The organism is Rhizobacter sp. Root1221 (assembly GCF_001425785.1).
Lineage (GTDB): Bacteria > Pseudomonadota > Gammaproteobacteria > Burkholderiales > Burkholderiaceae_C > Rhizobacter.
Genome location: NZ_LMDI01000004.1, coordinates 114853 through 170302 on the forward strand (window position 1 = coordinate 114853; position 55450 = coordinate 170302).

Consider the following 55450-nt stretch of genomic DNA (forward strand, 5'->3'; position numbering starts at 1 on the left):
GCCGGCCCGCGAGCGTCTTGCCGGCGATGCGCAGTTCGCCGCGCCAGTGCGAATACTGCCCGGCCAGGCAGCGCAGCACCGTGGTCTTGCCCGACCCGGATTCGCCCACGAGGCCGAACGACTCGCCGGCGTTCACCTCCAGCGTCACGCGGTCGAGCACCTGGTTCGCGGCCGCACCGTGGCCGAAGGCCAGCGAGAGGGAGTTCACTTCGATGAGGGGCATGACGTGTCTTTCAGGCAGTGAGCCAGGCGGCGTCGCGTTGCAGCACCGGCAGCGTGTCGCGGCGGCGGTCGAGGCTGGGCAACGCGTCCAGCAGGCCGCGGGTGTAGGGGTGTTCTGCGTGCTGCAGGTCGGCCGCCGCGATGGATTCGACGATCCGCCCCGCGTACATCACGAGCACCCGGTCGCAGAAGTGGCGCACGAGGTTCAGGTCGTGGCTGATGAACAGCAGGCCGAGGCCCCGCGCGCCCACCAGTTCGTCGAGCACGGACAGCACCTGCTGGCGCACCGACACGTCCAGCGCCGACGTGGGTTCGTCGGCAATGACGATCTCGGGCTCCTGGATCAGCATCATCGCGATCATGATGCGCTGCCCCATGCCGCCGGAAACCTCGTGCGGGTACTGCGCGTACACCCGCTGGGGTTCGCGGATGCGCACCGACTCGAGCATCGCGAGGGCCCGGTCGCGGGCTTCGTGCTTCGACGCCTTGTGGTGGGCCAGGTACGCCTCGGCGATCTGGTCCCCGACGCGCATCACGGGGTTCAGCGAGTACTTCGGGTCCTGCATGATCATGGACATGCGGCGGCCGCGGATGCCCCGCATCGTGCGTTCGTCGGCCGCGAGCAGGTCGATGCCGCCGAACGACAGCGTGTCCGCGCGGATGTGTGCGCTGCGCGGGTGCAGCTTCAGCAGCGAGCGGCCGACGGTCGACTTGCCCGAGCCGGACTCACCGACGATGGCCACCTTCTCGCGGGACAGCTGGAACGACACCCCGCGCACGGCCGGGATGAGGGTGTGGCCCGACTGGAACCCGACGTCCAGGTTGCGCACGTCGAGCTTCGGGGGAGAGGATGGGGAGGGAGAGGTCATGGGCATCACCTTCATTCGCCGCGAGGGTCGAGGACGTCGTAGAGGCCGTCGCCGAGCAGGTTGAACGCGAGGCTCACGAGCAGGATCGCCGCCCCGGGGATCGCCACCATCCACCAGCTGTCCATCATGTAGCGGCGGCCTTCGGAGATCATCGCGCCCCACTCGGGCAGCGGGGCCTGCGCGCCCAGCCCGAGGAAGCCGAGGCCGGCGGCCGTGAGGATGATGGCGGCCATGTTCATGGTCAGGCGAACGACCACCGACGAGAGGCACAGCGGCACGATGTGGCGCACGAGGATGCGCAGCGGCGAGGCACCTTGCAGTTGCGCGACCACGATGAAATCGGCCTTGCGCAGCGACAGGGTCTCGGCGCGCGCGAGCCGCGCGATGGGCGGCCATGCGGTGAGCGCGATGGCGATCACCGCATGGTCGAGCCCCGGGCCGAGCGCGGCCACGAACGCGAGCGCCAGCACCAGGCTCGGGAACGAGATGAAGATGTCGGTCACGCGCATGAACACGGTGTCGATCCAGCCCCCGAAGTAGCCCGAGGTCACGCCCACGGCCAGGCCGATCGGCCCCACCACCACCGTCACGAGCGACACGATGTAGAGCGTGATGCGCGAGCCGTGCACGAGGCGGCTGAAGAGGTCGCGGCCGAACTCGTCGGTGCCGAACCAGTGCGCCGCGCCAGGCGGCTGCAGGGCGTGCGCGAGGTTGTGCGCGAGCGGGTCGTGGGTGGCGATCCATGGTGCGAACAGCGCCACGATCACCACCAGCGCGATCACGGCGGCGCCCGCCAGCGTGAGGGGGTTGGACAGCAGCCGGGCCAGGCCGTTCGAGAGGTCGCGCAGCAAGGCCTGGGCGCCCGAACGGGGCACGGTCGTCCGCCGGGCCGAGGAGGGCAGGGTAGGGGCGATCGTGGTCATGGGCGGGTCCGGGGGTCGAAGACTTGGTACAGCGCGTCCGAGAGGAGGTTGAGCGCGACGAACACGACGCCCACCACGAGCACCGAACCCATCACCGCGTTCATGTCGCCGAGCAGCAGGCTGCTGGTGAGGTACTGGCCGAAGCCGGGCCAGCCGAACACGGTCTCGATCAGCACCGCGCCTTCGAGCAGCCCGCCGTAGGACAGCGCGACGATGGTCAGCAGCTGCACGAGGATGTTGCGGAACGCGTGCCGCCAGACCACCGCCGTCTCGGACAGGCCCTTGACCCTGGCGGTCAGCACGTACTCCTGCGACAGCTGCGCGAGCATGAAGCTGCGGGTCATGCGGCTGATGTAGGCCACCGCGTGCAATCCGAGGATGCCCGCCGGCAGCGCGATGAACCGGAGCGCGCTCGCGAACACCTCCCACTCGCCGGCCATGGCCGAGTCCACGAGCAGCAGGCCGGTCACCGGTGAGACGAGCCCGTCGAAGGCGAGGTCCACCCGCCCCGTGCCGCCGGCCCAGCCGAGCCAGGCGTAGAACACCAGCAGGCCCATCATGCCGAACCAGAAGATGGGCGTGGAGTGCCCGAACAGGCTGACCAGCCGCACCACGTGGTCACCGAGCCGGCCGCGCCGCGTGGCGGCGTACACCCCGAGCGGCACCCCCACCAGCGTGCCGATCACGATCGCGAGGGTGGCGAGTTCGACCGTGGCGGGCAGCACCCGCGCGAGGTCGTCGCGCACCGGGTGGCCGGTCAACAGCGCCTTGCCGAGGTCACCGTGCGAGAGGTCGCGGAGGTAGTAGCCGAACTGCACGACGAGTGGGCGGTCGAGGCCAAGCTGCTGGCGCACCTGGTTGTAGGTGGACCGGTCGGCATCGGGCCCGACGATCGACAGCACCGGATCAAGCGGCATGACGCGGCCGATCACGAAGGTCAGGAACAGCAGGCCGAGCAGGGTGAGCAGCACGCTGGCCAGCCGGTGGCTGGCCAGACGCAGGCGCCGCGTGGTGTTGCTGGCGATCCGGGGGGCCGGAAGCGGGGGAGCGGAAACGGTGGACACGGGGGACTCCTGGGATGCGGCCGGTCAGCGCTGCTTGTGGACGTCGCGCAGCCGCGTCGTGACCGAGGGGTGGCCCACGTAGCCGCGCACGTCCTTGCGCATCACCACCGTGTCCACCATCTGCGAGATGGGCTGGATGGCCGGCATCTCGCTGTCGAAGCGGCGCTGCACCGCCTGGTAGGCGGCCGCCTGCCTGGCGGGATCGGTGACCAGCAGCGCGCCTTCGATCAGCTGGTTCAGCTTCGGGTCGATGAAGGCCGTGCGCCAGCCCTGGAAGTTCGTGAGGCGGGCCTGGTCGCTGTTGTCGGGGTTGTAGACCAGTGCGCGCAGGCTCGAATGGGGATGGGGTTCTGCACCGCCGCCGCCGCGGCCGACGATGATCTCGAAGTTGCGTTCCCGCATGGCGCCATACACCTGGTTGCCGGTGCCCGGCAGGATGCTCGCCTCGATGCCGGCCTGCGCCAGCGAGGCCTGCAGGCTGGTGGCGATGTTCGTGAACGGCGACTCTGCCACCACGCGGATGGTGGTCTTGAAGCCGCCGGGATGGCCCGCGGCGGTGAGCAGCTTCTTGGCGCCCGCCACATCGAGCTTGTAGCCGGGCTCGGGCAGCGTGGCCGGCAGGCCGAGCGGCACGGGGCGCTGGTGGTACACGCCGTAGTAGGGCATCACCGTCTTGTTGATGCCGTCGTAGTCCACGAGGTGGCGCAGGATCGCCTCGCGCACGCGCTTGTCGGCGAACTTCGGGTCCTTCGCGCTCACGGCCACGTAGTACAGGGTGCCCCGGTTCACCGAATGCACCTCGGTGTCGGGCGCGGCCTTCATGGCCTCGATGTCGGGGACCGACATGCCGGTAGCGATGTCGATGTCGCCCCGCCCGAGCATCAGCCGCAGCGACTGCGATTCGGTCATGTGCCGCATCACCACCCGCCGCAGCTTGGCCGGCCCGCGCCAGTGGCCGTCGAAGCGGCTCATGAACAGCACTTCCTTGGCCCGCCATTCGTCGAGCGTGAACGGGCCGGAGCCGGCGGCGTGGGTGGTGAGCCAGCCGGCGCCGAGGTCGCCGTTCTTCTCGTTGGCCAGCACCGTCTTGCGGTCGAGCACCACGGCGCCGACCGACGTGCCGAGGGTGTAGAGCACCATCTTCGGGTCGGTGGGGGCCGGGAGGTCGATCACGAGCGTGGTGGCGTCGGTGGCCCGCACGTGCTCGGCCACGTTCTGCGCGGTGAACCCGTAGCTCTTCCACGGCGAGGCGAGGGCCAGGTTCAGCTTGAGCACCCGCTGCAGCGACCAGGCCGCGTCCTCGGCGGTGACCGGGTTGCCCGAATGGAACTTCGCACCCTGGCGCAACGTGAAGGTGATGCGCCGGCCGTCGGGTGCGATCTTCCAGCTGTCGGCCAGGCCCGGCCGCACCGTGGTGGTCTGGAGCGGGTCGAGTTCGACGAGGTAGTCGTACACGTTGCAGGCGATCTCGACCACGTCGTTGCCGGTGGCGCCGGCGGGGTCGAGGGAGAGCAGGTTGTTCATGCTGACCCCGATCACGAGCTGGTCGTTCGGGGTGCGGGCCATCGCGCCTTGCCAGGCGCCGGCGATCAGCGAGACGGCAAGGGCGCAGGCGCGCATCGTGCGGGAGGTGTTCATGGGGGGGCGTCCGGTCAGTACGTCGAAACCGTGTGGGCGGCGATGTAGTCGAAATCGATGTCCTCGCCGAGCCCGGGCTGCCGGGACAGGTGCACGTACCCCTCGTTGTCCATGGGGTCGGCGAGGCGGCGCAGGTAGGCGGGCACCTCGTCGTAGTCCAGGAACGGGTGCAGCAGGCCGCGCTCGTACCAGCGGCAGTTCTTGATGGCGGCACACACGGCGAGGTTGGCCGCGCCGTTGCCGTGCACCTCGCAGTTCATGCCAAAGGCCTCCGCGAGGTGGGCCACCTTGAGCGTCGGGCCGATACCGCCCGTGCCGGCCACGCCCGCACGCAGGATGTCGCAGGCACCGGCCTGCACCCAGTCGGCCCGGCTGTGGTGTTTGCCGGACAGGCTCTCGGGCCCGATGACGGGGATGTCCAGCTGGCCGGACAGCCAGGCGTACGACGCCATGCTCTGTTCGTTCATCATTTCCTCGAACCACGAGAACCCGAGCTTCTCCAGCGCCCGGCCGATGCGCAGTGCGTCGGTGCGGCTGTAGTTGTGGTAACCGTCGAGCATCAGTTCGATGCCCGGGCCCACGGCTTCGCGGACGGCCGCACAGGCCTTGATGTCCATCGCCGGATCGGGGGCGAACGACACCGGCGGCATCCACGTGTGGAGTTTGATCGCCTTGTAGCCGCGGTCCACGAGTTTGCGGGCAAACGCCGCGTAGTCGTCCGGCGTGGCGAGGCCGCCGGCCAGTTCGTCGCCGCACATCGTGCTGCCGTAGGCGGGCACCTTGTCGCGGTAACCGCCGATCAGCTTGTACACCGGGGTCTTCAGCGCACGCCCGGCCAGGTCCCACAGGGCCTGGTCGAAGACGGCGAGCGCGCGGTCGGTCAGCTGGCCGGCGCTGCCGCGCTGCCAGTGTTCGAGCGAATGCCACAGCTGTTCGCGCTGGAGCGGATCCTGCCCGACCAGCACCTTGCGTGCGAACGCGTCGAGCACGTGGCGTCGCACCACCTCGGGTGCCCCGAACGCGTGGCCCTGGTGGCCATCGTCCGTGGTGAGCGTGACCAGCACCTGGCGGGCGAGTGTTTCGGGGCCGGGGTGGGAATGCCCGGCGGCATCGACCGAGCGGCGAGTGGGGAAGGTGAATTCAGTGGCGCTGACGCGTTCGATTTTCATGGCGGATCTGTTGTCAGTCATCATATGAGATGCTGAATCGTAGGGCGCACATGTGATGATGTACTGAGTATTTACCCTTGTTTTATTGAGATTCTTGATGCCGGGTCGAGCGACAATGAGTGGTCGTCATATCAGTACAATCGTTCTTGAACGCCTCGAAAAGACAGCTTCTCATGCAACCCGTTCCCGCGGACGACCAGCCCATCCGGCCCATCCGGGCCAAAAGCCTGACCCACCGCCTGGTGGACGAACTGTCTGCCCGCATCCGGCAGGGGGTACTGCGGCCGGGTGACCGGGTGCCGACCGAGCCCGAGCTGGTGCGTGAATTCAGCGTGAGCCGGACGGTGGTGCGCGAGGCCATGCAGCGCTTGCAGGCCGCTGGCCTCGTCGAGACGCAGCACGGCGTGGGCACCTTTGTGCTGGCGCCGGCCCCGGCGGTGACGCTGTTGGCGCTGGGTGGCAACGAGGTGAGTTTCCCCGAGCTGCTGGCGATGCTCGAGCTGCGGATCACCGTCGAGTCCGAGGGGGCCGCGCTCGCGGCCGCTCGGCGCACCGACGACCACCTGGGCCGCATGCAGCGGGCGGTCGACGACTTCGAGTTGCACTGGAAGGCGGGTGCCAGCACCGTGGAGGATGACTACCGGTTCCACCTCCAGATCGCCGAGGCGTCGGGCAACCGCTACTTCGAGGAGGTGTTGCGCAGCCTGGGCAAGGTCACCATCGCCCGTCATCGCGGAGACGCCGCCGGCGAGCAGCCGCCCGCCAGCGCCGGCCGCCGCAAGGAGTTGGCGCACCAGGAGCACCTGGCCATCCTCGACGGCATCCGCCGCGGCGACCCGGCGGCAGCCCGGGCTGCCATGTTCATGCACCTCAACAACAGCCGCGAACGGCTGCGTCGCCTGGTGAGCGCGCCCGCGGGCTCCTGAGCAGGGGGCCAGGGCGCCGCTTTTGGCGCCAATCGAGGGTTTTCACTGTTCCGCGATCCGCGGTGGCTACACATATGATGTCTGACGACATATGATGGCTCGCTGCAGAGGGGCATCGGATGTCTCCCACATCCCCACTTCGCATTCGCAGCATCCGATGAAACCCTCCTGCATCCCGATCGCCCTGGTGTCCCTGCTGGCCGTGTCCACGGCCGCGTCCGCGCAATCCCGCCTGTCCGTGTACGGCCGGATGGACCTCGGGGTCCGCTACGCCCCCGACAACCTGGCCGTGTCTCCGGCACGCGACTGGACCGTGTCCAGCGGGTCCACCGCGCGCATCGGTTTTCGTGGCGAGGAGGTGCTGACCCCCGACCTCAGCGCCAACTTCCGCTTCGAGCACCGCTTCAAGGCGGACACGGGCGAGGTCGATGGTTCTCCGTTCTGGAAGCAGGTGGCAACCGTCGGGCTCACGAGCAAGGCCTACGGCACGGTGTTCGTCGGGCGGATGATGTCGCCGCAGGACTACCTCGGTGTCAGCGGCCGCTTCGAGGCGTTCGACGGCGACACCTATGCGGCCAGCGTGACCCGCGGCGCGAAGGCTGCGGCCAAGTGGGACAACAGCGTCTTCTACATCTCGCCGAAGATCGGTGGTTTCACGGTGCACCTGGCCGCTGCCGCGGGAGAGGGCATCCGCCGCCGCGCCGAAGGGTTCATGCTCGAGTACGCCCGCGGCCCCCTCACGGTGGCGATGACCCACGCAGTCGAGCAGGACCCGGTGGCCGGTGCCGGCGCCGGCAACGCGGTGGCCACCACCACCCTCGCGGGCCACTACGCCTTCGGGGCGGTCATCCCGATGTTCACGTACGGGCAAAGCGAAGACACCGGCGCGAGCGACGAAGGCCGCGAGCGGGTGCTGACCGTGGGCGCGCGGATCCCGGCCGGTCCTGGCGAGATCCGCCTGTCGGTGCGGCGTTTGCGCGACGACCGGCTCAACGGGGTGGACCATGCGCTGGACACGGCGTCGGACCGCGTGGGCCTCGGGTACCAGTACCGGCTCAGCAAACTCACGTCGCTGAACCTCTCGCTGGTGAACGACCGTCTGGAGACCTTCAATGCCGACGGGTCCAGCAAGTCCGACCGCACCGGGCGCGGCTTCGAACTGACCCTTCGTCAGATTTTCTGAGGCCCCCCAGAGGCGGGCTGCGCCCCCCCCCCCGTGGGGGTCAAGGAAAGTTGGGAGGTGGCGTTGCACCTGCTGGCGCAACACGAGGTCCGACGCTTGAAGGCGCGTGTTGAACGGGTGTTCATGCCTGGGTTGCCAACGCGATGTGTAACCACGGGGCGCATGGGGCTCCAGTATCGGCTCGCCGTGCCGATACAGCACAGGGACCCTCCGGTCCGTGGTTCTTGCATGTCACCACGGCGCCGGAGATCCGCCATCAAAGGATTATTCATGCGTGTGTTCTCGTTTGCCAGCCGATCGATCGGCCAGCGCCTGGCCGGAGTGCTGGGTCTGGTGCTGTTGATCTCATTCACCGGTTCCAGCCTCGGCTACTGGGCGCTCGCCCAGGCGGCGCGTGAGACCCGGGCCATGTACACGGACAGCCTTGCCACCGAACGCCTGGCGTCTGACTGGTACCGCAACATCAGCGCGGGCGTGTTCCGCACCACCGCCATCGCCGCGAGCAGCGATTCGAGCCTGGCCGACTTCTTCGCGGCCTCGGCCGCCGAGGCGTCGAAGCAGTCGAGCGAACTCCAGAAGGCGCTCGACGAACGGATGCAGAGCCCGGCCGAACGCGCGGCGTTCGACAAGCTGACCGAGGTGCGCAAGGACTACATCGCTGCCCGTGACGCCATCAGTGCGGCGCGCAAGGCCGGGGACGCCGACCAGGCCAAGCAGATCCTCGAGACGCGGTTCAAGCCGCTGGCCGTGAGCTACCAGGACAACATCAAGAACATCGTGCAGGCCCAGCGTGATGAACTGGACGCCGCAGCGCAGCGCGTCGAGGCGGCCAACAGTGCCGCGCGCACCGGCCTGATCGTCTTTGCGCTGTGCGCGCTGGGTGTGGGCGGGGTGCTGTCCGCATGGCTGTCGCGCTCGATCACCCGCCCGCTGCGCGAGGCCGGCGAGGTGGCCGATGCCATCGCCCGCTTCGACCTCACCCGCCCGATCACCGTGCGCGGCCAGGACGAGACCAGCCGCCTCATGCAATCGCTGCAGACCATGCAGGCCGCATTGCTCAAGCTGATCGGTGAAGTGCGCGGCTCGACGGAAAGCATCAGCACCGCCAGCACCGAGATTGCCGTGGGCAACCAGGACTTGTCTTCCCGCACCGAACAGACCGCGGCCAACCTGCAGCAGGCGGCCGCTTCCATGACGCAGCTGACCGGCACGGTGCGCCAGACCGCTGCCGCGGCGAGCACCGCCAACCAGCTGGCCAGCTCGGCCACGGAAGTGGCACAGCGCGGTGGGCGCGTCGTCTCCGAGGTGGTGGCAACGATGGAGGAGATCAGCCACAGCTCGAAGAAGATCAACGACATCATCGGCGTGATCGACGGCATCGCCTTCCAGACCAACATCCTCGCGCTGAATGCCGCGGTGGAAGCCGCGCGGGCCGGCGAGCAGGGCCGAGGCTTTGCCGTGGTGGCCAGCGAAGTGCGTTCGCTCGCGCAGCGTTCGGCTGGTGCCGCCAAGGAGATCAAGGCCCTGATCGGGGCCAGCGTGGAGCGCGTGGAATCGGGCACGCAGCTCGTGCAGAACGCGGGCGCCACGATGACCGAGATCGTGACCAGCGTGCAGCGCGTGACCGACATCATTGCCGAGATCAGCGCCGCGTCGCACGAACAAAGCGATGGCATCGGCCAGATCAACGTGGCGGTGACCCAGCTCGACGACATGACGCAGCAGAATGCGGCGCTTGTGGAAGAGTCGGCCGCCGCCGCGGAGAGCCTGCGGGGTCAGTCCGGCCGCCTGCAGGAGGCCATCGCCGTGTTCCGGCTGCACGACGGGGCGAAAGCACCTGCACCCGCGGCATGGGTGCCGGCGCCCGCCGTGAAACCCCGCGGGGTCTCGCCGGCCGCGGCGGTGAAGCCCGCCTTGAAATCACCGCTGAAGGCCGGGGTGAAAGCCGCTGCGAAACCTGCGGTCAAGGTGGCTGCAGCGCCTGTGGGCAAACCGGTGCCCTCGCCGTCACCCGCGGCATCCGGCAGCACGGACGACTGGGAAAGCTTCTGAGCCCAGGGCAGGCTTGGCGCCGCTCAGGCCCAGGAGGCCAGCGCCCCGGCCACGCGGTCGGGGCATTCTTCCGGAATGAAATGCCCTGCCGGCACGCCTTCGCCGGTGACATGGCCCGCACACTGCGCGGTCCACAGCGCCATCGGGTCGAACAGCCGGTGCACTACCCCGCGCGCACCCCACTGCAGATGCAGGTCGCAAACGATCTTGTCACCCGCCGCGCGTGATGCGCGGTCGTGTTCGAGGTCGATGCTGGCACTGGCCCGGTAGTCCTCGCACATGGCGTGGATGGCCTCGGGGGTGAAACACCGCTCGTACTCGGCCAGGGCCTCGGGCTCGATGCCCGTGAGTCCCTGTCCGCCCCAGCCGCCGAGCTTGTGGTGCAGGTAGGCGATGGGGTCGCCGCCGATCATGCGCTCGGGCAGCGGCGCCGGCTGGATCAGGTGGAACCAGTGGTAGTAGGCCCGCGCGAACGCCATGTCGGTAGCCGCGTACATGTCGAGCGTGGGTGCGATGTCTACCAGGCACAGCCGCTCGACGGCGGCAGGGTGGTCGAGCGCGAGCCGGTGCGCCACGCGGCCGCCGCGGTCGTGTCCGCACAGCGCGAACCGCGGGTGGCCGAGCGACTGCATCAGCGCCACCATGTCGCGCGCCATCGCCCGCTTGCTGTACATCGCGTGATCGCCGCCACCCGTGGGCTTCGACGAGTCGCCGTATCCCCGCAGGTCGGGCATCACAAGGAAGAAGCGGTCTGCGAGTTGCCGGGCCACCCGGTGCCAGATGGCGTGGGTCTGCGGAAACCCGTGCAGGAGCAACAGCGGCGGGCCGCCGGCGAGGCCGCCGGTGCGCGCGAAGATGTGTTGCCCGTTGACCGCGTGCGTGCGCGCGTCGAAACCGTCGAACCAATTGCCCATGGTGGTGTCAGGCGGCGGCCACGACGGCCCGTCGCAGGCGGTCGGACAGGATGCGGGGCAGGGTCATGCTTGTCTCCGTTTCGAAGGGTCCGGCGGTGCGAAAGGCGCAGGAATGCCCGCCGCCGCCGGCGGCTTTGACGTCGCCGAGGGCGAGGGACGGTGAGGGGGCGCTCAAGGGGGCTCGGGTCGCGGGGGCGGCGTCTCGATGATGGCGCCCGCGCGATCAGGCCTTCTTCGGCGGTGCGTCGACGGCGGCGCCGGGGTCCTCCTCGCCCGCTGCGGATTCGTTCTCCAGGTCGATGCCGCTCGGCTCGCCGCCGGTGGCCGAGTGGGTCTTGCCCGGGTCGCTCTGGCCGGGCCGGAGGGTCCAGTCAGTCTTGTCCTTGTCGGTGGTGATCTGGCGGTCCGCGTGCATCGCCGCGCTGGGCGAGATGGGGTCGCTGGCCGGGAAGGTCTCGTCGAGCGACTCGTCGAGCAATTCCTGGTAGGTGGGCACCTTCTCGGCGGGCTTTTTCCCCTTGCCATCGAGTCGGCGGGCTTCCTTCTGCTGGGCGTGGGTGTCATGCATGGCGGTTCTCCTGCTGTGCCACCTCCGTTGTACAGCAATGGGCATTCCCGGGCTCGCGGGTGGGCCGGCGCGCGGTGCGCCAGGGGGCCGCCGCTGGCGTCGGCGCCGCGGGGGCCGGTTGCGGCTTGAACACGGGCCGCACCACCTGCGCCGGCGGGCGCTTCACCGGGGCTGGCGCGGGCGGTTGTGCCGCCGCAGGGCGGGCACCCGTGCTGCCGGTGCGGAACACCGACACCGCGGTGAGCAGGTCCTGCGCCTGGCGCCGGAGGCTCTCGGCGGCGGCCGCGGATTCTTCCACCAGCGCGGCGTTCTGCTGCGTGGCCTGGTCCATCTGGGTCACGGCTTCACCCACCTGGGCCACGCCGCTGCTCTGTTCGGCGCTGGCGGCGCTGATCTCGCCCATGATGTCGGTGACCCGGCGGATCGCCGATACCACTTCCTGCATCGTGACACCGGCCCGGTCCACGAGGGTCGTGCCCTGGTCCACGCGTTCGACGCTGTCGCTGATGAGGGTCTTGATCTCCTTGGCGGCTTCCGCGCTGCGTTGCGCGAGTGAACGCACCTCGCTGGCCACCACCGCGAAACCGCGGCCCTGTTCGCCTGCGCGTGCGGCTTCCACCGCGGCGTTCAGCGCGAGGATGTTCGTCTGGAACGCGATGCCGTCGATGACGCTGATGATGTCGNCCGCGGCCCTGTTCGCCTGCGCGTGCGGCTTCCACCGCGGCGTTCAGCGCGAGGATGTTCGTCTGGAACGCGATGCCGTCGATGACGCTGATGATGTCGACGATCTTCTTCGAGCTGGCGTTGATGCCTTTCATCGTGTCCACCACGCGGCTCACCACTTCACCGCCTTGAACGGCCACCGTGGAGGCGCCCATCGCGAGCTGGTTGGCCTGGCGGGCGTTGTCGGCGTTCTGCTTGACGGTGCTCGACAGCTCTTCCATCGACGCNTTGAACGGCCACCGTGGAGGCGCCCATCGCGAGCTGGTTGGCCTGGCGGGCGTTGTCGGCGTTCTGCTTGACGGTGCTCGACAGCTCTTCCATCGACGCCGCCGTTTCCTCCAGCGCGCTCGCCTGTTGTTCGGTGCGGGCGCTCAGGTCGTTGTTGCCGGACGAGATCTCGGCGCTGGCCGTGGCCACGCCTTCGGCGTTCTGGCGAACCCCGTCCACGATGGTGCGCAGGCGATCCTGCATGCGCGCGAGCGATTCGCGCAGCCGGCCCATCTCGTCGCGGGTGCCGGCCACGATGGGCTGGCTCAGGTCGCCGTCGGCGATGCGGTCGGCATCGCGGATCGCGCCGAGCACGGCACCGGAGAGGCTGCGTGCGCTCAGCAGCGCGATGGCCACGCCCATCACGACCATCAGTCCGAGGGTGCCGCACAGCATCATGAGGGACTGGCGGTAGATGTCGTGCACGCGCTGGCCGGCCTTGGCCGTGCCTTCCGCGTTGTAGGCGATCAGGCGGGTGAGGGCGGCATCGGCCGTCACGAACGTCTGGGTGCCCGGGCCTGCGAGCACGGCCTTGGCGCCCGCCATGTCGACTTCGCGCACCATCTTCAGCACGCCCGGCATCAGGGCCTGGAATGCCTTCCAGTTCGTCTCGAACGGCTCGAAGAGTGCGCGTTCCTCGGGGCTCGAGATCAGCGCGGCGTAGGCCTCGCGGCTGGCCTCCACATGTTTGGCGAGGGCGGTGAGTTCCTTGTCGAGGGCCACCACGGCGGCGTCGCTGTCGGTCAGCAGCAGCCGAAGGCGGGCCGCGCGGGCGTTGCCCAGGTCGTGGTTGAGTTCACCCAGCACCTGCATGCCGGCCACCCATTTGCTGACCACGGCGGCGGATTCGTCCTCGACGGCCGAGAGGCGCTGCAGCGACAGCAGGCTCTGCAGGGCGGCGATCAACAGCACGATGCCGAAGCCGATGAGCAATTTGACACGGATGCTCAGGTGATGGAGGCTCATGACATGGATTTCCAGAGAGCGGGGTCCCAGGTCTTCGGCGTGTGGCGGGGGCCGATGACTGGGGTTTTCCCTGGAAAGGGTGTTCCACCTCAACGGTGCAGGCAAATTACCGGCACCGGTGGGGTCTCCCTGCTGTGCTGGCGCAGCGTGCGCAGGCGCGCACCGCTGCGTGGTGCCGTCAATGCAGCGTGGTGTCGCGCCGCAGGCGCAGGTCCGACCCCGCCACCACCAACGACCCATCGGCCGCGAGGTCCACATGACGGCCATCGGGCAGTTTGTATTCGGCCACCCCGGTGGGTTCCCATTGGTCCGGATCCGCACCGAACGCGTCGATGCGCCGTTGATGTTCGTAACCGTGCACCGAGTAGGTCTGGCCATCGCTGCCGCGCGCGGTGAAGGTCTCGAGTCGGCGGATCCGCTTTTCCATGGTGGACTCCTTTGTGGGGTGTGTTCGGGGACAAATGACTCTACGCCCCTCGTTTCGCCCATGGCCCCGATGGGGGCACTCGTCCACGGGGGGGCGCTTGGCGCAACGGAGGCAAGAGCCAGTACGATGGACGCCCACGCCTTTTCCATCGGAGCCTGCGATGCCCGGACTGCTTCCCCACATCGACCCCCAGGGTCTGCTCGAGTTCTCGGTGGTCTACACCGACCGTGCGCTCAACCACATGTCGCAGTCCTTCCAGCACGTGATGAAGGACATCTCCGCCACCCTGAAGACCGTCTACGGCGCCCGCTCGGCCATCGTCGTGCCGGGCAGCGGGTCGTTCGGCATGGAAGCGGTGGCGCGGCAGTTCGCCACCGGCCGCAAGGTGATGGTGATCCGCAACGGCTGGTTCAGCTACCGCTGGACGCAGATCTTCGAGATGGGGAACATCCCGTCGTTCGTCACGGTGTTGAAGGCGAGCCGCACGTCGCCCGACCGGCTCGCGCCGTTCGCGCCGCCGCCCATCGACGAGGTGGTGGCTGCCATCCGCGACGGCCGGCCGGAGGTGGTGTTCGCGCCCCACGTCGAAACCGCGTCCGGCATGATGCTGCCCGACGACTACCTGCGGGCCGTGGCCGATGCCGTGCATGCGGTGGGCGGGCTGTTCGTGCTCGATTGCATCGCGTCCGGGGCCATGTGGGTCGACCTGCGCGCCACCGGGGTCGACGTGCTCATCAGCGCACCGCAGAAGGGCTGGAGCTCCTCGCCGTGTGGTGCCCTCGTGGTGCTGAGCGACGAAGCCCGTGCGCGCATCGACAGCACCACCAGCACCAGCTTCGCGTGCGACCTGCGCAAGTGGCTGCAGATCATGGAAAGCTACGAGAACGGCAGCCATTCGTACCACACCACCATGCCCACCGATGCGCTGGTGCGCCTGCGCGACACGATGAAGGAAACCCAGGCCGACGGGTTCGACGTGTTGCGTGCCGCGCAGCACCGCCTGGGCCGCGAGGTGCGTGCGCTGCTGGCGCGCAAGGGATTCAAGTCGGTGGCAGCGCCGGGCTTCGAGGCGCCGGGGGTGGTGGTCAGCTACACCGAGGACCCCGAGATCCAGTCGGCCCGCAAGTTCATCGGCCAGGGCCTGCAGACGGCCGCGGGCGTGCCGCTCCAATGTGACGAGGGCACCGACTTCCGCACGTTCCGCATCGGCCTCTTCGGGCTCGAGAAGTTGCGCCACGTGGACCGCACCGTGCAGACGCTCGACCAGGCGCTGAACCAGATCGTCTGACACCCCGTTGTGGCATCATCGCCCGCGTGAAAGCACTGAAAAGCGACCTTGCCAAAGCCCTCCTGGCCGACCCTCGCGCCAAGGAGAAGCTGCGCACGTTCCTGACCACCCGCGCGTCGGCCGGGAGCGTGCCCGCGGCCGACGTGCACATCGAGGTGCAGGACCAGGGCAGGAAGGTCCGGGTCACCCCCACCGTCGTCCCCAAGGCCACCTGAGGTCCGCCGCCCGATGAACCTCGCCCGATGAACGTCGCACTCCCGGCCCTCGTCGTCTTCGTCCTGCTGCTTCCCGGTTTCATCGCACGGTCCCGCATCAAGCGGGCCGAGCGCCTGTCGCTCGACTACTCGCCGTTCGGCCAGGTGGTCACCGAGGCCGTCGTGTGGGCCGCGGGCCTGCACCTCGTGTGGGTGGCGGCCACCAACGCGTTCACCATCTGGCAGTTCCGGCCCGACATCGCCCTCACGCTGCTGTCGGCCGACACCAGCGTGCAGACGCAGGCGCTGCACGCCGTGGCCGCGCAGGCCCCGTGGGTCACGCTGTACCTCGTCACGCTGCTGGCCGCCGCCTACCTCGTGCCGTCGGCCTTGCGCCGCTTCATCAGCTGGCGCCGGCTCGACCGGCTCGGGTCACCGTGGGGCGCGTGGCTGCGCTTCTCGGGCGCGCCGTGGTACTACCTGCTGAGCGGCGCCGATTTCCCGCGCGGCCGCAGCCCGGACCTGATCGCCATCAGTGCCATCGTCAGCGTGGCCGGCAAGCCGTACCTCTACAGCGGCATCCTCGACGACTACTACCTCGACCAGGACGGCCGGCTCGACCGCCTCATCCTCGAGCAGGTGATGCGCCGCCCGCTCGACCGCGACAAACCGGGCACGGAAACCCCGGACGACGGCAGCCGTTTCTACCCGATCGACGGCGACTACTTCGTGCTGCGCTACAGCGAGGCCATCACGCTCAACGTCGAGTACATCCTGCTGGCGCGGGCGGACGACGTCAGAGGCTCCCAGCCTCTCAGCTGACCGGTGGCGCCACGGAGGCGCCGTCGATGCCGTGGCGCTTCAATGCCCCGGCCACGAAGCCCGATGCCTTCCGGGTTTCGACAAACGCGGCGAGGTACGCCGCCGCGTCCGCACCGCGGCCTTTGGGGCACCCCATGGCCTGGCCGATCGTCATGAAGCGGCCCGGCAGCAGCCGCAGGCCCGGCACGCGCCTGGCGTCGGCCTCGAGCTGCTGGCGCACGCCGGCCGCCACGGCGTGACCACCGGCGAGGAAGGTGTCCACCACCGCGGGTGACGTGGGGGCCCGAACGATGGCCGCGTGTTGCAGCTCACGCGTCAGGTACAGGTCATAGGCGCTGCCGAGGCCCACCACCACGTCGTGCCCCGGCGCGTCCACCTCGGTGTTGTGGCGCAACGGCGAGTCGTGGTGCACGAGGTAGGCGCCTTCGATCAGCACGTACGGTGCGGAAAACGCGATGCCGGCACCGCGCACCGGGTCCACGGCGAAAAAACCGACGTCGGCGCGCTCGTTCGTCACCGCGTCCACCGACCGGCCGGCGCTGTCGAACACCACCAGTTCCAGGTCGGCGCCGAGCGCCGATGCGAAGGCCTGGGCCAGGTCCACGGACACACCGCACGGCGAACCGTCCGGGGCGGTGCCGGCCAGGATGGGGTTGCCGAGGTTGATCGATGCCCGCAGGGGTCCGGTGGGGCAGAAGGCCGCCTTGAGTGCGGGTGTCATGGGGTCAACAGGCCGCGCAGGCGGCCCAGGTTGTCGAGGGTGTGGCCGAGGTGCACGCGCAAGGTCTCGGCCGCGTCCTGCAGCCGGTGCTGCTCGATCAGGTCGAGCACGTGCAGGTGCTCGGCGCAGTGCTGTTCGTAGCGCTGGCGGTCCTTCATCGAGCGGTACGACAGCAGCCGGCGCACGCGGTTCACGCGCCGCAGGGTTTCGATGAAAAACGGGTTGCCCGACCCTTCCACGATGGCCTCGTGGAACCGCACGCCGCGTGTGTGCAGCTGGTCGGCGGTGTCGGTGTCGATGCCGCCAGCGAGCAGGTGGTGTTCGGCCGCGCGGCAGCGCGCCAGCAGGTCGGGGTCGAGCCGGTAGCCGGGTTCGAGCAGCGCCGCCGGTTCGAGCGCGAGGCGCAGCCGGTACGACTGCAGCAGGCTGTCGGGCGTGGTGAGCATGGGCGAGAAGCTCCAGCCGTAGCCGGCCTTCTTCTGGACCCAACCCTCCTGGGCCATGCGGCCCAGCACGGCGGTGACCTGCGCGGGCGTGAGCCCGTAGCGGTTCTTCAGCCACACCTCGGAGAAGGTGTCGGGCACCTCGCCGCGCAGGCGGTCGTCGGCGAGCTGGAAGTAGCTGCGGGTGACGACGTCGGGGCCGTCGCGCTCGAGTTCGCCGCGCACCGCTTCGGCGGCCGGCGCGATGGGCTGGGCCACGAAGTAGCCGCGGTTGGGTTCGCGGGTCAGCAGGCCCTTGGCCTGCAGCAGGCGCAGCGCCTCGTTGACCGGGGAGCGCGACACTCCGAGGCGGTCGGCCAGCGTCTGGGCGGCCAGGTGGCTGCCCACGGCGAGGCGGTCCTGGGCGAGCAGGTCGAGCACCTGGGTGGCAAGTGGGGCGGATGATTTCATCGCGGGGTCAACATCTCGTGCAGGATCATCGGGATGACGCCGCCGTGTTGAAGCAGTCGCACATCCAGCCGGGTCTCGACGGCTGCGATGGCCTCGAGGGCCACAGTGTCGCCGTTCTGGCGCAAGATCTTCACCGGCACCCGGGCGCGTGGTGACAACGTGTTCATCGGGGCATCGATCTCGATGCGGTCGCCCGGCTCGATGACGAGCCGTTCGGGCAGGCGCAGCGGCAGGATGCCCATGCCCACCAGGTTCGAGCGGTGGATGCGCTCGAAGCTCATGGCCAGCACCGCGCGGATGCCCAGCAGGCGCTGGCCCTTGGCCGCCCAGTCGCGCGACGAGCCGGTGCCGTACCGTTCGCCCGCCACCAGCACCACCGGCTGGCCCTCGTCCCGGTAGCGGGCCGCCACTTCGTCGATGGGCGCCACGGTGCCGCTCGGCACGTGCAGCGTGTGGGCGGTGGGGGCATGGGGTGCCAGCGCGTTGTGCAGCGTGCGGTTGTGGAAGGCGGCTCGCAGCATCACCTCCCAGTTGCCCCGCCGCGACGCGAAGACGTTGAGGTCGTTCCGGTCGTCACCACGGGCCACGAGGAAGTCGGCCACGCGGCTGTCGGGCGGGATGGCACTGGCCGGGGAGATGTGGTCGGTGGTGACGTCGTCGCCCAGCACGAGCAGCGGCTGGGCCACGTAGTGCCCCAGTTGCGAGCGTTCGTCGGCGCACGCGAATGGCGGCCTGCGCAATGCCGTGGAGGCCGGGTCCCACGGGAACTGCGGGCCGCTGGGCGCGTCGATGGCATGCCACAGCGGGTTCAGGCTCGCGAGCGCGAAGGCGCGCACGTAGTCGGTGCGGTCGGCGGCCCGTACCAGGCACGCGTCGATCTCCTCGCGCGTGGGCCACAGGTCGCGCAGCATCACGGGGGTGCCGGCGGCGGACGTGCCCACGGGGTCGGTGCCGAAGTCGCGTTCCGCGTCGCCCGCGAGCGCGAACGCGATCACGAGTGGTGGCGACATCAGGAAACCGAGTTCGAGGTCGGGGTGCACACGGCCGGGGAAATTGCGGTTGCCCGACAGCACGGCCACCGGCTGGATGCAGCCGGCAGCCAGGCCGTCGCGGATCATCGGCGGCAGCGGACCCGAGTTGCCGATGCACGTGGTGCAGCCCTGGCCCACGATGTCGAATCCGACCGCGGCCAGGTCGTCGATCAGGCCGGCGCGTTCCAGGTAGGTGGCCGCGGCTGGGGACCCCGGGGCCAGCGAGGTCTTGACCCAGGCGGGCACCGTGAGGCCCAGCGCGCGGGCGCGGCGGGCCAGCAGGCCGGCAGCCACCAGCAGGCGCGGGTCGCTGGTGTTGGTGCAGCTGGTGATGGCCGCGATGCCCACCGGGTGCCGCGGCATGGCCGGCGCGGCCTTCGGCGTGAAGTTCAGCGCCGCGAGGGCCTCGCGCGCCTGGCGGTAGGACAGCAAGTCCTGCGGGCGGCGCGGGCCGGCGATGTGCATGCCCACCGTGTCGAGGTGGATGTCGATGTGGCGCGTGTAGCGTGGCTCGGCGAGGCCGTCGAACCACAGCCCCACGCGGCGCGCGCACGCCTCGACGAACGCGGCCTGGGCGGCGTCGCGGCCCGTGTCGAGCAGGTACTGCACGGTGTGCCGGTCCACCGGGAAGAAGCCGGTGGTGGCGCCGTATTCCGGCGCCATGTTGGCCACCACCGCCCGGTCGCCGGCCGTGAGGGTGCTCACGCCCGGGCCGTAGAACTCGACGAATTCGCCGGACACCCCGATGGCCCGCAGGCGCTGCGTGACGGTGAGCGCGAGGTCGGTGGCGAGCGTGCCCGGTGGCAGCGAACCCGAGAGCCGCACGCCGATCACGTCGGGGATGCGCAGCGGTGTCGGCAGCCCGAACATCACCATCTGCGCCTCCAGCCCGCCCACGCCCCAGCCGAGCACGCCCAGGCCGTTGACCATGGGGGTGTGGCTGTCGGTGCCGATCATCACGTCGGGCACGGCCCAGGTGGCGCCGTCGCGTTGTTCGGTGGTGAACACCGTGGCCAACTGCTCCAGGTTGATGGTGTGCATGATCCCGGTGCCGGGCGGGTGGATGCGCACGTCGCGCAGCGCGGTGGCGGCCCAGCGCAGGAAGCGATAGCGCTCGGCATTGCGGCGGATCTCGTGCTGCAGGTTCACCGTGGCGGCGTCGGCCCGGGCCGAGACCTCCACCGCAAGCGAGTGGTCCACCGACACGTCCACCGGCAGGCGCGGGTTCAGCTGCTCGGGGTCGGCGCCGGCTTCGGCCAGCGCGTCGCGCATGGCGGCGATGTCGACGAGGGCCGGGGTGCTGGTGGTGTCGTGCATCAGCACGCGGCCGGGCTGGAACGGGATCTCGGCGTCGCTCGTGCCATGGGCCAGCCACCCGGAGAAGGCGGCCACGGCCTGGTCCCGCGTTGCGCCCGTGGTGTGGCGCACGACGTTTTCCAGCAACAACCGCAGCACCACGGGCAATTGCAGGAGGCGCTCGCCAAACAGGGCGGGCAGGTCCACGATGCGGTAGGTGCGGCCCCCGACGACCAGGTCGGACGAATCGAAGCCGGTGGTGTTTTCCATGAAGCGCAGTTTGCACTTTTGGTATAAAAAAAGCAATTCAATGAACCAACGGGATTCCCCCGTAGTTCCCGCGATGAGGCAAATTCACGCCTCCGCCAGAATGACGACTTCGTCACGGTTTTCACTTCGAAAGAAAAACGCCATGCAAACCACCTCTTTCCGTCTCGGCCGCCGTACGTTCGTTTCCGCCGCCGTGCTGTCTGCCGTCCTGGGCAGCCCGGCGTTTGCACAGGCCCCGCTCGACCTGAAGATCCTGGCCCCGGCGGCGCCCGGTGGCGGCTGGGACAGCGCGTCCCGCTCGCTGCAGCAGGTGCTGACGTCCTCCGGCGCCTCGAAGAGCGTGCAGGTGGTCAACGTGCCGGGCGCCGGCGGCACCGTGGGCCTTGCCCAGTTCGTCAACAACGCCAAGGGCGACGGCCACCAGCTGATGACGATGGGCATCACGATGGTGGGCGCGGTGCTCACCAACAAGTCGCAGGTGGGGCTCGATTCGGTCACCCCCATCGCCCGGCTGACGGGCGACCCGCTCGTGGTCGTGGTGCCGGCGAACTCGCCGCACAAGACGCTGAAGGACCTGGCGGCCGCGCTGAAGGCCGACACCTCGAAGGTCGTCTGGGCGGGAGGCTCGGCCGGTGGTGCCGACCACATCCTCGCCGGGCTGGTGACCAAGGCGGCCGGCGGCGACCCGTCGAAGCTCAACTACGTGCCGTTCTCGGGCGGCGGCGAAGCGCTGGCCGAGATGCTGGGCGGCCGCGTGACGGCTGGCGTGTCTGGCTACAACGAGTTCGAAAGCCAGATCAAGGCCGGCAAGCTGCGTGCGCTCGGGGTGTCCACGGGCAAGCGTGTGACCGGGGCCGACGTGCCCACGCTGAAGGAGCAGGGCATGGACGTCGAGCTGGTGAACTGGCGCGGCATCGTCGCGGGCCCGGGCATCACGCCGGCCCAGAAGCAGGCCTTCGGCGCGGCCATCTCGAAGGCGCTGAAGTCGCCCGAATGGGAAAAGATCCTCAAGGCCCGGGGCTGGGACGACGCCTACCTGGGCGCCGATGAGTTCGCCACGTTCCTCAAGAGCGAGCAGGCGCGTGTGAAGGACGTGCTGACCACCATCGGGCTCGTCAAGTGAGTGCCGAAGCCTCCAACGGCCCGGGCTGGCGCGCGCTGGCCGGGGTCGGCGCGTTCCTGCTCGCGCTGGCGGTGACGCTGCTGGTCGACGCCACGAACCTGCCGCCGCCACAGGCCGTGGGGGTGGGCCCCACCGCCGCCATGCGGCTCGTGGCGGTGCTGCTGGCCGTGCTGGGCGTGGCTCACCTCGCTGCGGCGTGGAAAGCCCGCGCCGTGGCGTTCACGCCGGGCGAAAAGGGCAACAAGGCCGCACTGGCGTGGGTGATGGGCGGGTTGGTGGGCCTGATCGTGTGGCTGCAGGTGGGCGGCGGGTTCGTCCTCGGCGCCACGTGGTTGTTCGTGGCCACGGCTGCGGCCTTCGGCCAGCCCATCCGGCTCAAGTCGCCGCTGATCGGTTTCGTGCTCGCGCTGGCCGTCTACGCGTTCTTCACGCTGGGCCTGTCGCTGTCGCTGCCGGCCGGCCCGCTCGAACGTGCGCTGTTTGGCGCGGCCACCTGATCCGGGGAGCACTCGATGGAACTCTTCACGCTCCTCGCCCAGGGTGTCGGCGTCGCGATCCAGCCGGGCAACCTGCTGTTCGCCGGCATCGGCGTCCTGCTCGGCACGCTCGTCGGCATCCTGCCGGGCATCAGCCCGTCGCTCACGGTGGCGTTGCTGCTGCCGCTGACCTTCAAGCTCGACCCCACCGGGTCCATCATCATGTTCGCCGGCATCTACTTCGGCGGCATGTACGGCAGCTCCACCACGGCCATCCTGCTCAACACGCCGGGTGAGGCCGCGTCCATCGCCACCGCCATCGAGGGCCACAAGATGGCCCGCGCCGGGCGGGGCGGGCCGGCACTCGCCACCGCCGCCATCGGGTCGTTCGTGGCCGGCACGCTGGCCACCCTCGGGCTCGCGGCGCTGGCGCCGTGGCTCGTGGACCTGGCTGTGCAGTTCGGCCCGTGGGACTACTTCGCGCTGATGGTGCTCGCGTTCGTCACCGTGTCGGCCACGTTCGGCACGTCGGTGCTGCGGGGCGTGACCAGCCTGGTTCTGGGCCTCGTGCTCGGGCTCGTGGGCATCGACAAGCTCACAGGGCAGTCCCGGCTCGCGTTCGGCGTGCCGTCGCTCCTCGACGGGGTGTCGGTCACCACGCTCGCCGTGGGCCTGTTCGCGATGGGCGAGACGCTGCACACCGCGTCGCGCTTCCATGGTGTGCGGGAAACCATCGAGGCCGTGCGCGGTTCACTGTGGATGACCCGCGATGACTGGAAGCGGTCGTGGAAGCCGTGGCTGCGGGGCTTCAGCCTCGGGTTCCCGATCGGGGCACTGCCGGCCGGTGGCGCCGAGGTGCCCACGCTGCTGTCATACACGCTGGAACGCAAGCTCGCGAAAAAACCCGACCAGTTCGGCCAGGGTGCCATCGAAGGGGTGGCCGGCCCGGAAGCCGCGAACAACGCGGCGGCCACCGGCACGCTCGTGCCGCTGCTGGCGCTGGGGTTGCCCACGTCGGCCACCGCGGCCATGCTGCTGGCCGGCTTCCAGCAGTACGGGCTCGTGCCCGGCCCGCTGCTGTTCGTCACCAACGCCGACCTGGTGTGGGGCCTCATCGCCAGCTTCTTCATCGGCAACCTGATGCTGCTGGTGCTGAACCTGCCCCTCGTGGGCCTGTGGGTGCAATTGCTGAAGGTGCCGCAGCCGTGGCTGTATGCGGGCATCCTGCTGTTCGCCGCGATGGGCACGCTGGCGGCCAACCCGTCGCCGGTGGAGCTGATGATGCTCGTGGTGTTCGGTGTCGTGGGTTACCTGATGCGGTGCTGGGACTACCCGGTGGCGCCGATGATCGTGGGGCTGATCCTCGGGCCCATGGCCGAGAACCAGTTCCGGCGCGCGCTGCAGATCAGCCTGGGCGACAGCCTCGTGTTCTTCAGGCACCCCAGTTCGGCCATCCTGCTGGCGCTGGCGGCCATCGCCCTCATTGCCCCGCTGATGTTCAAGCAGTTGAGCAAGTTCAAGGGAGATGACGCCTGACGGGGCTCTTGTTCGTGCTGCGCCACACTCCGCTATCGTCCAGGCGAAGGGGCGCTGCCGTCCGGGATCCACATCCGTCACCCCGGTCCTCCGGGCTCGCTATTCGCTGCGAGCGGTCCCAGTCGGCTTCGCCGCCTGAGACTGCTGCGGTGCTCGCGTCTCGGGGGCGGACGAACGACGAGGCCCTCGGTGCGCAGTGCCAGGCTGTATCGATGACCAAGCCGGAGACCCGTCCAGGGTGACGCGAGTGGCACGGGTGGTGCGGAGCCTGGGAAGGCAAACCCCGGACGTCAGGGCTTGGAGAGACGTCCTGGCATCATCGAGTCCTCGGCGTCCACCGAGCGAGTCCCGCTCAGCCGAAGCGCCTGGGCAAAGGTCTGGGAAGCTGGTGTTGAGGTGTTTTCTTGGTTCCTTCTTTTTCACCAGAAAGAGAAGGGACTCGGCTGCCGGGCCGAGACCCGGCGCGGCCTCGCCCGAGAGAAAACTCAACTCGCAGCGACCAGTGGGCCCCGGCGTTCGCCCATTGCTGTCCGGGGAAAATCTCGGTCATCCCGGCGAACGCCGGGATCTCCAGCGGTGCACGGGAACGCTGCTGTTGAGCGAGAAGGTGGAGATCCCGGCCTGCGCCGGGACGACAGGGCTGTGCGGGGAAACGCATTGGCGTTTGCGCAGAGCCGGTCTCTCAGGATCAGGCCCTCTGCCTGATTCGGCTTACTCGGGACGACAGGGCTGTGCGGGGAAACGCATTGGCGTTTGCGCAGAGCCGGTCTCTCAGGATCAGGCCCTCTGCCTGATTCGGCTTACTTTGCGCATGTTGCGCGGTCCTGTTGCTGATTCAGTTGGCGCTCCGGGATTTATCCCGAATCACCAACCCCCGCAACAACTTACCGCTCAGCGCTCAAACTTTCCCCGGACAGCAGTGGGCGTTCGCCGGGGTGACTGTGGGGCGGGTTGGCGCCCTACAACGCCAACTGCTCCACGGTGTCCAACTGCATCTCGAAGCTGAAGAATCGGTCACGGCCCCGGGCCTTCGCGGCATACAGCGCCTCGTCGGCCCGGGTCACCATGCCCTCCGTCGTGGTGTCGCCGTCGGGGATGCAGGTGGTGATGCCACCGGTCAGGGTCACGAGCGGCCCCACGGACGACGCCGGGTGGGGCAAGGCGGAGCCGGCGAGGATGCGTCGAAGCGCCCGCGCAAAGATCATCGCGCCCGACTTCGGCGTGTTCGGCAGGATCAGCGCGAATTCCTCGCCACCGTAGCGCGCGGCGTGATCGCGCGGCCGGTGGCAGGCCTGGCGCAGCATGGCGCCTATGTGGCGCAGGCACTGGTCACCTTCCACGTGGCCCAGCGTGTCGTTGTAGCGCTTGAAGTGGTCCAGGTCGCACAGCACCAGCGTGAGCGGCTGCTGTTCGCGGCGCGCCGAGGCGATCTCTGCGTGCAGCAGGCGGTCGAATCCGCGGCGGTTCACGAGGCCGGTCAGGTCGTCGTGTTCGGTCATGTGCTGCAGCCGCTCGTTGGCCGCGCGCAACTCCGAGGAGACCGCGATGATGCGGGTCTGCATCGCCTTCAGTCGGGTCATGGCACGCAGCTTGGCCGCCAGCACCACGGCCGACACGGGCTTGACGAGGTAGTCGTCTCCGCCCGCCTCGATGCCGCGCGACAGGTCCTCCTCCTGGTCGCGGGCCGACAGGAAGATGATGGGTGTCCAGTGCCCCGCCTCGCACTCTCGCATCTTGCGGGCGAGCCAGTAGCCATCGTGCCCCGGCATCACCACGTCGAGCAGCACGAGGTCGGGCTTGTGGCGCTGGAATTGATCGAGTGCCCAGGTGGCGTCCCCGGCCTCGAACACACGGTGGCCCATCGCATCCAACTGGGCGGCCATGGCGACGCGCACGCCGGGCTGGTCGTCGACGACCAGGATGGACAGGGGGGCGTGGAGGGATGACACAGTCAAGCGGGCGAGTGCAGTTCGCCCTGTTTTCGGCGGTTCCCGGATGGGCTTGAGTGGGCCGTTCGTGAAATTGGCTAACGTCGCGATAGCAGCAAGCCCACGCCGGCCCCTGCCAGCAGCGTGCCGCTCGTGCGGTTGAAGAGGCGCTTGCCCCGGGGCGTGGCGAACCAGCGCCGCAGGTGCAGCCCCATCCACGCATAGGCGGCGATGGCCACCAGCTCCAGCGCCAGGAACAGCGCACCGAGCACCGCGAACTGCGGGGTGACGTCGCGGCCGGCGTCGACGAACTGCGGCAGGAACGCGGTGAAGATCAGGATGGCCTTCGGGTTGCCGGCCGCCACGAGGAACTCCTGGCGGGCCAGGGCGGCCAGCCGCGCGGGTGGGGTGGTGGCCTCGGCCGACGGGGTGGTGGGCGCTCGCCACAGCTGCCACGCGAGCCAGAAGAGGTACAGCGCACCGGCCACCTTGATGACGGTGAACAACCGTTCGGACGTTTGCAGCACCGCTGCGAGCCCCGCCGAGGCCAGCGCGATCATCAGCAGGAACGCGAGCAGCCGCCCGCCACCGGCGGCACAGGCCCGGCCGAAGCCGTAGCGCGTGGCATTGCCCAGCGACAGCAGGTTGTTGGGGCCGGGTGCCATGTTCAGCGCAAAGCACGCCGGCACGAAAAACAAGAGGGTGGTTCCGTCCATGGCGCCATTGTGGCGCGGCCGCATGCCCCGCCGCACAATCAGGCCATGCTGGCCTTCCACACCGATCAGTTCACGCTCCCGCTGCCGCCGGGGCACCGGTTCCCGCAGGAGAAGTACCGGCGGCTGCGCCAGCGGGTGCCGGTGGAGGTGCCGGAGATCGAGCTGCGCGTGGCGCCGGCAGCCACCGACGGCGAACTGGCGCTCGCCCACACGCCCGGCTACGTCACCGACGTGGCCGAGGGCCTGCTCGACGCCGCCCGCCAGCGCGAGATCGGGTTCCCATGGTCGCCCGAGATGGTGGAGCGCTCGCGCCGCTCGGTGGGCGCCACCATTGCCGCCGCACGCACTGCGCTGGCCCAGGGCGTGGCCGCCAACCTGGCGGGGGGGACCCACCATGCGGGCGCGGCGCAAGGCGGGGGCTTCTGCGTGTTCAACGACATCGCGGTGGCCGCCCGGCTGATGCAGGCCGAATGGGGCCGCCACCACCGCAGCCTGCTGCGGGTGGCCGTGATCGACCTCGACGTGCACCAGGGCAATGGCACGGCCGCCATCTTCCGTGACGACCCCACGGTGTTCACGCTGTCGTTGCACGGCGAGAAGAACTTCCCGTTCCGCAAGGAGGCGAGCGACCTGGACGTGGCGTTGCCCGACGGGTGTGCCGACGCCGAATACCTCGACGCCCTGGACGGCGCACTGGACCGCTTGTGGGCCCACCACGCCGACGCACTGCCGGGGCTCGTGTTCTACCTGGCGGGTGCCGATGCCCACGAGGGCGACCGCCTGGGCCGCCTGAAGCTGACGGCGGCCGGCATGGCCGAGCGCGACCGGCGGGTGTTCGCCGCGGCACGCGAGCGCCGCATTCCCGCGGTGCTGACGATGGGCGGCGGTTACGGCCGGGTCATCGACGACACCGTGAACGTGCAGATCGGCACGTTGCGCGAGGCCGTGGGCAGCTTTCGCCGCTGGTGATCAGATCGGCTCGGTGCGCGCCAGCAGCCACGCCAGGGCGTCGCCCGCCACCAGCGGCGACAGCCGCTCCCGCACCACCGCGTGGTAGCGGTTGAGCCACGCCACTTCGTCGGCACGCATCAGCGATGGGTCGATGGAGCGGGTGTCGATGGGGCACAGCGTGAGCGTCTCGAATTCGAGGAACTCGCCGAACTCGTTGGTGACGTCGGGGTTCGCGCACGGCACGTTGAGTACCAGGTTCTCGATGCGGATGCCCCACTGGCCCGGCCGGTACAGGCCCGGTTCGATGCTGGTGATCATGCCGGGCACCATGGCCATGTGGGCCTCGGGGATGGCTTTCGAGATGCTTTGCGGGCCTTCGTGCACGTTGAGGAAGTAGCCCACGCCGTGACCCGTGCCGTGGCCGTAGTCGAGGCCGTGTTCCCACAGGGGCGCGCGGGCGATGGCGTCGAGCATGGGCGACAGCGTGCCGCGCGGGAAGCGCGTGCGGCTCAAGGCCAGCGTGCCCTTGAGCACCAGCGTGTAGTCGCGGCGCTGGGCCGGTGTCAGGTTGCCGATGGGCCAGACGCGGGTGATGTCGGTGGTGCCACCCACGTACTGCCCGCCCGAATCGATCAGCAGCAGGCCGTGGCCGGTGATGGCCGCGTGCGAGGCCTCGGTGGCGCGGTAGTGGGGCATGGCCCCGTTGGCGTTGAAACCCGCGATGGTGGGGAAACTCAGGCCCACGAAACCGGGCCGGCGCGCCCGCGCGGCACTCAGGTGTTCGTCGACGGTGAGTTCCGTGAGGGGTTCGGTGCGGGTGGTGTCGGCCAGGGCGTGCTCGAACCAGGCGTAGAACTCGCACATGGCCGCGCCGTCCTGGGCCATGGCCTCGCGCACGAAGGCGGCTTCGGCGGCCCCCTTGCGGCTCTTGAACAGCGTGCTCGGGTTGATGGCCTCGATCACCGCGGTGGAGTTGCCCACGTGCTCGCGCAGGCCCAGTGTCACGCGGCGCGGGTCGACCAGCAGCGTGGCCCCCGCCTGCAGCGCGGCCAGCGACGGGCCGGCCTCGGCATAGGGCGACAAGCGCACACCATCGGCCTGCAGCACGGCGGCCAGGTCACCGGGCACCTTGCCGTCGGCCACGTACAGCGTGGCCGAGGCCGGGCCGATCAGCAGGTGGGCCAGGAACACCGGGTTGTAGCTGACGTCCGAGCCGCGCAGGTTGAGGATCCACGCGACGTCGTCCACGGTGGAGACGAAATGGTGCGCCGCGCCCTGGGCCGCCATGGCCTCGCGCACCTGGCGCAGCTTGTCGGCGCGCGACATGGGCGCCTGTGGGGCCGTGTGTTCGTAGACGGGCGCGGTGGGCAGGGCAGGGCGGTCGGGCCAGGCGGTGTCGAACACGTCGATGTCGGTGCGCAGCGAGATGCCCGCCTTGTCGACGCCGGCGTGCAGCGCCTGGGCGGCGGCGATGCCGAGCACGTTGCCATCCACGGCGAGCGAGCTGCCGCGGGGAAGTTGCTGCACGATCCAGTCGATGTGGTGCACCGCGGCGCCGGTGGGGATGCGCACGAGGTCGATGCCGGTGCCGGCGAGTTCGGCCTCGGCCTGCACCCAGTAGCGGCTGTCCGCGAACAGCGCGGCGCGGTCGGTGGTGACGACGAGCGTGGCCATGGATCCGGTGAACCCGGACAGCCATTGCCGGCCCTGCCAGCGTTCGGGCAGGTATTCCGACAGGTGCGGGTCGGCGGACGGCACGAGCACCGCCGAGACACCCAGCTGGGCCAGGGTGTCGCGAACACGTTGCAGGCGCAGGCGGATGGGGGAGGTGCGTTGGTCCATGGGGATGTCCGTGCGGTGTGCTGAGCGGGAATTCTAGGCTTCGCCAGTCACCCCGTTGAGCTTGCGGCGAACCATGTCGATGTGGCTGCGCAGGGAGTACAGCTCGTCGGCATAGCTGAGCGGGATGCTGACGTTTTCGACGCGGGCCTCGATGTCGTCGAGTTCCCGCGAGAGTTCTTCCACCGGGCGCTGGCCGGCGGCGTTTTCGAGCGCACGCAGCTGGCCATACCAGCGGAACACCCGCGAGCGGATGCGGAACTGGTACAGCGGAGGCACCACGCGGCCGAGCGGGATCAGGATGGCCACGATGGAGACGAGCACCACCCACATGCGGTCGATCAGGTTGGCGAGCCAGAAGGGCAGGTAGCGCTGCAGGAACGGCGGGCCGGCGCGGTAGAAGCGCTGCGCTTCGGCCGCCAGTTTTCGCTCGGCGCCGCGGGCGGTGGGGAAGTCGCCCTTGTGCTGGAACCAGCCCGCACCGCCGTGCACCGATTGCGCGGCCTGCATGAACAGCTGGATCAGCGCCGGGTGGGTGCCTTCGCGTGCCACCAGCGTGGCCGTGGGGGCGATCAGCCGCACGTCGGCCGGCGGCACGTCGCCTGCCAGGTCCACCACGCCGCGGGGCAGGGTCACGGCGCTCAGGAAGGGGAAGCGGCGCGAGTAGGCGTCGGCCTGGGCCACGTCGAAGAGCTTGATGCCGGGGGTCTGCAGCAGCATCTGCACCATCACCGATTCGGGGGCGGACGCGAACACGATGGCGTCGATCTCACCTTCGAGGAAATCGACCACGGCCGGCGTCTGCGGCTTGCGCAGCAGCGTCAGTGTCGACGGATCGATGCGGTTGGCCTCGAAGAGGCGGGCCATCAGGTTGGGCACGCCGCTGCCGGGCGCGCCGATGTTGATCTTCCAGCCCTGCAGCTGCGACAGGCTGTTGACGAGCGGGGCCTTCACGAGGCGTTGCGCCGAATCCTCGCGGTAGAACAGCCACACGGGTTCGTAGAACAGGCTGCCGAGGGACATCAGGTCTTCCTCGTCCTCCACCGGTTCTCCCGGGCGTTCGGCGTCGGCGCCGCCCTGCACGAACGCAATGTCGACGCCAGAATTCTCGTCGCGCAGCAGTTGCAGGTTCTCGGCGGCCCCCTGGGTGTTGCGCAGTTCCACCGTGATGCCATGGCCCTTCAGGAACGCGGCGTAACGGCGGCCGAACTCGGCATAGGCACCTTGTTCCACGCCGGTGGCGAGCACCACGCGCTTCGGCGGCGTGGGGTCGAGCACCCAGTAGGCAACGCCCAGCAGCACCGCGGCGATCAGCACGAACGGCCCGGCCGTGGCCAGCAAGTCGCGGAACGACAGCAGGGTGTTGCGCAGGGCTTGGGGCATCAGGGTCATGTCCGTCAATGAAAGGTCTGGAGCCCGACGATACACGGCCCACGCCCGGGGGCGTTATGCTTTTCCCTTCACACCCAACCCTGTACCTCGATGCGCCTGCTGCTGGTGGAAGACGACCGGATGATCGGCGAGAGCCTGCGCGGCGCGCTGCGGCTGGAAGGTTATGCGGTGGACTGGGTGCGCGACGTGGCCTCGGCGCGGGCCACGCTGGCCAGTGAACGTTTCGATGCCGTGCTGCTCGACCTGGGCCTGCCGGCCGGCGGCGCGGCGGGTTCGCCGGATGCCGAGGGCGGCCTCGGCGTGTTGCGCGAGCTGCGCTCGCGGGAGGACACCACCCCGGTGATCGTGCTCACCGCCCGCGACGCGCTGGGCGACCGCGTGAAGGGCCTCGATGCCGGTGCGGACGACTACCTCGTCAAACCCTTCGAGCTGGACGAACTCTGCGCCCGGCTGCGCGCGGTGCTGCGCCGCCACGGCGGGCGCGCCCAGCCCGAACTGTCGCACGGCGGGGTCACGCTCGACCCGGCCACGCGGCAGGTCACGCGCGACGGGGTGCCGGTGCTGCTGTCGGCCCGGGAGTTCGCGGTGCTCGAGGCGTTGATGCTGCGTCCGGGCGCGCTGCTGTCGCGCGCGCAGCTGGAAGACCGCCTCTATGGCTGGGGTGAGGAGATCGAGAGCAACGCCGTCTCGGTCTACGTGCACCAGCTGCGCAAGAAGCTCGGGGCCGGTTTCATCCAGAACATGCGCGGCGTGGGTTATTTCGTCGGCCCGGCGCCCAAGGCATGAACTCCATCCGGTTCCGCCTGCTGCTGGCGCTGCTGGCCATCCTCGCCGCCACCGCGGTGGTGCTGGGCGGCTTCACGTACCGCAACGTGCTCGTCGAGAGCGAATCGCTGTTCGACTACCAGCTGCGGCAAATGGCGCTTTCCTTGCGCGACCAGGGCGAGATCGACCCCAGCCAGGCCCAGGCGCTGGCCGACGGGCAGCTCGATTTCGTCGTGCAGATCTGGAGCGTGGACGGCCGCACCATCTATGCCACGCGCGACCACCCGAACCTGCCATCGCGGGCATTGATCGGCCTGGCCGAGGTCAATGTCCAGGGCCAGGTGTGGCGCACGTTCAGCACGGCCACGCGCGACCGGGTCATCCAGGTGGCCCAGCCCGTGCAGATCCGCAAGCGGCTCGCGGCCGACGCCGCGCTGCGCAGCGTGCTGCCGCTGCTGTTCCTCGCGCCGCTGCTGGCCCTGTTCGGCTGGTGGGTGGTGGCGCGTTCGCTCGCGCCGCTGACCCGCGTGGCGGCCGACGTGCGACAACGCGACGAACGCGTGCTGTCGCCCCTGCCCACCGTCGGCCTGCCCGACGAGGTGGCGCCGCTCGTGGTGGCCTTGAACGCGCTGCTCGTGCGGCTCGGCGAATCGTTCGACACCCAGCGTGCGTTCGTGGCCGACGCCGCGCACGAACTGCGGTCGCCGCTCACGGCCCTCACGCTGCAGCTCAAGCTGCTGCAGCGCGCACCCGACGACGCCAGCCGGGACGCCGCCATCACCGCGCTCGGCGAGGGCATCGAACGGTCCACCCGCATGGTGGGGCAGTTGCTGACCCTCGCGCGCAGCGAACCCGGGGCCGCCGCCGCGCCGCTGGAGCCGCTCGACCTCGCCGAGGTGGTGCGGCAGGCGCTGGTCGACACGGTGCCCTACGCCGTCTCGCGCGGCTCCGAACTGGAACTCGTGGCCGACACCCCGGTGATGTTGGCCGGTGACCGCACGGCGCTCGGCGTGCTGGCCCGCAACCTGGCGGACAACGGCCTGCGCTACGGCCCGCCGGGTGCCCACGTGGTGGTGCGGGTGATGGTGCAGGCCGGCACGCCGGTGCTGCAGGTGGACGACAACGGCCCGGGCATCCCGGCCGACGAGCGCGAGCGCGTGTTCGACCGCTTCTACCGCCGGGCGTCCAACGACGAAGGCGGCAGCGGCCTGGGCCTGGCCATCGTGCTGACCATCGCCCGCCGCCACCACGCCACCGTGACGCTGGATGATTCCCCGCTGGGCGGATTGCGCGTGACGGTGCGCTTCAGTGACAGCCCCTGAGGCTTCCAGCTGCTAAGGTGGGGGCCCCCCCACTTCCGGAACGGTCCCGCCATGGGTGTGCAACTGAAAAAAGCGGCGCTCGACATCGGGCTTGTCACCACGAACGGCCCCGCGATGCTCGCGTTCTACCGCGACACGCTCGGCCTGCAGTACCTGCGCGAGATGCCCATGCCCGGCGGTGCCGGCGTGATGCACCAGATGATGTGTGGCGACAGCATGCTCAAGCTCGTGGTGGCCGACAGCACGCCTGACGTGGCACCGAAGGGCGGCATCCAGGGCGCCACCGGCTACCGCTACCTCACCATCACGATCACCAACCTCACGGCGGTGCTGGCCGAGGTCGAGGCCGCCGGGTACAAGGTCATCGCGAAGGAACGTGAACTGCGCCCCGGCGTCACCATCGGCATCGTGGCGGACCCGGACGGCAACTGGGTCGAGTTCCTCTCGGTGGCCTGACCGGGGGGGGGGCGGGCCGGCATCCGCTACGATGCGGGCCTTCGCAACCCCATACCCTACTGCCATGGCCGGAGCCAACCTGCTTGCCCTGATCGACGACATCAGCACCGTCCTCGACGACGTGGCGGTGCTGAGCAAGGTGGCCGCCAAGAAGACGGCCGGTGTGCTGGGCGACGACCTGGCGCTCAACGCCCAGCAGGTGGCCGGTGTCACGGCCGACCGCGAACTGCCCGTCGTGTGGGCGGTGTTCAAGGGCTCGGCGATCAACAAGCTGATCCTCGTGCCCGCGGCGCTGGCCATCAGCGCCTTCATCCCATGGGCCGTGGTGCCGCTGCTGATGGTGGGGGGTGCGTTCCTGTGCTTCGAGGGTTTCGAGAAACTCGCACACAAGTTCCTGCACAGCAAGGCTGAAGACGATGCCCACCACGCGGAACTGGCCCACGCGGTGGCCGATCCGGCCGTCGACCTGGTGGCGTTCGAGAAAGACAAGATCAAGGGCGCGGTGCGCACCGACTTCATCCTGTCCGCCGAGATCGTGGCCATCACGCTCGGCACGGTGTCCACGCAGCCGTTCATGACGCAGCTGTTCGTGCTGGCCGGCATCTCCGTGGCCATGACCATCGGTGTCTATGGTTTCGTGGCCGGCATCGTCAAGCTCGATGACCTGGGGCTGTACCTGACCCGGAAGGCGTCCAGCGTCGCCCAGGCCATCGGCCGCGGCATCCTCGCGACCGCGCCGTACCTGATGAAGGCGCTGTCGGTGGCCGGCACGGCGGCGATGTTCCTCGTGGGCGGGGGCATCCTCGTGCACGGCGTGCCGCCGCTCCACCACGCCATCACCCATGCCGTCGAAGGCAAGGGCGGTGTGGTGGGCCTGCTCGCCGAACCGCTGGCCAATGCCGTGGTGGGCTTGATTGCCGGGGCGCTGGTGCTGGTGGCGGTCACGCTGATCCGCAAGGTGTTGAACAAGGGTGGGGTGGGCGACGCGGCGAAGACTTGAGCCCCGGCACACGCAGGTCGGGCCTCGCTGCCTCCAGGAACACCGTATGCGCGTTGAACCAGTCTCTGACACCCAGCATGAGTCGCTGATAGACCTGCTGCGCGAGCTGCACACCTTCTACAACGAAGGTTCCGTGGCCCCTCGGGAGGTTGTGCGAGAACACCTCCTCGAGAACCTCCTGGCGGTCGGATCGCCCCATCGTTTGGTGGTGGCCTCGAGCAACGACGGCAGTGTGGTTGGCCTGGCTGCCATCACACTGGTTTATTCACTTGTCGACTTCGCCGCGGAGAAGCGCAAGCAGTGCCAGCTGAAAGAGCTGTACGTGAAGGCGTCGGAGAGAAGCCAGGGCGTTGGCAAGGCGCTCATGTCGTGGGTGGCTCGATACGCCTTCGAGAACGGTTGCTGCCGCATCGACTGGCCCGTCAAAGCATCGAACGCCCGAGGAATCTCCTTCTACGAGGCCCTTGGTGCTGAACGAGTTGCCGAAAGGCTCAGCTACAGGCTCTCCGAGCCAAACATGAGTCAGCTTGCCCATGAGGGCACGGGTGCCTGACGCTGGCCCTTTGGTCAATCGGACATATCAGCGGCGCTGTCGGGTGCCACTTACCCCCAACGTTCGGCATCAGAGAAATCGCAATGCACCACTCGTCGCTGCCCAAACACATTCAGCTCCTCCTCGTCATTTTCTTTGCGGCGAACCTCACGCACTTTGTACACAACGCCGAGTACATCGCCTACTACCCCGGCATGCCGTCGTGGCTGACCCGAGAGCAGGTGTACCTGGCCTGGGTCGCCGGAGCCAGCGTTGGCCTTTCAGGTTTGCTGGTGTACAGAACAAGGTTGAAGGCCTTGGGCCTGGCGCTGGTCGCGGCATACGGCGCCCTGGGTGTCGACGGGCTGGCGCACTACGCACTGGCGCTATGTTCAGAACACACGTTGGCCACGAATTTGACGATCTGGTTTGAAGTCTTGGCAGGCTTGTCTTTGCTGCTGGCGTCATCAGCGCTGATCGGTCGAACGCTCTCGATGCGGGTCAAAGCAAGCATCTGATGCCTGCCCCAGCCGGGGCACGATCGGCTCTACATTTCTTTGCAATGAGAATCAATCGCGTTATCATCGCCGGCTTTGCCTGGCGATCCTGACGTGATGACCCGACCTGTCTTGAGTTCTCTTTCCTTGCTGCTGGCCGCGGCGTCCGCGGCTGCCCAGACGGCCGAAACGGCGCCGGCATCGGACCTGCCGACCGTGCGGGTCAAGGCGGCGAAGGAGTCCTTGACGTACCACGCCCCCACGGCGCGAAGCGCCACGAAGGTGGAAGCACCGCAGCGCGACATCCCGCAGACCGTGGACGTGGTGCCGGCGCCGGTGCTGCGCGACCAGGCCGTGCTGTCGGTGCAGGACGCCTTGCGCAACGTGCCCGGTGTGGGCCTGTCGCACGGCGACGGCCAGCGCGACCAGGTGACCATCCGCGGTTTCAGCGCCATCGGCGACCAGTTCGTCGATGGCATGCGCGACGACGCGCTGTACTTCCGCGACCTCTCGAACGTGGAACGCATCGAGGTGCTGAAGGGCCCGGCATCGGTGTTGTACGGGCGCGGTTCGTCGGGCGGGCTCGTCAACCGTGTCTCGAAGAAGCCGGGTGTCGACGTGGGTGAACTCACGGTGCAGTTCGGCAGCTGGCAGCAGCGCCGCGCCCAGCTGGACTACGGGCAGGCGAACCCCGACGAGGTGGTGTCGTTCCGCGTGACCGGTGCGATCGAACGCGCCAACAGCTACCGCGACCCGCAGTTCCTCGACCGGACGGCCTTCGCGCCGTCGCTGCTGCTGCGCCTCGCGCCCACCACGCGGTTGCTGGTGCAGGCCGACTACCTCGAAGATGCCCGCATCACCGACTTCGGCATCCCGGCCTACCAGGGACGGCCGGTCAACGTGCGCCCGGGGGCCTACTACGGTGCCGCCAACGCGCGCGACGTGGATGTGTCGCGCTCGCGCGTGACATCGGCCGGCTTCGAGCTGTCCCACGGGTTCAGCGACACGCTGTCGTTGCGCAACGCATTCCGCTTCTACGACTACGTGCTCGACCGCAAGAACACGCTGGTGGGATCCGTCAACGAAGGGGCCGGCACCGCCAGCTTGAACCGGTCGAACGTCACACGTGCCGAACACGGCTTCTTCAACCAGACCGAACTGACGCAGAAGCTGCGCACCGGCAGCGTCGATCACCAACTGCTGTACGGCATCGAGATCGCCCGCCAGCACAAGGACCAGGTGTTCCGCAGCCAGAACAACGTCGCGACGGTGGACCTGTTCAACCCGGTGCTGCCCGTGCTACCGCTGCTCGTCACGGCGGCCCCGGCCACCAACAACGTTGGCGAACTGGACACCACGGGCGTCTACGTGCAGGACCTCGTGACGTTCACCCCGCAATGGAAGGCCCTCGCCGGCGTGCGGTTCGACCGCTTCGAACAGGCCACCGAAGAGCGCCGCGCCGGGCAGGCGAACCTGGCCCGCACCGACAACGCCGTGAGCCCGCGCGTGGGCGTGGTGTGGCAACCGAGCGATGTGCAGTCGTACTACGTGTCGCTGTCGAAGTCGTTCCAGCCGTCCGGTGAGAGCTTCCCGGTGGCGGCCAACAACGCGCAGATCGAGCCCGAGGAAACGACCAACCGCGAGGTCGGTGCGAAGTTCGACCTGTTCGGCGGCCGTGCGTCGCTGAACGTGGCGGTCTTCCGCCTGGAGCGCACGAACATCAAGACCACCGATCCGGCCACCAACACGCTCGTGCCCATGGGCACCCAGCGAACCGATGGCCTGGAAGCCTCCTTCAACGGAGATCTGGGCGGTGGCTGGCAGCTGGTGACCGGGTACGCGTACCTGGATGCCAAGATGACGAAGTCGATCGCCGTGGATGCGGGCCAGCCGGTGCAGGGCAAACACGCCACGTTGACGTCGCGCCAGCAGGCCAACGTGTGGGCCACGCACACACTGTCTTCCGGGTGGGGCGGCGGCGCCGGAGTGGCCTACGTGGGTGACCGGTTCGCGAACGCGGGCAACACCGTCGTGCTGCCCGCGTACACGAAGTTCGATGCGGCCGTCTGGTGGCGGGGCAAGGATGTGGACGTCCAGCTGAACGTGTTCAACCTGACGGACCGCGAGTACATCGTCGCGGGCCACGGCAGCAGCCCGCAACTGAACCTGCCGGGTGCACCCCGGTCCGCCCAGCTGACCGCGCGCCTGCGCTTCTGACAGGGGCGGTTCGATCGCGGGTGTCGCGCCTGACGGTCACTCTTCAGCTTCGTTGCGCCCGGAACGCGATTCGGCTCGCGAAGCGTAGGCCGAGGCTTCCTGCCGGAGGCGCGAAGCCATGTCCAGCGCCTCGGCCACGAACTGCTGCTTCTCGCGAAACCTGTTTGCTTCGCCGACACGGCTCAATCCGGCTTCCAGCCGCGTGACAAGTTCACCTTCAAGACCGGTCTCCTTGATGGCGGGCAGCGTCGGCCTGAGGGGCGGGGGCAGTATCCCGTGGCGAAGGTCGCGACGCTGCTGCTTCAAGTGGGCTTGATACGACTTGAAAACGCGCTCCTGGAATGCTGGAGACATGCGGTCCTTCGACCGCTTGGACGGTGGGGATGCCGTGCTGGCTGTTTCGCCCGATTGACCGGTCTGTGACGAGCGGGGAAGCTGTTCCGGCAATGAACCGTGTCGGTCATCGAGCGGTGCCTCCTCCTCCAACTGCGGCATGCCGTCGCGCAGCATCGCCTCGTACTCCTCTTTGTCGACGTCTCCAATGAGGCTCTTCTCTGGCGAAGTCACACCGGAGCTTGCGGATGAGGCGGACTCGCTCGCGACGTTGGAGGCGCTCCACGCTTGATAAGACTCCGCGTCATAGAAGATTTCATCCTCCTGCGCGTTGGGGAAGACATCGAAGTGGCTGCGGGTGGTGGCCTCTTCGGCGGACGCTGCCAGGCGTTTTCGCTGCAACGCCTGGAGCGAGTTGAGGCCGGTTTCGTTCCAGCCGTTGCTCGCAAATCTTTCGCTGCTTCTCGCCCGTGGTGACTGCGATTCAGCCTCCCGTCTGCTTTCCTCGTAGGCGTGAATGTCGACTCGCGGATCGCCCGTCCCAACTCGGCTGGTCATCTCTTGTGCTCCTTGCCCGCGATCTGCCAAGGGGTCGAGCGGGTGTGCAGGGATTGTGGCGAGGTGGTGTTGGGCCTACCCCGCCACAGGCGAACGCTTTGCCTCAACTGCGAAGTCGCGTGTTTCGCCGCAAGCGTCACTCACAACGAACGCAGGAAGGCCAGCAGTGCGTCGCGGTCGGCCTTGGTCAGCGCCTCGAATCGCTTGCGGCTTGCCGCGCCTTCGCCGTCGTGCCACAGGATGGCCTCGGTGAGCGTGCGGGCGCGGCTGTCGTGCAGGTAGCCCACCGGAACGCTCTTGCTGGCCGCCACCAGCTCGGTGTAGCCGATGCCCCACAGCGCGGGGGTGCGCCACATGCTGCCGGCGGCCTGGCCTTCGGTGAGGCTGTCGGCCAGGCCGGTGCCCATGTCGTGCAGCAGCAGGTCGGTGTACGGCTTGATCGTCTGGTTGCGCGTTTCCGCCATCTCCGAGCCCTCGCCGGTCTGCAGGGTGGCGACGTGGCAGGCGGTGCAGCGCATGGTGTCGAACACCTTCGCGCCGGCCGAGACCTGCGCCGGGTCGACGTCCAGGTACGACAGCGGTGACACACCCTTCGGGAAACCGCTCACCATGCTGCGCTGCGCCGGCACCGCCAGCAGGCGGACGTAGCGCGTGATCAAGGTCAGGTTCTCTTCGGTCAGGCCCTTCTCGACCTTGGCCGTGGTGCATTTGGCCGGACCGGCCAGGCAGTCGCGGTTCGGGTAGACGGGCGACGTCACCGACATGTCGAGCAGCGCCGCGGCAGCGGCCTGGTGCCGCAGGCTGACCTTGGACGCCTTCCAGCCGTAGCGGCCCAGGCGCACGGCACCGGTCTCCGGGTCGTAGGCGTAGTTCGCCTGGCCCTTCACGCCGTCTGCATCGGGCGTGGTGCGCACGCGCGACAGGATCTCGGCATCGGACACCGCTTCGAGCAGCCCCATGCCGATCATCGGTTGGGCACTGCGCAGCGAAAACGCGGCGGGTGTCGGGCCGTCGAACGCGACCGCCGGTTTGCGAAGCTCCACCGGCGTGCCATCCGCGAGCTTGACGGTCGTCACGTCGAAGCTCGCCACCCGCACGCCCATCCCCCAGTCCTGCGCCTTGCCGGTGGCCGGCGACCTGGCGTTCATCTGCACGGCCAGGCCGTACGTCGGATGGGGCACCTGCTTGCCACCGGCGTCGATCGCCGCGGTGCGCACGGCCATCGTGTCCAGCCGCTGGTTGACCACCGCCGGGGCCACGCCGCGGCCGTTGTTGATGTGGCAGCCGAAGCACGAGGACTGGTTGAATCTCGGCCCCTGCAGCCCGATGGCCGCCTCGTTCCGGTCGTTGTTCGCTTCGGTGTGATCGCCCGTCCACAGGTTGGTGTGGATCCAGCGGCGGCCTTCCACGAAGCGCTGCATGTTCTGCATGCCGATGTTGTTGTGCGGCTGCTGGAAGATGTACTGCGCGTTGTCGGCGTAGTCGTACGACACGGAGCCCACGCCACCCGACAGGGTCTCGGCCGGCAAGGGCGCGTTCATCAACCGCGGCTGCACGCCGTACCAGGGCCGCAGGCCCGTGCCCACCACGTAGGTCAGCTCGTTGGTGTAGTAGCGCACGGCACCCGGGTCACCGACGGCATCCATGGCCGCGCGCGACGAGAAGAACGAGCCCGTGAACTCGAGGGGATCGCCCACCTTGAGCGCGCGCGAGTCGATACGCACGCCGTTGGGGACGAGCACGCCGTTGGCGTCGGCCACGAGGCCGGCGTGCGCGGGGTAGTCGTCGAACACCACGCTGCAGCCGTCGTTGGCGCCGATGACGTTGTTGTAGCCGCTGGTGGGCCGGCGCAGCGCGCCTTCCGGCGGTTTCGGCACCACGGGGCACACGGCGTCGTTGACTGAATACGTCGAGTCGTCCAGCAGGTCGCCGGGGCTCATCCAGCCGAAGCCCGTGACACCCGTGGTGTCGAAGCGGCGGACGAACGAGTGGCCACCGCCCCGCTGGGCCTGCTGGTAATACTGGTTGACGATCAGCTTCGGCTTGGTGACACCGGCGACCTTGCTGTTGTCGATGAACTCGACGCCCCAGGTGCGGTTCTTGAAGTAGTTGGCGACGAAGTTCAGGTGCGCACCCGGGCCCTTGTCGACAGGCTTGCCGGCGGCATCCACGGTGTCGTTGACGCCGTAGCCGATCTCGTTCCACTCCTCGCCGCGCTCGCGCGCGTGGCGCGACCGGCCCACCATGCCGAAGCGGGTGACCAGCGTGCCGTCAGGCAGCGAGAACTGCACCATCTCGAGCGGCGCCTGCACGGCAGGTGCGGCCGCCAGCGGCGCGCCGGCGGGTGGGAACTTTTCTGCCGAGGTGGCCAGCAACGGCAGCGAGTTGTCGCTGCCGGGAGACTTGAACTCCACCTCGAACAACGAGTAGCCGTACTGCGTGCCGCGAACGATGCCGCGCAGGCGGATGTGGCGAACGTTGGCGTTGAGGTTGAAGAACTCCTCCGTGCCGCCCTTGGCGCCGGTCACGTAACGCAGCTGGTACCAGGTGGTGCCGTCGTCGGACGCCTCGATCGCATACTCCTTGGCGTACGCGTTCTCCCAGGTGAGCTTCACGTAGCCGAGGGGTGTCTTGGCACCGAAGTCGAACTGGATCCACTCGTCATTCTGATGCGCGCTTTCCCAGCGGGTCGTCGCGATGCCATCGATGGCCTTGGCGGCGTTGCTGCCCTGGTTCGCCGACGAGGACGATGTTGCGGCGAGCGGCTTGACCGCGACGCCGGGGTTGCTCAGGTCGACGCCGGCGGGCAGCTGTTGCTGCGGCGGGAGCGACGGCGTGGCCACCGGCGTGTCGCCGACCGGCAGCGCCGGTGAGGGTGCGGGTGCGGGGACTTCCAGCACCGGCTCGCCAGCGTTGGGCGCCGGGGCGGCGCTGTTGTCCTCGGGTGCCTTGCCGGCGCCGCCGCAGGCGCTCAGGGCGGCGGCGAAGAACAGCGCCGTCAATGCCAACGCGGCGCGTGACCGTGGCTGTTTCACGGTGACGTGGTACTTCATGGTCGAGACCTCTTGTGATCGTTCTTGGTTGGGTGCCGACACGACGCTTGCCGAGATCTCCCGCACATCTCGGCGTCATGCCCGCCTGCAGCACCAAGTGCAGAAATGATGCCAACGCCGCGCGGGCGACCTGAGATCCGCTGCTGCAGGTGACGCAGCGCCATGCAGGGGCCTCGCAGGCGGTGTCCCGCGCTCGGAACCTCTCGTTACAAGGATGACGCGGTCAGTTGGCTTGCCGACAATCCTGGGCTGCAGGACAGCGGATCCGACCAAATTGGAACCGTTACCAAAGAGGGAAAAAAAGCGTGACACCGATGCGTGAGAAGGCTCGGCGTGATCGCTTCGCGGCCTCATCGGACAGCACGCGCAGGAAAGTATCAGAACCCACCGATTCCGTACCGGTCCGTTTCGCCGCTCAGCCTATCGTTGCGTGCTTCCGGTATCGCCCGCAAGGCCGATGCGGCACGTTGAGGAGTTTGGGTGATGGGACACAGCCGGCGCAAGCTGACCCCCGAGTTCGAGCATGACCTGATCCGCGACCCGCGGCTGGGCTACGAGCCGCCGGGCGGCTCGGCGTTCATCCATTGCGTCGAGCATGGCAGCCCGACGCCGTTGGAGCGGTGGCATTGCCACGACGAGTATGAACTGCAGCTGATCGTCGGCGCGCGGGGGCGTGCGTTCGTCGGCGACTACGCCGGGCACTTCGAGCCCGGGCACCTGGTGCTCACCGGCCCGCGGTTGCCCCACAACTGGGTATCGACCGATCTGCCGCCCAGCGGCCTGATCGTGCGCAGCCTGGTGATCCAGTTTCGCGAGGAGCCGCTTCGGGCTGGAATGCAGGTCATCAAGGAGCTGGAAGAGACAAGGCCGCTGCTGGAGCGGGCACGCCACGGCATCGAATTCTTCGGGCTCAGCGACGACGTTCAGGAACGGTTCCATCGCATCAGGCAAAGCCACGGGCTGGCGCGCTTCGCCGAGTTCGCGGCGTTGCTGTGCCGGCTGGCACGGTGCCAGGAGTACCGCCTGCTGTCGTCCGACCCTGCGGCCGGCCTCGTGCCCGCGGGGGTGAGCCCGGGTGCGGGGGCGACGATCAGCAAGATCGTCCAGTACGTGCATGCGCACTACACCGAACCGCTGTCCTTGGCCGAGGTGGCCGCGCGCTGGAACATGAGCGAGAGCAGCTTCTCGCGCTACTTCAGCAAGGCCTCGGGCAGCACGTTCACCGCCTTCGTCAACGGGGTGCGGGTGCAGCATGCGTGCGAACTGTTGATGCACAGCGACGACCAGGTCTCACGCATCTGCTACGCCGTGGGCTTCAACAACGTCGCCAACTTCAACCGGCGCTTCCGCGAGGTGAAGGGCGCCACCCCGAGTGAATTCCGGCGCCAGAGCCTGGCCCGCCTGGGCGCGCTGGCCGTGCCAAGTCCCGCGAGGTCGTAGCGATCCACGCACGACCGTCCATCCAAACGGTTCCCCAAGGAGAAAAGATCGTGGCAAGTGATTTGACAGGCAAGGTGGCCGTGGTCACCGGTGCGGCATCGGGCATTGGCCTGGCCAGCACGGAGGCCATGCTCGCCGCCGGCGCGCGCGTGGTGCTGGTGGACCGTGACGAGGCGGCGATGGCCGCGCTCGTCAGCAAGCACGGCTACGCCGTGGTGCCCTTGCGCATGGACCTGCTCGACCCGAAAGACTGCGCGACCCTGGTGCCGCGGGCGCTCAAGCTGGCGGGCCAGATCGACATCCTGCACGCCAACGCGGGCACCTATGTGGGCGGCGAGCTGGTCGACAACGACACCCAGGCCATCGACCGCATGTTGAACCTGAACGTCAACGTCGTGATGAAGAACGTGCACGACGTGCTGCCGCACATGATCGCGCGCGGCACGGGCGACATCATCGTCACGAGCTCCCTGGCCGCCCACTTCCCCACCCCGTGGGAGCCGGTCTATGCGTCATCCAAATGGGCCGTCAACTGCTTCGTGCAGACCGTGCGCCGCCAGGTCTTCAAGCACGGCATCCGCGTGGGCGCCATCTCGCCCGGCCCGGTCATCAGCGCGCTGCTGGCCGACTGGCCGCCGGAGAAGTTGAAGGAGGCCCGGGAGGCGGGCAGCCTGCTGGAAGCCAGTGAGGTGGCGGAGGTCGTCATCTTCATGCTGACGCGGCCGCGCGGCATGACGATCCGGGATGTGGTGATGATGCCGACGCAGTTTGATTTGTAGCGTCTCTGGCGTTTGCCTTGAGCGGACTGCCCTCGGCGGATCCGCTTGAAGGAAGGGGCAGGCCGCATTCAGCAAGTGAGAAAGAACCCATTGAGCGCAATGAGCAGGCCCATGAACCACGTGAAAACCATTCCCGCGATGCCAGTGAGCAGGATGACAAGCTGAAAGGCCCAAGTCCGGTTGCGCGAGCGAAGGAACGTGTAGCGCATCAGTGCTGCACCCGCGACGAACCCTGCGGCTATCACGACCCAGCCGGCGCCTACGACAATGGCACTTTTTTCACCGAACTCTGGCGGGCACCGCGCAGTGGCGAGTGCGGGTGTCGTGAAGATGGCGACGACGATGCCAGCCACCAGCGAGCGTGAAAGACGAGGAACCATGGGTCTCAGGCGGCCTGACATTTGACATGAGCGGCGGCACGACGCCGAGGGCTTCGGGACGTCCGCTCGATGGATGGAATTGAGGCGGCCCAGTTGCTCATGCGCTCGTTGACCAGTGATATCTGATGAAGATCCCTGGCGCGCAGATGGCCAAGTGCGTCTGGTCCCAGGACTCCGTTGCCAGTTGGTACGTGAGCCAGTCTGCGTGCAGCGGGATGTCGATGTTGGCAAACCGCTTGACGTACTCGCTTATCTGGCGCCGGTCATGAACGAGATGAAAGGGCTTTGGCTCAGCCAGCGTGGTGGCAGCCAGAACACCAACCGTCGCTCGGACAAAGGAGGTCACGTCTGGGTAAGGGGACTTTGACTGGCGAGACACGTCGATCTCGACAGCCTCCTCGCTACCAGGATCGTCGAACTCGAACTGATCAATGCGGACGGAAAGCATGGTGATTGCGAGCAAGGCGCCAGATCAGCCCAGCCTCGCCCCCGTGTCTTCCACGATGTCGCCGTCTTCCTTGGTGAACGGTGAAAGCTTGCCAACGGGCAGCAGTTCGAGAACCTCCTCCGACGGACGGCACAGCCTGGTGCCGAGCGGCGTGGCCACCAGTGGGCGGTTCATCAGGATGGGGTGCTGCCCGATGAAGTCGAGCAGCTCGTCGTCCGTCCACTTGGCGTTGGCCAGGTCCAGCTCGGCGTATGGCGTGCCTTTCTCGCGCAGCAGCTGGCGCACGGTCATGCCGGCATCCGCCAGGAGCGCTCTCAGCTGCGTCTTCGTGGGCGGCGTTTTCAGGTACTCCACCACCGTGGGCTCGAAGCCCGCATGCCGGATGATCCCCAGCACGTTGCGCGAGGTGCCGCAGGCCGGGTTGTGGAAAATGGTGAGGTCGGTCATGTCAGGATCCTTTGAGTCCACGTTCGTACCAGCCTTGCGACCGGTTCACCGCCGCAACCACCGCCAGCATGATGGGAACTTCGATGAGCACGCCTACCACGGTGGCCAGCGCGGCACCGGATTGAAAACCGAACAGGCTGATGGCCGCGGCCACCGCCAGTTCGAAGAAGTTGCTGGCGCCGATCAGTGCCGACGGGCCGGCAACGCAATGCTGCACCCCCAGCTTGCGGTTCAACCAGTAGGCAAGCCCGGCATTGAGCACCACCTGGATCAGGATGGGCACCGCCAGCAGCGCGATGACCAGCGGTTGCGCGATGATCGCCTCGCCCTGGAAGGCAAAGAGGAGGACGAGCGTTGCCAGCAACGCCATGATGGAGAACGGCCCCAGCCTGGCGGCCACCGCCTGGAAGTGGGCGGCGCCTTGTTTCAGGAGGCGCTTTCTCCACGCCTGGGCCATGATGACGGGCACGATGATGTACAGGCCCACCGACGTGAGCAGCGTGTCCCACGGGACGGTGATCGAGGACAAGCCGAGCAGCAGGGCCACGAGGGGCGCGAAGGCGACCACCATGATGGTGTCGTTCAACGCAACCTGCGACAGGGTGAAGTACGGATCGCCCCGGCACAGCTGGCTCCACACGAACACCATCGCCGTGCAAGGCGCGGCGGCGAGCAGGATGAGTCCCGCGATGTAGCTGTGGAGCTGCTCCGGTGGCAGCCACGGGGCGAAGAGGTGCCGAACGAAGATCCAGCCGAGCAGCGCCATCGAGAACGGCTTGACCGCCCAGTTGATGAAGAGCGTGACCCCGATCCCGCGCACCTGTGATCTGACCTGGCCCAGGGCTGCGAAGTCGATCTTCAGCAGCATCGGAATGATCATCACCCAGATGAGCGCGCCAACAGGCATGTTCACCTTGGCCACCTCGAGCGCACCAACGGCCTGGAAGAAGCCCGGTGCGAGTTGGCCGAGCAGTATCCCTGCCACGATGCACAGGCCGACCCAAACGGTCAGGTAGCGCTCGAAGAGGCTGATGGCCGGCTTCGAAGAGATGTGGCCGACGCCAGGCGCCAGTTGAGATGCGGTCATGTTCAGTGGCTCGCCGGTTTCGGGCATCGGCTCGGACGCCTCAGCAGCATGGGCTGGTTCTCGCCCCGCTCACCGGAATGGCAACCGGCCTGCCGCGCGGGGTGGCAGGTGCGCAGCAGGCCGAAGGTTCAGCGGCCTCGACGTGCGTTTCACTGAACACGGGAATGGTGCCCAGCGTGTGGAACTGCTCCCAGGGGACGCCTTGCGGGTCTGTCACCCAGTACTTCTCGCTCCGGGCGTAGCAGCAAGTGGTCTCTCCCTCACCGTGCAAAGCCACATCGGCTGACTGCGCCTGCGCCTTCATCTCCGCGAGTTCCTCTTCCGTATCGGTCTGGATGCCGAGATGGTCGATGCCGAGCTTCGCGCCCCGGGTGGAGATGGCGAAGTTGATGCGCGGGTCTTCGAGCATCCACTTGGCATAGTCCGCCTCCACGCGTGTGGGAGGAGATCCGAACAACCTGGAATAGAAAGTGATGTTCGCCTGGAGATCTTCGACGTGGGTGTGAACGTGGAAACGCTTCATGGTGGGCTCCGGATGGGAAGTCAGCAGGCGCAGGCCTGCCGACCGGGTTCGACGGTGCATGCTGCGCCGGCGCAGCAGTTCTCGGTGAGGTACCCGAGCAGGCCATTCATCTGGTCAAACGATGCCCGGTAGACAAGGTTCCGGCTGGCCCGCTCCTGCTTGACCAGGCCAGCACTTGCCAGCTCCTTGAGGTGGAACGACAGGGTGGTTGCCGGGACGCCCAGTCCCTCCTGCATGACGCCGGGCGTCAAACCCTGTGGACCTGACACGACCAAGGCGCGAAACACGCGGAGACGCACCGGATGGGCCAGTGCCGAGAGCGCGCGAACAACGATGTCTTCTTCCATTTCATTACTATACCAGCATTATCGAAGTATGAAACATTAATCTGGATCTCGAAAAGGCGGCGTCGGCATTGCACCCAAGTCAAGCGTCCGCGGCCTCGGGGCTCACCCGCCCTTGTCACTCCACATCACCCCGCCCGTCGCCCAGTCCTGCCGCGCCACGTCGAAGAACACGATGTCGACGCCGTCGGGGCTACCGCCCAGCACGCGCACGCAGGCGGCGGTCAGTTCCTTCGCCAGCTCGGCTTTTTGTTGCGGGGTCCGGCCTTCGAAGAGTTCGACGCGGAGGGTAGGCATGGCAGTTCTCCTTCAATGTTCAGTGTTCAATGGTCAGTCACGGAATCCCGGCGACAGCCGATCCACGCGTCTCAGCAAGGCGGGCCATTCGGCATCGCCGTCCCATTCCGTGCCGTCGCCGATCCATTGGCGGCAGGTGAGTTCGGCAAGCTCGGCGCTTGCCGCAATGACGTGGCCCCCACCGGCGGACATGGCGCGCAGCTGGGCTTGCGCGGCACGTTCGAGGATGTGCATCAGCATGTGCGCTTCAGCCACCGAGCGCCCGACCGTCAGCGTGCCATGGTTCTCGAGGATCAGCCCGTCAAGCGTGCCCAGGCGGGCGACCAGGCGCTGCTGTTCGTCGGGTCCCAGCGCGAGCCCTTCGTAGGCGTGGCGGCCGAGACGGCCATGCAGCCGCATCGCCCACTGCGTGGTTGGTTGCAAGCCGCCCGGCAGCATCGCGAGCGCGGCACCCCACGGCGCGTGCAGGTGGATCACGCATTCGACGTCGGGCCGGCCGGCGTGGATGGCGCCGTGGATCGCGAAGCCGCTCGGATTGACGCGACGGCCCGTGCCGTCCACCACGCGGCCGTGCAGGTCGACCTTGACGAGGCCGGAGGCGCACACCTCGTCGAAGCCGAGGCCGAATTCGTTGATGAGGTAGACGCCTGTCTCGCCCGGCACGGCGGCCGACAGGTGGGTGTAGATCGTGTCGTCCCATCCCGCGAGTGCCGCGAGGCGATAGGCGGCGGCGAGATCGATGCGCACGTCGGCTTCGGTGCGCGCGCGGGGGCTCGGTGGGGGTGTCATGGCGGAGGCGGCGTTCGGGAAGCCATTGATTGTGCAACGCCTCCGCGCACCGCCTGCCCCGGCTTGGCGACCGGGGCAGGGGAGGTCACCGCTCCATCAGGTGCACGTCCTTCGGGTAAGTGATGACGTAGTCCGCCGCCACCCGCGCGGTGCGGCCGGGGCCCACGTCCAGCCTCCACATCGCCACGACATCCCGTCAAAAGCGAAACGTCGCACCAGACGACAACTTTCTCTTCGGCAAGCGCAACGAAATACGGGCACTGAGCGCGCAAAAGACTTCGATGGAAGGCAGGAGGCGTAGACCTCGCTCACCACCTGCGCCGTGGCAACGGCTTACTTCACATATGCGCCCGCGATGATGATCAGCGCGCCCTGCTTTTTGACATACGAGGTCTTCGCCTGGACCTCACCGTTGGTGGGGTTCTTGTACTTGTAGTTCACCCAGCCGGAGCCTTGCTTGTCGGCGACATCGACGATCTCCTTGCGGAACAGCTTTCCGTCCGCGTCGGGCTCCGCAACCTGGTTCTTGCCCACGAGGGCGGGCGTGACCGGGTGTGCGAGCACGGTACCTGTCTTGTCGAAGACTACGACGTACAGGTCGCCCTGGTTGAAGGGGCCGTCCTTCTTGTTGACTTCCGCGACAAGCTTGTCTTCCCCATTCTTCGTGGCGAAGGCAGCAGCCTTCTGGACAATGCCTTCGGCATCCGCCTTGGTGGCTTGAGCAGCCGACGCGGAGAAGGGAAGAAGACCACATGCCGTGGCAAACAGGGCAACACGAAGGTACTTGATCATCTGGATTTTCCTTGGTTGTACAACTCAGGTAGGGACTGACTTGGCCTCGATGAACGAGGTCGGTACTGCTGCCAGCACTCTCCCAGATTCCTCGCGGCGGTGTCAAATCCGAGAGGCAACACCCTTGCTCATGTCATGTGCGCAAGAACAACGAACAAGCAAGGGGATGGACATCACATGCTCGAGCGTGCAGCACGCACAGGCTCCGGCTTCACGGCACTGTCCGCGGCGTTGACGTTGGCGTTGTCGCTGAGCCGGGAACTGCCAGTGCGGCAGGCCGCCGCGCTGCTGCGCTGCAATGACAAGCCACGTTGGCGACGCATCGAGTTCTACGTTGTGCAAGCGCATACACCAAGGGCGTAGGCCTCGCGCTGCCGCAAGCGGCCATCGGCTACAACCGCTTCCACGGTGACACGGACGGCAGCGGCGAACGGGGTGAACGTTCGGCGAAAAGAGTCGGCGCCCCTCATCCTCTAAACTTCGCAGGGGGCCTCAGGCCCTGAAACTCAACGAAGGCGAGAGACATGGGCGCGCAGTGGAAGGCAAAACACAAGGACCTGGCGGCCAACGCCCGGGGCCGCTTGTTCGGGAAGTTGTCCAAGGACATCATGATCGCGGCCCGCAACGGGCCCGACCCGGCGGCCAATGCGCGCCTGCGGCTGGTGGTCGAGCAGGCTCGCAAGGTCTCGATGCCGAAGGAAACGCTGGAGCGTGCCATCAAGAAGGGGGCGGGCCTCACGGGTGAGGCGGTCCACTTCGAGCACGCGCTCTACGAAGGGTTTGCCCCGCACCGCGTGCCGGTGATGGTCGAGTGCCTGACCGACAACGTGAACCGCGCGGCGTCCGAGATGCGGGTGCTGTTCCGCAAGGGCCAGCTGGGCACCTCCGGTTCGGTGGCCTGGGACTTCGACCACGTGGGCATGATCGAGGCTGAGCCTGCCGCGGCGGGGGCCGACGCGGACATGGCCGCCATCGAGGCGGGCGCCCAGGACGTCGAGCCTGGCGAGGAAGGTGCCACGCTGTTCCTGACCGACCCGGCCGACCTCGACCTGGTGAGCCGCGCGCTGCCCGCGCAAGGGTTCACCGTGCTGTCGGCCAAGCTGGGGTACAAGCCCAAGAACCCGGTGGATCCTGCCAGCCTGACGGCCGAGCAGCTGGAGGAGGTGGAAGCCTTCCTCGCCGCGCTGGACGCCAACGAAGACGTGCAGAACGTGTTCGCGGGGTTGGGGGCGTAGCGGCTGGAAATACGCCGTTGCCCTGGCGAAGGTCCACTGCTGTCCGGGGAAAATCTGTTGCGCCGACCGGTTGAACGCCCCGGGACTGCATCGAGAGAAGCGCTGACGCAACGGCGCCACGAGTCATCCCTCTTTGGTCATCCCGGCGCAGGCCGGGATCTCCAGCGGTGGACGGGAACGCTGCTGTTGACCGAGAAGGTGGAGATCCCGGCCTGCGCCGGGACGACAGGGCCACGTGGGGAAACGCATTGATGTCCGCGAACGCGCTCGCCGCGTTCAATGCCCCGCCGCCGTGCCCGCCAGCCAGGGGTCCCGGTCCTCGCCGCCAAAGGCCTGAATGAGAAACTCGAGGAACGCCCGTGTGCGCGCCGGCAGGTGCTTGCGGGTGGGCGTGGCCGCCCACACCGTGTAGCTGAACAGGCGCCACGCCGGCAGCACCCGTTCGAGCCGGCCGTTGTTCAGCGCGTCTTCGATGACAAACGACGGCAGGCCTGCCACGCCGAGGCCGTGCAGCACCGACGCGAAGTTGGTGTCGATGTGCGACGTCGCCAGCACCGGTTGTTTCGGGACCACCCGCAGCGGTTCGCCCGCAGTCGGGTCGAGTGGCTCGAACACCACGCCCCGCTGCAGCTCCGAGATGGGCGGCAGCAGCGTGTCGTGCAACCGCAGGTCGTGTGGGTGTTCCGGCCGCCCGCGCCGGTCCAGGTAGGCCGGGGACGCGCACAACACCACCTCCGTGCGGGCGAGCCGCCGCGCCACGAAGTTGCCGGCCAGCGCATGCCGCGTGTGCATCAGCGTGACGTCGAACGATTCGTCCACCGCCTCGAGTCCGCCCCGCGTGGCGATCTCCATGGTCACCAGCGGGTACTGCTGGCGGAACCGCGGCAGGTGCTTGGCCAACTGGTGCGACGCGATGGCCGGTGGCGCCAGCACCCGCAGGTGGCCGCGGGTTTCGCGGGCCGCCACGTCCGCCATCGCGCAGGCATCGTCCACGTCGGCCACGATCTGGCGGGCCTGGACGAGGAATTCTTCGCCGATGGGAGTGATGGTCATGCGGCGGGTGGTGCGATGCACCAGCCGCACGCCGAGGTGGTCTTCCAGTTCGGCCACGAGGCGGGTCACGACGGCCGGATCGGTGTCGAGTGACCGCCCGGCCTGTGCGAACGAGCCGTCGTCGGCGACGCGGACGAAGATGCGGAAGGCGCGGAGGAGGTCCATGGGGGCGTGCGGGGTGCGTGGTGCGCGATGCGATGGAGTTTGCACCGTTTCACGGGCGCCCCGGGCGTGATCAACTGCACGATGACACGGCTGGCCCGTTCGAAGGGCAATGCAGAATTCAGACCCGCGCAAGTTGCGCCACCCTGCACCGTCTCTGGAGAATGCATTGATGAGGTCCCTTGTTTGCCCGTTGGTCCTGGCTGCGTGTGCGGCACTGGGTGGATGTGCGGCGCCTGCGCTTTCTGTCAAGTACGCGTATGCACCTGAAACGATCGCGATGCCCAGCGGTTTGACCGTAGTGGATCGCCGCTCACCGGCGGAGTCGGAGTCCGAGATTCTGTCTTACAACGTGGCCAACGAGCAGTACGGGATCACGCGGCTCGGCGACGCCCAGGTTATCCCGAACCGTGTGGCGTATCTCGCGGCGCAGTTGCAGCAAAAGGCAGGTCAACGCTTGACGGGCCGTAGCGTGACCATCGAGCACTTCACCGTCCACCTCAACAAGCAAGCTGCGTATCGAAAATTTGCGGCGGGTGCAGCGGTCGGTGGGGCCGTTGGCTCCGCCATCCAATCCTCCTTGGACCCGAGCCGCCCGTTCATCGATACCGAGCTCGAGCTCGTGGTTGAAGCGCGGCGCGTGTCGTCGCGCCAACGTGTCAACCTGGGCAGTGGACCAGAGCAGGAGCAGGTTGCCGCTGCGATCAAGGTATCGCTCGATGCTGCCGTGGACGATGTGATCCGGCAGTTGGGCGTGCTGCGCAATTGAGAGCTTCTTCGAGGAACAACAGGTCGGGCTACCACATCGCGCCGAAGGCGCTGCGCAGTTCGGCGATCTGCGCCTCGTCAAGTGGTGCCGGCCGCGCCAGCAGCCAAAGCCGCGCGGTCTCCTCGAGTTCCTCCAGCACGGCCATCGCGGCCGCCGGCGTGTCGTGCCAGACGTTCGGACCCAGGCGTGCCAGCATCACGGCACGGAGTTGCCGGCCGTCGGCAGCATGGTGCGCTATGGCCTGCGCCACCGCCTCGGCGGCCTCGTCCGCACCGGGGCGCCGGTAGGGAATGTGCGGGACGCGGCCGACCTTCATCACGAAGTACGGCGTGATCGGCGGCAGCAAGTCCGCTTCTGCATCCAGGGTCCCGTTCGCTTCGAACGCCTTCAACGAGCACGCGACCAGCGAGGTGCTGTGCGTGTGGACCACCGACCCGGCCGGACGGCCACTCGCCGCGGTGGCCGCATAGATGCGCCGGTGCAGCGTGATCGTCTTGCTGGCGCGGTCGCCCGCGACCTGGCGTCCATCGGCGTCCAGCCGCGCCAGCCGGGCCGGGTCCAGGGAACCGAGGCACGCGTCCGTCGGGGTGATCAGGAAGCCGTCGGCCAGGCGCACGCTGATGTTGCCCGCCGTCGCGTGCACGTAGCCCCGATCGAACAAGCTGCGGCCCACGCGGCACATCTCCGAACGCGCGGTGGCTTCGTCGAGCGAGGTGGCGCTCATGCCGCCAGCATCCGCAAGGCCTTGCGGAAGAAGTCGGGGGTGCCGAAGTTGCCCGACTTGAGCGTGACGTGCAGGCCGTCGGGCGCGAGTGGCGATGCTGCGTGACACCACGGCACGCCGGGATCGATCTGCGGACCGATCAGCAGGCGCGAGATCCCCAGGGCCTGCACGCAGGCACCCGATGTCTCACCGCCGGCCACGACGAGCTGGTGCACGCCGTTCGCCACAAGGCCGCAGGCGATGCTGGCGATCGTGCGCTCGACCATCGCGCCGGTCTCCTCGACGCCCACCCGCGCCTGGATGGCCTGGACCGCTTCCGGCCCGGCGGTGGCGTACACCAGCACCGGCCCATCGGCCAGCAGCGGCCGGGCCCAGGCAAGCGCCTCGCCGACGACGTCCTCGCCCGCCGCCATGCGCACCGGATCCAGCGCCAGCGCGGCGCCTCCGGAGGCCATGAACTCGGCCACCTGCGCGTTGGTCGCGGTCGAACAGCTGCCCGAAACGATCGCCTGCCGCCCGCGCGCAGGCGGCAGCGTTGCGGACCGCGGCGATGGCATGAGGCCGAAGTTGGCCGGCAGTGCGAGCGCCACGCCCGAACCCCCCGTGACCAGCGGCAGATCGCGCAGGGCAGGACCCAGGCGGAGCAGGTCGTCGTTGGACACGGCATCGACGATGGCGATGCCTACGCCCTCGGCTTGCAACTCGGAGATGAGCGCGCGAATCGCAGCTTCGCCTGCGGTGACGGTGCGGTGGCCGATCAGGCCAACGCGCTGCCGTGTCTGCGCCTGCAGCACGCGCACGAGGTTGGCGTCGGCCATCGGCGTGAGCGGATGGTCGCGCATGCCGCTTTCGCTGAGCAGCACATCGCCGACGAACAGGTGGCCTTTGAAGACGGTGCGCTGGTTGTCCGGGAACGCCGGCGTGGCGATCGTGAACGGTGTGCCGATGGCAGCCATCAGCGCGTCGGCCACCGGGCCGATGTTGCCGGCGGGCGTGCTGTCGAAGGTGGAGCAGTACTTGAAGTAGATCTGCTGCGCGCCTTGGGACTGCAACCAGCGCAGCGCCTGCAGCGACTGATCCACCGCCTCCTGCGCGGGAACGGTGCGCGATTTGAGCGCCACCACCACCGCATCGGCTTCGGCGGCCAGCGGCCCTGCGGGCACGCCGATGGTCTGCACCACGCGCATGCCGGCGCGCACCAGGTTGTTGGCGAGGTCGGTGGCGCCGGTGAAGTCGTCGGCGATGCAGCCGAGCAGGATGGTCATGGCTTCTCCTTGTTGCGAGCGAAGGGCGGGCAAGCCTCAGGCGGAATCCCGTACCCGGGCAACCACCTCCTGCACCAACAGTTCCGGGCTCGCGAACACCGGCAGCCCCAGTTGATCGGCGAGCGGTTCGCCCAGGTGCGCCAACGAGGCTTGCGCCAGCACGATGCGATCGACGCGTGGCGCCAACGCGGCCGCGGCCTCGCGCACGAGCCGATCGTGCAGGTCACGCCGGCCACTGGCCAGGGCGTCGAATGCCGCCGCGCACAAGACGCTCTCCGCCGGGATCTCCCGGCCGGCGTTCTGTGCGTGCGCAGTCAGCAGTGCCCGGCTCGGTGCGACCGTCGACGAGGTTGTGCAGATCAAGCCGACGCGGCCGGGCGCGCTTGCCACGCGGGCGTAGAGGGGGTCGTCGATCTTGAGGATCGGCACACTCACCGTCTGGCGCGCGGTGTCGATGGCCGGCGAGGTCGACGAGCACGTGAAGACAATCAGCTCGGCACCCGCATCGGCCGCCATTTGTGAGAGGGTGACGATGCGGCGCGTGATGCCGCTTGAAGGGCCTTGCCGGATCAGATCCTGCAGGACACTTTCATCCAGCATGTGAAAGCAGTCTGCGTCTGGCAGTTCCGTCTGGAAGCGCGGACGGAAACGCTCGACCAGCATCGCGACCGTGTGGATGAAGATGATGCGCCGGATCATGGCCATGTGCAGTGTTTCACGCTATGCGGCACTTATGGATCCGCGCCTTTGCCTCCGTGGCCGCGTTGCAAATCCTCGCGATACCAGAGGTATCGCTGCGGTTTGCGCCTTGCCACGAAGGCAAATCCGCTGGCCCATAAGTACCGCATAGCGTGAAACACTGCACTAGAAATCAGCGACCTTGCCCCATGCCGAACCGCTGAACCGCGCCGGCCGGTACGGCACGGGATCAACGATCGGCTCGGCACCGGTCACAAGGTCCGCGATGAGGTGGCCGGCGCCTGGGCCGATGCCAAAGCCGTGTCCGGAGAAGCCCGCGGCCAGGATGAATCCCGGTACGGCCGGCACTTCGCCGATGCCGGGTACACCGTCCGGCGTGCTGTCGACAAAGCCGGCCCAGGCGTCCGTGACCTTGGCTTCGCGAAGTTGGGGCAGCAGTTCGACGGCGCGGCGGAGGGTCTCCCTGACCGTCCGCAGATCAGGCTTTGGATCGAGGATGCGCACCCGCTCCATGGGCGTCGGCGCATCGAGCCGCCACCGCGCCAGCGTTTCATGGCCGCCACGAATGCCTTCGAGACCTCCCGGAAGAAGGCTGCGCCAGCGCTTGGCGAACATCGGCACGAATTGCGGGGCGAATCGCATGAACTGTGGCGTCACGTCCACGCGCGCGCGGCCGCTGATGGCCAGTGCGTAGCGCCCGTCGTTGCGGCGCGTGGCGGACACGCCCGCGGTAAACAGGGCATCCGGCAGGCGGTGTTCCAGAGGGGATACGCTCAGGATGGATTGGCGGATCGATGCCTGGGGAAAACGGATGCCCAGCTGCCGGCAGAACGAGGAAGCCCAGGCGCCTCCTGCGAGCACCGCCGTCCTGGTCTTGATGACCCCGGCTTCCGTGATGACGCCGCTGACCCGTCCGCCCTCCACCTCGATGCCGCGGGCCGCGCAGTTCTGGTGGACGCTGCCACCGAGCTTCATGAGCGCCGCCGCCACGGCGGGCGCTGCCTTGCCAGGATCGGCAGTGCCATCGGTGGGCGAGAACACCCCGCCTTTCCAGGCGCGGCCGGTCGCATGCCCCCGCTGGGCGGCCTCCCGGCTGC

54 protein-coding genes and 4 pseudogenes (2 of these 58 running past the window's edge) are annotated in these 55450 nt (G+C 68.3%); 22 read left to right on the forward strand and 36 right to left on the reverse strand.

Annotated elements, in window-relative coordinates:
• The 6 genes in view from ASC87_RS04355 to ASC87_RS04380 are tightly spaced (at most 24 nt apart) and all read right to left on the reverse strand, a layout consistent with a single transcriptional unit that may run on beyond the window.
• Positions 1-223: the beginning of an ABC transporter ATP-binding protein gene (locus ASC87_RS04355; RefSeq protein ID WP_056657251.1), read on the reverse strand. 557 nt of this gene lie to the left of the window's left edge; the window shows 223 of its 780 coding nt (coding positions 1-223); its start codon is at positions 221-223; its stop codon lies off the left edge, out of view.
• A 10-nt stretch (positions 224-233) separates the two neighbouring features.
• A complete protein-coding gene (locus tag ASC87_RS04360) occupies positions 234-1097 on the reverse strand; it encodes an ABC transporter ATP-binding protein (protein WP_200954304.1) in 864 nt (287 codons plus the stop codon).
• 5 nt (positions 1098-1102) lie between these two features.
• The gene (locus tag ASC87_RS04365) at positions 1103-2014 is read right to left on the reverse strand and encodes an ABC transporter permease (protein WP_056657262.1); all 912 of its coding nucleotides are present in this window, start codon (positions 2012-2014) and stop codon (positions 1103-1105) included.
• Complete coding sequence (locus tag ASC87_RS04370; protein ID WP_200954305.1) at positions 2011-3078, reverse strand: ABC transporter permease; 1068 nt, start codon at positions 3076-3078, stop codon at positions 2011-2013. Before ASC87_RS04370 ends, ASC87_RS04365 begins: the two co-directional genes overlap by 4 nt.
• Positions 3079-3102: 24 nt before the next feature.
• Positions 3103-4716 (reverse strand): ABC transporter substrate-binding protein, encoded by a 1614-nt coding sequence (locus ASC87_RS04375; protein ID WP_082568385.1) that lies wholly within the window; start codon positions 4714-4716, stop codon positions 3103-3105.
• A gap of 14 nt (positions 4717-4730) precedes the next feature.
• Positions 4731-5885: a mandelate racemase family protein gene (locus ASC87_RS04380; protein ID WP_056657268.1), complete on the reverse strand. Its 1155-nt coding sequence runs from the start codon at positions 5883-5885 to the stop codon at positions 4731-4733.
• Positions 5886-6058: 173 nt separating this feature from the next.
• Here ASC87_RS04380 and ASC87_RS04385 point away from each other — a divergent pair, with 173 nt between their 5' ends.
• From ASC87_RS04385 to ASC87_RS04395, 3 genes are all read left to right on the forward strand, one after another.
• Positions 6059-6811: a FadR/GntR family transcriptional regulator gene (locus ASC87_RS04385; RefSeq protein WP_056657271.1), complete on the forward strand. Its 753-nt coding sequence runs from the start codon at positions 6059-6061 to the stop codon at positions 6809-6811.
• A gap of 157 nt (positions 6812-6968) precedes the next feature.
• Positions 6969-7994 (forward strand): porin, encoded by a 1026-nt coding sequence (locus ASC87_RS04390; protein WP_056657277.1) that lies wholly within the window; start codon positions 6969-6971, stop codon positions 7992-7994.
• A gap of 270 nt (positions 7995-8264) precedes the next feature.
• Positions 8265-10046 (forward strand): methyl-accepting chemotaxis protein, encoded by a 1782-nt coding sequence (locus ASC87_RS04395; RefSeq protein ID WP_056657280.1) that lies wholly within the window; start codon positions 8265-8267, stop codon positions 10044-10046.
• Between the two features lie 23 nt (positions 10047-10069).
• On the opposite strand, the gene ASC87_RS04400 is transcribed toward ASC87_RS04395, so the two are convergent.
• From ASC87_RS04400 to ASC87_RS32595, 7 genes and pseudogenes are all read right to left on the reverse strand, one after another.
• Positions 10070-10960 carry an alpha/beta fold hydrolase gene (locus tag ASC87_RS04400; protein ID WP_056657283.1) on the reverse strand — a complete coding sequence of 297 codons (891 nt, stop codon included), beginning with the start codon at positions 10958-10960 and terminating at the stop codon, positions 10070-10072.
• A gap of 223 nt (positions 10961-11183) precedes the next feature.
• Positions 11184-11528, reverse strand: a complete 345-nt coding sequence (locus ASC87_RS32680; RefSeq protein WP_056657285.1) for a hypothetical protein — start codon at positions 11526-11528, stop codon at positions 11184-11186.
• A partial coding sequence (locus tag ASC87_RS31585) for a methyl-accepting chemotaxis protein (protein WP_235582046.1) occupies positions 11521-12211 on the reverse strand: 691 nt, incomplete at its 5' end. The genes ASC87_RS31585 and ASC87_RS32680, both read right to left, overlap by 8 nt.
• Position 12212: 1 nt before the next feature.
• Positions 12213-12478 (reverse strand): annotated as a pseudogene (locus ASC87_RS31590) (methyl-accepting chemotaxis protein); the annotation flags it as partial.
• Position 12479: 1 nt separating this feature from the next.
• A pseudogene (locus ASC87_RS33670) lies at positions 12480-12887 on the reverse strand (HAMP domain-containing protein); the annotation flags it as partial.
• 120 nt (positions 12888-13007) lie between these two features.
• Positions 13008-13751 (reverse strand): annotated as a pseudogene (locus tag ASC87_RS33675) (MCP four helix bundle domain-containing protein); the annotation flags it as partial.
• On the reverse strand, positions 13663-13911 hold the full coding sequence (locus tag ASC87_RS32595; protein ID WP_056657292.1) for a hypothetical protein: 249 nt from the start codon (positions 13909-13911) through the stop codon (positions 13663-13665). The pseudogene ASC87_RS33675 and the gene ASC87_RS32595, both read right to left, overlap by 89 nt.
• A gap of 160 nt (positions 13912-14071) precedes the next feature.
• Here ASC87_RS32595 and ASC87_RS04425 point away from each other — a divergent pair, with 160 nt between their 5' ends.
• Genes ASC87_RS04425 through ASC87_RS04435 form a run of 3 tightly spaced genes read left to right on the forward strand, consistent with a single transcriptional unit; the run spans position 14072 to position 16215 of the window.
• On the forward strand, positions 14072-15199 hold the full coding sequence (locus ASC87_RS04425) for an aminotransferase class V-fold PLP-dependent enzyme (RefSeq protein ID WP_056657298.1): 1128 nt from the start codon (positions 14072-14074) through the stop codon (positions 15197-15199).
• 26 nt (positions 15200-15225) lie between these two features.
• Complete coding sequence (locus tag ASC87_RS04430; RefSeq protein WP_056657301.1) at positions 15226-15414, forward strand: hypothetical protein; 189 nt, start codon at positions 15226-15228, stop codon at positions 15412-15414.
• A 27-nt stretch (positions 15415-15441) separates the two neighbouring features.
• On the forward strand, positions 15442-16215 hold the full coding sequence (locus tag ASC87_RS04435; RefSeq protein WP_056657306.1) for a hypothetical protein: 774 nt from the start codon (positions 15442-15444) through the stop codon (positions 16213-16215).
• Here ASC87_RS04435 and ASC87_RS04440 read toward each other — a convergent pair.
• Genes ASC87_RS04440 through acnA form a run of 3 tightly spaced genes read right to left on the reverse strand, consistent with a single transcriptional unit; the run spans position 16208 to position 20426 of the window.
• Positions 16208-16936, reverse strand: a complete 729-nt coding sequence (locus ASC87_RS04440) for a transporter substrate-binding domain-containing protein (RefSeq protein WP_056657309.1) — start codon at positions 16934-16936, stop codon at positions 16208-16210. The genes ASC87_RS04435 and ASC87_RS04440 overlap by 8 nt on opposite strands.
• A complete protein-coding gene (locus tag ASC87_RS04445) occupies positions 16933-17829 on the reverse strand; it encodes a GntR family transcriptional regulator (RefSeq protein WP_056657315.1) in 897 nt (298 codons plus the stop codon). Before ASC87_RS04445 ends, ASC87_RS04440 begins: the two co-directional genes overlap by 4 nt.
• Positions 17826-20426, reverse strand: coding sequence for an aconitate hydratase AcnA (gene acnA, locus ASC87_RS04450; RefSeq protein WP_056657318.1), 2601 nt, complete (start codon positions 20424-20426; stop codon positions 17826-17828). The genes ASC87_RS04445 and acnA overlap by 4 nt, the downstream gene beginning before the upstream one ends.
• A gap of 142 nt (positions 20427-20568) precedes the next feature.
• On the opposite strand from acnA, the gene ASC87_RS04455 reads away from it, so the two are divergent.
• The 3 genes from ASC87_RS04455 to ASC87_RS04465 are packed head-to-tail and all read left to right on the forward strand — an operon-like array spanning position 20569 to position 23561.
• Entirely contained in the window at positions 20569-21549 is a 981-nt protein-coding gene (locus ASC87_RS04455) for a tripartite tricarboxylate transporter substrate binding protein (protein ID WP_056657321.1), read from the forward strand.
• On the forward strand, positions 21546-22046 hold the full coding sequence (locus ASC87_RS04460) for a tripartite tricarboxylate transporter TctB family protein (protein ID WP_056657324.1): 501 nt from the start codon (positions 21546-21548) through the stop codon (positions 22044-22046). The genes ASC87_RS04455 and ASC87_RS04460 overlap by 4 nt, the downstream gene beginning before the upstream one ends.
• Before the next feature lie 15 nt (positions 22047-22061).
• Entirely contained in the window at positions 22062-23561 is a 1500-nt protein-coding gene (locus ASC87_RS04465; protein WP_056657328.1) for a tripartite tricarboxylate transporter permease, read from the forward strand.
• Between the two features lie 959 nt (positions 23562-24520).
• Here the strand turns inward: ASC87_RS04465 and ASC87_RS04470 are convergent.
• Positions 24521-25516 carry a diguanylate cyclase domain-containing protein gene (locus ASC87_RS04470; RefSeq protein WP_056657331.1) on the reverse strand — a complete coding sequence of 332 codons (996 nt, stop codon included), beginning with the start codon at positions 25514-25516 and terminating at the stop codon, positions 24521-24523.
• 71 nt (positions 25517-25587) lie between these two features.
• A complete protein-coding gene (locus ASC87_RS04475) occupies positions 25588-26205 on the reverse strand; it encodes a LysE family translocator (RefSeq protein ID WP_056657467.1) in 618 nt (205 codons plus the stop codon).
• Between the two features lie 45 nt (positions 26206-26250).
• On the opposite strand from ASC87_RS04475, the gene ASC87_RS04480 reads away from it, so the two are divergent.
• On the forward strand, positions 26251-27174 hold the full coding sequence (locus ASC87_RS04480; protein ID WP_056657470.1) for a histone deacetylase: 924 nt from the start codon (positions 26251-26253) through the stop codon (positions 27172-27174).
• Here ASC87_RS04480 and ASC87_RS04485 read toward each other — a convergent pair whose 3' ends face one another.
• Together ASC87_RS04485 and ASC87_RS04490 are read right to left on the reverse strand one after the other, a co-directional pair.
• Positions 27175-28998, reverse strand: coding sequence for an aminopeptidase P family protein (locus tag ASC87_RS04485; protein ID WP_056657335.1), 1824 nt, complete (start codon positions 28996-28998; stop codon positions 27175-27177).
• A 33-nt stretch (positions 28999-29031) separates the two neighbouring features.
• Entirely contained in the window at positions 29032-30378 is a 1347-nt protein-coding gene (locus tag ASC87_RS04490) for a TAXI family TRAP transporter solute-binding subunit (RefSeq protein WP_056657472.1), read from the reverse strand.
• A gap of 99 nt (positions 30379-30477) precedes the next feature.
• On the opposite strand from ASC87_RS04490, the gene ASC87_RS04495 reads away from it, so the two are divergent.
• From ASC87_RS04495 to ASC87_RS04525, 7 genes are all read left to right on the forward strand, one after another.
• Positions 30478-31173 (forward strand): response regulator, encoded by a 696-nt coding sequence (locus ASC87_RS04495; protein ID WP_056657338.1) that lies wholly within the window; start codon positions 30478-30480, stop codon positions 31171-31173.
• Positions 31170-32474 carry an ATP-binding protein gene (locus ASC87_RS04500; protein WP_056657341.1) on the forward strand — a complete coding sequence of 435 codons (1305 nt, stop codon included), beginning with the start codon at positions 31170-31172 and terminating at the stop codon, positions 32472-32474. Before ASC87_RS04495 ends, ASC87_RS04500 begins: the two co-directional genes overlap by 4 nt.
• A 51-nt stretch (positions 32475-32525) precedes the next feature.
• On the forward strand, positions 32526-32930 hold the full coding sequence (locus ASC87_RS04505; RefSeq protein ID WP_056657345.1) for a VOC family protein: 405 nt from the start codon (positions 32526-32528) through the stop codon (positions 32928-32930).
• Positions 32931-32994: 64 nt separating this feature from the next.
• Positions 32995-33930 (forward strand): DUF808 domain-containing protein, encoded by a 936-nt coding sequence (locus ASC87_RS04510; RefSeq protein ID WP_056657348.1) that lies wholly within the window; start codon positions 32995-32997, stop codon positions 33928-33930.
• Between the two features lie 46 nt (positions 33931-33976).
• Positions 33977-34483, forward strand: coding sequence for a GNAT family N-acetyltransferase (locus ASC87_RS04515; protein ID WP_056657351.1), 507 nt, complete (start codon positions 33977-33979; stop codon positions 34481-34483).
• Between the two features lie 83 nt (positions 34484-34566).
• Positions 34567-34980 carry a hypothetical protein gene (locus ASC87_RS04520; RefSeq protein ID WP_056657354.1) on the forward strand — a complete coding sequence of 138 codons (414 nt, stop codon included), beginning with the start codon at positions 34567-34569 and terminating at the stop codon, positions 34978-34980.
• Positions 34981-35091: 111 nt separating this feature from the next.
• Positions 35092-37176: a TonB-dependent receptor gene (locus ASC87_RS04525; RefSeq protein WP_369820732.1), complete on the forward strand. Its 2085-nt coding sequence runs from the start codon at positions 35092-35094 to the stop codon at positions 37174-37176.
• A gap of 36 nt (positions 37177-37212) precedes the next feature.
• Here ASC87_RS04525 and ASC87_RS04530 read toward each other — a convergent pair whose 3' ends face one another.
• The gene (locus ASC87_RS04530) at positions 37213-38067 is read right to left on the reverse strand and encodes a hypothetical protein (RefSeq protein WP_056657360.1); all 855 of its coding nucleotides are present in this window, start codon (positions 38065-38067) and stop codon (positions 37213-37215) included.
• Between the two features lie 140 nt (positions 38068-38207).
• Positions 38208-41120, reverse strand: coding sequence for a di-heme oxidoredictase family protein (locus ASC87_RS04535; protein ID WP_056657363.1), 2913 nt, complete (start codon positions 41118-41120; stop codon positions 38208-38210).
• Positions 41121-41603: 483 nt separating this feature from the next.
• On the opposite strand from ASC87_RS04535, the gene ASC87_RS04540 reads away from it, so the two are divergent.
• The gene (locus ASC87_RS04540; protein WP_056657365.1) at positions 41604-42560 is read left to right on the forward strand and encodes an AraC family transcriptional regulator; all 957 of its coding nucleotides are present in this window, start codon (positions 41604-41606) and stop codon (positions 42558-42560) included.
• Between the two features lie 50 nt (positions 42561-42610).
• On the forward strand, positions 42611-43339 hold the full coding sequence (locus tag ASC87_RS04545) for an SDR family oxidoreductase (protein ID WP_056657368.1): 729 nt from the start codon (positions 42611-42613) through the stop codon (positions 43337-43339).
• A gap of 68 nt (positions 43340-43407) precedes the next feature.
• Here ASC87_RS04545 and ASC87_RS04550 read toward each other — a convergent pair whose 3' ends face one another.
• From ASC87_RS04550 to ASC87_RS04590, 9 genes are all read right to left on the reverse strand, one after another.
• Positions 43408-43719 carry a hypothetical protein gene (locus ASC87_RS04550; protein ID WP_157603843.1) on the reverse strand — a complete coding sequence of 104 codons (312 nt, stop codon included), beginning with the start codon at positions 43717-43719 and terminating at the stop codon, positions 43408-43410.
• A gap of 97 nt (positions 43720-43816) precedes the next feature.
• On the reverse strand, positions 43817-44182 hold the full coding sequence (locus ASC87_RS04555; RefSeq protein WP_056657374.1) for a hypothetical protein: 366 nt from the start codon (positions 44180-44182) through the stop codon (positions 43817-43819).
• 9 nt (positions 44183-44191) lie between these two features.
• Positions 44192-44614 (reverse strand): arsenate reductase (glutaredoxin), encoded by a 423-nt coding sequence (arsC, locus tag ASC87_RS04560; RefSeq protein WP_056657377.1) that lies wholly within the window; start codon positions 44612-44614, stop codon positions 44192-44194.
• 1 nt (position 44615) lies between these two features.
• Positions 44616-45701 (reverse strand): ACR3 family arsenite efflux transporter, encoded by a 1086-nt coding sequence (gene arsB / locus ASC87_RS04565; protein ID WP_056657475.1) that lies wholly within the window; start codon positions 45699-45701, stop codon positions 44616-44618.
• A 40-nt stretch (positions 45702-45741) separates the two neighbouring features.
• Positions 45742-46224 (reverse strand): ArsI/CadI family heavy metal resistance metalloenzyme, encoded by a 483-nt coding sequence (locus tag ASC87_RS04570; protein ID WP_056657380.1) that lies wholly within the window; start codon positions 46222-46224, stop codon positions 45742-45744.
• A 20-nt stretch (positions 46225-46244) separates the two neighbouring features.
• Complete coding sequence (locus ASC87_RS04575; protein ID WP_056657383.1) at positions 46245-46571, reverse strand: helix-turn-helix transcriptional regulator; 327 nt, start codon at positions 46569-46571, stop codon at positions 46245-46247.
• Between the two features lie 102 nt (positions 46572-46673).
• Positions 46674-46865: a 4-oxalocrotonate tautomerase gene (locus tag ASC87_RS04580; protein ID WP_056657386.1), complete on the reverse strand. Its 192-nt coding sequence runs from the start codon at positions 46863-46865 to the stop codon at positions 46674-46676.
• A 33-nt stretch (positions 46866-46898) separates the two neighbouring features.
• Positions 46899-47654 (reverse strand): class II aldolase/adducin family protein, encoded by a 756-nt coding sequence (locus ASC87_RS04585; protein WP_056657390.1) that lies wholly within the window; start codon positions 47652-47654, stop codon positions 46899-46901.
• Positions 47655-47987: 333 nt separating this feature from the next.
• A complete protein-coding gene (locus tag ASC87_RS04590; RefSeq protein ID WP_056657394.1) occupies positions 47988-48446 on the reverse strand; it encodes a cache domain-containing protein in 459 nt (152 codons plus the stop codon).
• A gap of 192 nt (positions 48447-48638) precedes the next feature.
• Between ASC87_RS04590 and ASC87_RS33020 the strand changes: the two are divergent.
• Both ASC87_RS33020 and ASC87_RS04600 read left to right on the forward strand, forming a co-directional pair.
• Positions 48639-48782: pseudogene (locus ASC87_RS33020) on the forward strand (ISL3 family transposase); the annotation flags it as partial.
• Positions 48783-48970: 188 nt separating this feature from the next.
• Positions 48971-49681, forward strand: coding sequence for a YebC/PmpR family DNA-binding transcriptional regulator (locus ASC87_RS04600; RefSeq protein ID WP_056657400.1), 711 nt, complete (start codon positions 48971-48973; stop codon positions 49679-49681).
• A 276-nt stretch (positions 49682-49957) separates the two neighbouring features.
• Here ASC87_RS04600 and ASC87_RS04605 read toward each other — a convergent pair whose 3' ends face one another.
• The gene (locus tag ASC87_RS04605) at positions 49958-50899 is read right to left on the reverse strand and encodes a LysR family transcriptional regulator (RefSeq protein WP_056657403.1); all 942 of its coding nucleotides are present in this window, start codon (positions 50897-50899) and stop codon (positions 49958-49960) included.
• A 277-nt stretch (positions 50900-51176) separates the two neighbouring features.
• Between ASC87_RS04605 and ASC87_RS04610 the strand changes: the two genes are divergently transcribed.
• A complete protein-coding gene (locus ASC87_RS04610) occupies positions 51177-51665 on the forward strand; it encodes a hypothetical protein (RefSeq protein WP_056657406.1) in 489 nt (162 codons plus the stop codon).
• 28 nt (positions 51666-51693) lie between these two features.
• Here the strand turns inward: ASC87_RS04610 and ASC87_RS04615 are convergent, their stop codons facing one another.
• The 4 genes from ASC87_RS04615 to ASC87_RS04630 all read right to left on the reverse strand — a co-directional run.
• A complete protein-coding gene (locus ASC87_RS04615; protein WP_056657409.1) occupies positions 51694-52389 on the reverse strand; it encodes an aldolase in 696 nt (231 codons plus the stop codon).
• A complete protein-coding gene (otnK, locus tag ASC87_RS04620) occupies positions 52386-53654 on the reverse strand; it encodes a 3-oxo-tetronate kinase (RefSeq protein WP_056657412.1) in 1269 nt (422 codons plus the stop codon). The genes ASC87_RS04615 and otnK overlap by 4 nt, the downstream gene beginning before the upstream one ends.
• Before the next feature lie 36 nt (positions 53655-53690).
• Positions 53691-54359: an aspartate/glutamate racemase family protein gene (locus ASC87_RS04625; protein WP_235582047.1), complete on the reverse strand. Its 669-nt coding sequence runs from the start codon at positions 54357-54359 to the stop codon at positions 53691-53693.
• 159 nt (positions 54360-54518) lie between these two features.
• Positions 54519-55450: the 3' portion of an FAD-binding oxidoreductase gene (locus tag ASC87_RS04630; protein WP_056657415.1), read on the reverse strand. It continues 394 nt past the right edge of the window; the window shows 932 of its 1326 coding nt (coding positions 395-1326); the start codon falls outside the window, past its right edge — the gene reads right to left on this strand; the stop codon is at positions 54519-54521.

Coding starts and splice junctions, on each gene's coding strand:
- otnK (WP_056657412.1), bottom strand. CDS start 53,654: ATGACCATCCTGCTCGGCTGCATCGCCGACGACTTCACCGGCGCCACC.
- ASC87_RS04485 (WP_056657335.1), bottom strand. CDS start 28,998: ATGGACCAACGCACCTCCCCCATCCGCCTGCGCCTGCAACGTGTTCGC.
- ASC87_RS04375 (WP_082568385.1), bottom strand. CDS start 4,716: ATGAACACCTCCCGCACGATGCGCGCCTGCGCCCTTGCCGTCTCGCTG.
- ASC87_RS04465 (WP_056657328.1), top strand. CDS start 22,062: ATGGAACTCTTCACGCTCCTCGCCCAGGGTGTCGGCGTCGCGATCCAG.
- ASC87_RS04550 (WP_157603843.1), bottom strand. CDS start 43,719: ATGGTTCCTCGTCTTTCACGCTCGCTGGTGGCTGGCATCGTCGTCGCC.
- ASC87_RS04515 (WP_056657351.1), top strand. CDS start 33,977: ATGCGCGTTGAACCAGTCTCTGACACCCAGCATGAGTCGCTGATAGAC.
- ASC87_RS04475 (WP_056657467.1), bottom strand. CDS start 26,205: ATGGACGGAACCACCCTCTTGTTTTTCGTGCCGGCGTGCTTTGCGCTG.
- ASC87_RS32680 (WP_056657285.1), bottom strand. CDS start 11,528: ATGCATGACACCCACGCCCAGCAGAAGGAAGCCCGCCGACTCGATGGC.
- ASC87_RS04385 (WP_056657271.1), top strand. CDS start 6,059: ATGCAACCCGTTCCCGCGGACGACCAGCCCATCCGGCCCATCCGGGCC.
- ASC87_RS04490 (WP_056657472.1), bottom strand. CDS start 30,378: ATGCCCCAAGCCCTGCGCAACACCCTGCTGTCGTTCCGCGACTTGCTG.
- arsB (WP_056657475.1), bottom strand. CDS start 45,701: ATGACCGCATCTCAACTGGCGCCTGGCGTCGGCCACATCTCTTCGAAG.
- ASC87_RS04605 (WP_056657403.1), bottom strand. CDS start 50,899: ATGGACCTCCTCCGCGCCTTCCGCATCTTCGTCCGCGTCGCCGACGAC.
- ASC87_RS04585 (WP_056657390.1), bottom strand. CDS start 47,654: ATGACACCCCCACCGAGCCCCCGCGCGCGCACCGAAGCCGACGTGCGC.
- ASC87_RS04440 (WP_056657309.1), bottom strand. CDS start 16,936: ATGACACCCGCACTCAAGGCGGCCTTCTGCCCCACCGGACCCCTGCGG.
- ASC87_RS32595 (WP_056657292.1), bottom strand. CDS start 13,911: ATGGAAAAGCGGATCCGCCGACTCGAGACCTTCACCGCGCGCGGCAGC.
- ASC87_RS04365 (WP_056657262.1), bottom strand. CDS start 2,014: ATGACCACGATCGCCCCTACCCTGCCCTCCTCGGCCCGGCGGACGACC.
- ASC87_RS04625 (WP_235582047.1), bottom strand. CDS start 54,359: ATGGCCATGATCCGGCGCATCATCTTCATCCACACGGTCGCGATGCTG.
- acnA (WP_056657318.1), bottom strand. CDS start 20,426: ATGGAAAACACCACCGGCTTCGATTCGTCCGACCTGGTCGTCGGGGGC.
- ASC87_RS04480 (WP_056657470.1), top strand. CDS start 26,251: ATGCTGGCCTTCCACACCGATCAGTTCACGCTCCCGCTGCCGCCGGGG.
- ASC87_RS04510 (WP_056657348.1), top strand. CDS start 32,995: ATGGCCGGAGCCAACCTGCTTGCCCTGATCGACGACATCAGCACCGTC.
- ASC87_RS04500 (WP_056657341.1), top strand. CDS start 31,170: ATGAACTCCATCCGGTTCCGCCTGCTGCTGGCGCTGCTGGCCATCCTC.
- ASC87_RS04425 (WP_056657298.1), top strand. CDS start 14,072: ATGCCCGGACTGCTTCCCCACATCGACCCCCAGGGTCTGCTCGAGTTC.
- ASC87_RS04495 (WP_056657338.1), top strand. CDS start 30,478: ATGCGCCTGCTGCTGGTGGAAGACGACCGGATGATCGGCGAGAGCCTG.
- ASC87_RS04395 (WP_056657280.1), top strand. CDS start 8,265: ATGCGTGTGTTCTCGTTTGCCAGCCGATCGATCGGCCAGCGCCTGGCC.
- arsC (WP_056657377.1), bottom strand. CDS start 44,614: ATGACCGACCTCACCATTTTCCACAACCCGGCCTGCGGCACCTCGCGC.
- ASC87_RS04505 (WP_056657345.1), top strand. CDS start 32,526: ATGGGTGTGCAACTGAAAAAAGCGGCGCTCGACATCGGGCTTGTCACC.
- ASC87_RS04530 (WP_056657360.1), bottom strand. CDS start 38,067: ATGACCAGCCGAGTTGGGACGGGCGATCCGCGAGTCGACATTCACGCC.
- ASC87_RS04445 (WP_056657315.1), bottom strand. CDS start 17,829: ATGAAATCATCCGCCCCACTTGCCACCCAGGTGCTCGACCTGCTCGCC.
- ASC87_RS04400 (WP_056657283.1), bottom strand. CDS start 10,960: ATGGGCAATTGGTTCGACGGTTTCGACGCGCGCACGCACGCGGTCAAC.
- ASC87_RS04455 (WP_056657321.1), top strand. CDS start 20,569: ATGCAAACCACCTCTTTCCGTCTCGGCCGCCGTACGTTCGTTTCCGCC.
- ASC87_RS04575 (WP_056657383.1), bottom strand. CDS start 46,571: ATGGAAGAAGACATCGTTGTTCGCGCGCTCTCGGCACTGGCCCATCCG.
- ASC87_RS04570 (WP_056657380.1), bottom strand. CDS start 46,224: ATGAAGCGTTTCCACGTTCACACCCACGTCGAAGATCTCCAGGCGAAC.
- ASC87_RS04540 (WP_056657365.1), top strand. CDS start 41,604: ATGGGACACAGCCGGCGCAAGCTGACCCCCGAGTTCGAGCATGACCTG.
- ASC87_RS04615 (WP_056657409.1), bottom strand. CDS start 52,389: ATGAGCGCCACCTCGCTCGACGAAGCCACCGCGCGTTCGGAGATGTGC.
- ASC87_RS04435 (WP_056657306.1), top strand. CDS start 15,442: ATGAACGTCGCACTCCCGGCCCTCGTCGTCTTCGTCCTGCTGCTTCCC.
- ASC87_RS04360 (WP_200954304.1), bottom strand. CDS start 1,097: ATGCCCATGACCTCTCCCTCCCCATCCTCTCCCCCGAAGCTCGACGTG.
- ASC87_RS04380 (WP_056657268.1), bottom strand. CDS start 5,885: ATGAAAATCGAACGCGTCAGCGCCACTGAATTCACCTTCCCCACTCGC.
- ASC87_RS04390 (WP_056657277.1), top strand. CDS start 6,969: ATGAAACCCTCCTGCATCCCGATCGCCCTGGTGTCCCTGCTGGCCGTG.
- ASC87_RS04600 (WP_056657400.1), top strand. CDS start 48,971: ATGGGCGCGCAGTGGAAGGCAAAACACAAGGACCTGGCGGCCAACGCC.
- ASC87_RS04535 (WP_056657363.1), bottom strand. CDS start 41,120: ATGAAGTACCACGTCACCGTGAAACAGCCACGGTCACGCGCCGCGTTG.
- ASC87_RS04610 (WP_056657406.1), top strand. CDS start 51,177: ATGCCCAGCGGTTTGACCGTAGTGGATCGCCGCTCACCGGCGGAGTCG.
- ASC87_RS04590 (WP_056657394.1), bottom strand. CDS start 48,446: ATGATCAAGTACCTTCGTGTTGCCCTGTTTGCCACGGCATGTGGTCTT.
- ASC87_RS04580 (WP_056657386.1), bottom strand. CDS start 46,865: ATGCCTACCCTCCGCGTCGAACTCTTCGAAGGCCGGACCCCGCAACAA.
- ASC87_RS04520 (WP_056657354.1), top strand. CDS start 34,567: ATGCACCACTCGTCGCTGCCCAAACACATTCAGCTCCTCCTCGTCATT.